Origin of the sequence: Nostoc sp. JL33 (assembly GCF_017114985.1) — a bacterium.
In the GTDB taxonomy this organism is placed as follows: domain Bacteria; phylum Cyanobacteriota; class Cyanobacteriia; order Cyanobacteriales; family Nostocaceae; genus Nostoc.
Genome location: NZ_JABXKP010000097.1, coordinates 1 through 56,748 on the forward strand (window position 1 = coordinate 1; position 56,748 = coordinate 56,748).

The following is a 56,748-nucleotide window of genomic DNA, read 5'->3' on the forward strand; positions in this document are numbered from 1 at the left end:
TCGCTCTTGTTTGGCTTCTCTCTCAGGCACTTATTCAATATAACGAACCTATCTTCATGTGTCAACTATTTTTCCAAATATTTTTGAGAAGTTTGTCGATGCAGATGTAATCCTTAAATTGCAAGGGTTTTACTCTATTAAGTCTTTCTGGAAATTTCTGGATAAAATTCTGGTTGTAACCAGCTTTGGTGTTTTGTTATCCAGGCTGCTTTTAAACTCGCTGTTGCATGGCTGGCTACTTCCCATTAACTTCTTGACAACTATCACTTGGTGAGGCTCATGTTTTTAAAATGCCACGGTCGTATTGAGCAAAACGGCAGTTATGGGAGTACCTGAGGGTATCGGTATCAGCACAAACTGAAGTTCAGCCAGAAGAAGATTACTCCTCTAGTTTGATTCCAGGTGAAGCATCAGCTGATTTCATGGTGAAGCAGCATCAGCAAGAGCAGGTAAGGCTTTCGGGTCGTTTCCCGAATCATCATCTGCTTATATAGGATCAACAAAAACTCTTGAGCTTGTTCATGGAACATCTGCTGTACTTGATCGGATAAGTTCGTGTAGCGATCGCTCCTGAGGTATCATGTGGCGTTCGTAAAACAGCAACCCTGTCGAATCACCCGCAATACAAGGCGTTTCTGCCCAGTAACTACCGAGAATGAAGAATTATGTTTACCTGTAGCGATCGCACAAGCTGAAGTTCTACTGGCTCAACGTTGAGATGGGCGGCAATCAGTGCAAGGAGTTTTTGAAGATCCAGGGCTTGTGACGGCAAATCCATCTTCTGATTCATATCGTCTACCATCTCGTCATGCTAGCGTCAAACAAACAAAGAGAATGTGATGACTCCGTTTCCACCTACGCGACGACGCTTTATTCAAGTAGTTGCAGGGGCAAGTGTCCTGACTTTTTTGGGCTGTAATCGGCGGGAGCAAGCAATGGTGACGCTATATACTTTTGGCGACTCAATTTTAGATTGTGGACGATATAACGAGTTTGGCGTTCATCCAGGGCAACTCCTCGTCCAGAATGACGATCGCCTGTTTCCCGAATTTCAAGGTCAGGATCTCACTTCACATGGGCCTGCTCAACTGGAACATCGTGCGCGTGATGGTGCAACGGTTGATGGGTTGCCTTCTCAGGCTGATCGATTGCGGGTGGAAGGAAGGGCGATTGCACTAATCACTATTGGTGGTAATGATCTACTGCGGGGATTAATTCAAGATACTGGTGCAGGAATCGCAACGTTTGCCAATGCCCTCGATACATTTGTGCAGCAGTTGCCGATTCGTCCTATTCTGCTAGGTAATGTGTACGATCCTACCTTTGGAGATGATAGGCGCAACTTTGTAGGGGTTGAGTCGGCGATCGCCCGCAAGAACCTCCAGCGCATGAACACTGCAATTCAAGAAATCGCCAATCGCTATGGGCAATTAGTTGATCTCCATGCCCATTTCCTAAAGGGCGATCTATCCTGGTTCACAGCCACTATCGAACCAAGCCTGCGGGGTGCGTCCCAAGTGCGGCGAGCTTTTCTCCCGTATGTTCTCGGTAAATAAAGATATTTTTTATTAGGTCGAGATTATATAGATGAGCGTTACCAATCCTACCCTTAGATATAGATACAAAACGATCCTAATGGCAGACCAGCATCGCAAATTTAAATGCGATCGCATTCTACTACGGATTTGTAAAGTCAGCAGAAATCGATATACCGAGTTCCAGAAGTGTTCAACCTAGTCTGTAACAAAAATACCTCCTCCAAGTAGAGAAATTGTTCTAATACTTATCTTTAAAAATTATTTACGCGCTCCTGGACGCTTATTCTATGATGCAGAAGTAGTCTCACAAGGGCTACTTTTTTTCTGCTCGTTTTAAGCTGTGGAATCGCAGGATATAACTTAGCTAGGGATGATAACTGTTGTTCTAGAACTTCTAGGATTAGTTTATCTTAATTGGCATTGCTGTAGGATAGTGCGTTGTTGCCCCATTTTTTGCACTAATTCTGATGTGACTGGGACATTCTTAGTTAAATCCAAAGGACAGATAATATTTTCAAGTTGGGTTTTTCATACCCGTGCTGCTGAAATTGCGTCCCAACAAACATTTAATTCGGCGGAACCATCTTGTCCTGCTTGTGAGATAATTCATTGTCAACAGCAGCATAGTTGCTAGATAATCATTTACATTACCATCGTGATCCATTAATACTAGTTGTTTTTTCATAAAAGGAGAATTAATATGGATGAGTTTATAGAAGCTGCAATTCAAGAAGCAAAACAAGGCAGACAAGAAGGTGGAATTCCCATTGGTTCGGTTCTCGTCAAGGATGGCAAAATTCTTGGCAGAGGGCACAATAAACGTGTGCAAGATGGCGATCCTGTCACCCATGCCGAAATCGATTGTCTCCGCAATGCTGGGAGAGTTGGCAACTACAGAGGTACAACACTCTATTCAACTTTGATGCCGTGTTATCTGTGCGCTGGGGCAGTGGTACAATTTGGCATTAAAAAAGTCATCGCTGGAGAATCCAAAACTTTTCCTGGTGCTAAAGAATTTATGGTATCTCACGGTGTGGAAGTAATTGATCTTAATCTTGACGAATGCGAACAAATGATGAGTGAGTTTATTGAAACTAACCCGGAACTTTGGAATGAAGATATCGGTAATTAGTTAGGAGTAGCGCTGTTAAGGTGACTTTTGCTCGCAGAATTATGGCAAGAGCGATCGCTATCTAAAAAGGAACTTAACAATTCACGCATTCACGCATTCATGCATTCTTGCATTAAAGACATTTTGCCTACGGCACGCTATAGCCAACAGACTCTTATTTAAACTCCGACTCAAACTGAGACTACGTGTAATGGTTGGGGTCTTAAACCCTTTAATTTACTATAAAATAACAGGATAAATCCTGGGTGCAATCCTTGAAGGATTTGTCGAACAAAGTCCAGTAAGCGTGATGGTACTGGGGCTGATCGAAAGAGGCTAATGATCATTCCTAATCCAGCAAAAGTGTGCTGTTATTATCAATCAAGGTAAGAGCTTCACTAGTCGCCATGTCTGGCTTCGGCCGTGATGCAGCATAAGTCTGAATGTAACGCCGCACTTCTAGCGGAAAGTCGGGGTAATCTAACACTGCATCCCCATCGGCAATAGTTGCCCAAAAGTCTCGCAAACTAGGAGCTAATTCTTTTGCCTGTGATAATGGTAAGTTTAATGGAGAGTGAGTTAGTAGCTTGATTAAAAAGGGGAAAGAGCGATCGCCCATCCACTGCCGCGATGACTGTTGCAAGTCGGGGAACTCAGGCACTGACTCTACGCGATGGGATAAAATTTGCAACGATTCTTTACCTTGTTTATCCCGATGAAACTCTAGCACCCGATAAGGGTGAGGATAACTAACTAAAGAGCCAGTGGTAATATCATATACTCCTTGGGAGTAAGCAACATCCTGAATGTGCAAATGCCCAGTAAACACTAGCTTGACTCCGTAGCGCCTGAGCAACTGCAAAAGTTCTGCTGAATTGGATAACATATAGCGATTTGCCAGTGGATGGCTCGATTGATTGGGCAAATGCTCCACCACATTATGATGCACCATCACCAGAATTAATTCATCACCAGATGCCGCCAGCACCTCTTCTAACCACCGTAGCTGTTTGGTATCCAAACACCCCACCTGCTCACCTTGGTCATTAAAGAAGTTAGAATTCAGCCCAATCAGCTTAACTCCTGGCAATAACTGACGAATGTAGTAAATCTGCTGTGGATCGTCATAGCCACATTTCGTGTAATAGTAGGGAAAATCTGCAAAACCAATTGATTGCTGATCAGCCAACAGCACAGGAACGTCATGATTACCAGGAACAACATAGACAGGAAAAGGTAGCTGCGCTAAACATTGTTGCAACCAGGCGTGGTTTTCTGGTTCGCCGTGCTGAGTTAAATCTCCTGGTAACAACAAGAAATCTAAATCGAGTTGTGTTAAATGTTCTAGTACACTTTTAAACGCCGAGATGCTGACTTCCACCAGATGAAACCGACTGGGATGATCCCAGATTGTGTGGGGAAGTGCTAGGTGTAAGTCGCTAACTACCGCAAAGCGAAAATTGAGAGCCATTGATTTATGGAAATGTTAAAAGCAGGGTTAAAACAAGTCTTTTCCCAAAAGTATAACGCTTGCTTTGTTTCCCTGCGTAAGAGTGCGTTTACTTAACATTTATATACATTAAGCATTGATTAGACGCTATGGTGACAATTATTTATTGGGATTGTTAATTTTGAATTCGCAGCAAAGCGACGTGACTGCCTTTTCTGCTACTCCCCTTTTCGATAAAATAACTTAGCAGATCAGCAAGGAACAGATTTAGAATCATGGCTCAAGCTAGTATTGGGATTATTGGTGGTAGCGGTCTGTATAAAATGGATGCGCTCAAAGATGTAGAAGAGGTGCGAGTCGAGACTCCTTTTGGTTCACCATCTGATGCTTTGATTCTGGGGACTTTGGATGGTACACGGGTAGCTTTTTTGGCGCGTCATGGTCGCAATCACACGCTTTTACCTTCAGAGTTACCGTTTCGCGCTAATATCTATGCGATGAAACAATTAGGTGTGAAGTATTTAATCTCAGCTAGTGCTGTAGGTTCCTTGAAAGCAGAGGCGAAACCACTAGATATGGTGGTGCCAGATCAGTTTATTGACAGAACGAAAAATCGAATTTCAACATTTTTTGGTGAGGGAATTGTCGCTCATATTGCCTTTGCTGATCCGATTTGTAAGAATTTGGCTGTTGTGTTGGCAGATGCGATCGCATCTCTCAATTTACCAGAAGTTACTCTCCATCGCGGCGGCACTTATGTGTGCATGGAAGGGCCGGCTTTTTCCACAAAAGCAGAATCAAATCTTTACCGCAGTTGGGATGCAACAATCATTGGCATGACGAATTTACCAGAGGCGAAGTTGGCTAGGGAAGCGGAAATTGCCTATGCAACTTTAGCGCTGGTAACAGATTACGATTGTTGGCATCCAGATCATGACAGTGTGACAGTGGAATTAGTGATTAGCAATTTGCTGCGGAATGCTGTAAATGCTCAAAAGGTGATTCAAGAAACTGTGCGGCGGTTGAGTGAAAATCCACCGCCGAGTGAGGCGCATTCGGCGTTGCAGTATGCAATTTTGACTCAGTTGGATAAAGCACCAGCAGCGACAAAAGAAAAGTTAGGGTTATTGTTGCACAAGTATTTGTAGTATTGGTGATGAATGAGCGATGTCTACGACGGCTATGCCTACGCCTTCTCTACTTTGGGGTGCGCCAACGGCTTCTCCAAAGGAGTACGCAATCACTAATCAGCACTACGTAAGTCTTGCCCACCTAAAACTAAAACAAAGCCTGCCTACGCAGGCTTTGTTTAGGTAAACCCAGACTAAACGTCTGTGGGCGCTTTCATATTTTTGCAGGAGATTGAATAACTAATCTCAATCAACGTCTTTGACTGTCCTCTTGACTGCGTTGCCTGCATCCTCAGCTGTGCGCTGAACATTATTACCAGCATCCTCAGCCCCACGCTGAACATTTTTTGTCACATCTTCGGCAGCATTCTGGGTATTACCCTTAATATTTTCAATTCCACGCTGAGTTCCCTTAACAACACCTTTGCGAACTTCTTCAGCTGAACTGCCAATATCTTCACCCAGGTTCTTCACTCTTTCACCAAAGGGTGTGCCTTGTTTGTAATTTTGCCCATATTGGTCTGGGCTGTCAATTCCCTTCTGATCAATATTTTTTTCAGAATTTTTTGCCAGTGCATCAGCTTTGTCATTAGCTGCCTTTTCATCTAATCTCCCTCTAGGGTCTACATCGCTAAAGTTATTGATTCCACCAGCAGGAGAAGAGAGAGGATAATCTTTTGTGGGATCATATCGTTTGGAATAAGGCGATTGCTCATCAAGCTGTGGTGGCTGCGTTGCTACTCCTGGATCACCACAAGCTTGTGTCAGAAATAAGAATATTCCTGCAAAAAAAACAGTTAAAACTTTCAAGGGACGAATGCTTTTCAGCCAATTCATTGCTTTTTTCATACTTCTGCTCCTTGCATTTTTGTGACTAAGTTAAACTTCAACCAAGATGGCATTTTGAATTAATTTTACATCCAAAGCATTGAGATAAAATAAGGGTTCTATCTGCCTACTGCTGGATTTTTTTGTAATTCCGGTCTAGCAGACGCTTCATCTGCCTTATCTTTCAAAAAGCCGGAAGCTTCTTCAACAGCACCTTTTACAGTGTCAAGCCGATCTTGAACTCGATCTCCTAGATTTGGTTCATTCTGAATCAAACCACCTGGTTCAGGTTGTTGGAAGTCCTTGTCTGTGATAATTGGCAGTTCTCCTTCTTTCTTGATTCGACCTGCTGGTGTCTCAGCACCAGGATAAAGTATCTCGGATTCTTTGCTTGTAGCAATCAACAATTGCGAACTTGGTTGTAAGCTAGCTTCGTCGCGTCCCTGATTGGCTTTTGGGTTTACTATTTTCGGATCGGTGGACATTCTGTAGTCGGTATACTTGTCTCCACCGTTCTTATAAGGATTGTTTGCTCCGCCAGCTTGTACAGCAGGATTTTGTGGATTTGCACCTTGAGCATTTGCCCCACTACAAGCAGTGCTAACTATCAACATTAGTCCAGCGAAAAAGATAGTTAATACCTGGCGCAATCTTATTTTTTTCAAGAATACTCTTACAGCGTTCATGTAATCCTCCTTACCAAAATATTAATAAGCAAATAGTTTGCTGATTCATTGGATTGGTCAGCAAGTGATTGTGCTTGTTTGCGTTGCCTAATCTTTGATAACCTCTATTAAGGATATGAATAATAAAATTAACTTTACCTCTAGCGCAGGCCACATTTTAATTAGGTTCGATAGAATATTTTTATCTAACTAGAGAGAGATATAAAATAAAATAATATACTTTCCGGTAAAAGAACTACATAGACCTGTTTAATACTTCAAAAGCTTTGGATAGGTGGCTGATGTAGTGTAATAGTTGAAGTATTCAGCCCTTGTTGCTCTCACCGTTAAATCACTAAATTTATGAAGCAATTTTTACGCTGGATAATTTTGGGGGGAACGCTGTTTTTTTTAGGAAAAGCTTTGAAGGATAATTGGATTGAGGTGACTGCTATCCGCATTGATGGGGTAGGATGGGCAATTATAGCGATCGCAACAGGCGTAACTTTACTGGCACATACTTGGGCAGGCTGGATCTGGACTTGGATTTTGCAAGAGTTAAATCAACCTGTATCATCTTCCCAGTTCATCCTAATTTACCTAAAAACGAACATTGCTAAGTATTTACCAGGTAACATCTGGCATCACTACGGACGAATTATCGCCGCAAAAAATGCCAATGTTTCTGCTGGTGCAGCTACCTTAAGCGTTTTACTGGAACCGCTACTCATGCTAGCGGCTGCTTTAATCATCATTGTCCTATGCAGTAGCCAATTTGCGGCAGCTAATACTAGCCTTGTTTTGCAAATACTACAATTGCTGAGTTTAGCTGTAGTTCTTTGTGCGATTCATCCCTGGTTTTTAAACCCAGTTATTCGCTTTTTGTACAGATTGAAAGCAAAAAAGTCTGGTACTAGCACTGAGTCAACTGTTCCCTTCAGTCTTAAAAGCTATCCCCTACGTCCTTTGTTAGGAGAATTGGGCTTTATGGGACTACGCGCCACTGGGTTTATATTAACTATGTCCGCCGTGGGTTCGTTGAATGCGAATCAAATTCCTTTGTTGTTAGGGGCTTTTAGTTGCGCTTGGCTGTTAGGGTTTATCATTCCAGGTGCGCCTGGTGGGTTAGGTGTGTTTGAAGCGACTGCATATGAACTTTTACGACACCACTTTCCAGCTGCCCTAGTATTTAGTGCGATCGCTCTATATCGCCTTATTAGTATTCTAGCTGAAACTGCGGGTGCTGCTTTGGCTTGTTTAGATGAACGCCTTGCTAAATCATGAATCAGGCGACACTCATTTTTGTCTATCTACCTTTATCTGTGAGAACACACGATAACCATCCAGATTTAATTGCGGATCACTGCTTGTATCTTCTTCCATCTTAATCAAGTTATATTCTACGTTTTCTGCGTAAATTGCAAACGTGATATTAAAAATCTCCATAAAATTGATTACCCATTTACACTCATCTTTAGGATATTTTTCATAATAACGAATCAGATGAGCAATCCTAATTTCTAAATGTCTACGAGAATTTCTACAAATCAAAATAGTCTTTAGCAGTATAATCACTAATGTTAGAGAGTGACCTGGGGCAAGCAATAATATAAATAATGACGAAGGTTCTTTCCCATTTTCTGTTGTCAAACAATCAATCACTCGATTACAGGTTCTCAATAACAATTCTTTAGTGATAATTTCTTGACTATAATCTTTTTTCCATAAGGATAAATTCTCTGCAAACTGTCGCCGCCAAGTCTCGACTACTTTTTGATTATCTACAGAAAAAAATAGATATTTTTCTATACTTATTTTAAATTCTTCAAGAGTTTGCTCTTGAGTTTGCTTGATAAATATATGGGCAATATTTTCATGGCTAAACACACCCTTCCTTAAAACAATTGATTTTATTAAATGCAGAGCATTATCTCCCAAAAGACTGGGATTTGTGTAGCGTGTTGTGCTTGACACGGCAGATTGAGAACGAGCAATATACATTGCCAATTCAAACTTAAATTTGTCTTTTATCTGTTTAGAAAGCTTTCTGGCAGCCTCTTGCTGCTCTCTGGGATTATTCTCATTAATAGATTGATCAACTAATAAATAGGAACTGTAGCGATTAGCCCAATGACTTTTAGATAATTCCTCATGTTTCCCAGCAAATAATTTTAGTTCTTCGTAGTCTTTGCTGGTTATGAAATTTTCTAGCCAGCTTTTACAGATATTTATCGCTGGAAAATTATTGGTCTTTACTTTCATATTCTCATTAGCAAATAAATTAACTAATTCTTGAATATATTTGTCTTTTCTGTTACTTGTCCAATTGTTAATTATTATGTAGCTACACCGTTTAAGTGTATTACAGAACTCCTGTTCCTGCTCATCTAAAAAAATGCTGTATATCCCAGGTATAGAAGGGTAGTACTGTGAATCAAGACCGTCTATAAATAAAGCTTTGAATTCCCGTAAAACATCATCTGGCGGCAATTGTTTGACAATTTTCACGAAGAAGCTATAAACCTCTTCTTGTGCAATTTGCAAATTTGGCTGTCTAGATTTAGACGTAACAAAATGCGGATATTCCTGACTAATTAATAAACTATTAGCGGTCATTCCAGTTCTCAGGACAAAAAGGTTTCCTGTTCATATTATTACTAGCTTACCCTGAGTGAACAGTAGCATCAATCTATTATTCAGAGATTCAGTAATCTTTTTACACAAATTTGATAAACTCGGACTATAAATAAAGTATTAAACATAAATTGTTTAATACTTCATCAAATACTCCAGTAGAATTATCTACTTCTAAAAGACCATTTATAAAATTAATCATAAATAGTCTCTAAGTATCAGAGCCAGTAAACAACTGTATGGGCGAGTTGATCTACAATTAAATACAACTCGCCCATACTTGTATGGAAGCCTTTTGGCATTTTAAATTTTTAATGGGGGTGGAGGGACTTGAACCCACACGACCTTTTAGGGTCAACGGATTTTCATTTTCCCGCAGTTTTCACTGCTACCTGATGACTTTAGCAAGGTCAGGTTTTGAAAATTGGACTCTCCCTTTACCCTCGACTTAACGTTAGGGTAGCTCCCGTCGGGTCTCTGCACCTTCCCTCAATTTTGGATTTTAGATTTTGAATTTTTGATTAAACACTAATCACAAATCTAAAATTTTTGGGCTTGGCTCAGGATTGCCATGTCTGTCACCAGATTTAGGTTTCCCTGAGTTTGAGAGCTTCCACTTGAGGGATTTCTCCTCCAAGGCTCAATTATTTAAGTCCGTAGCGTCTACCATTCCGCCACACCCCCGTTATTTTGTGGAAGCAGTAAATACCCCCTTATCTATTCCACCATCAATTGTGTCTTTTGTCCAACTAGATTGAAAATATTTTTTCCAGAGTTGCGATTGGAAGTTTTCCTTGTTTGCTCGTAATCAATCTGGATGAGTTTTCTTTTCTTGTCTGACTAAAGCATTTGTTTTTTAGTGGGTTAACTATTATAGCATAATACTACCTTTTATCACTGAATCTGTACATAGACGAGAAATTCTAGTGCGGTTACGTTGAAAGCATTTATGACTATACTTCTCTGAGTCTGGCTCTTCAGCCTATGATGGAAAACAGATGCTTAAGACTTGAAAGTTATGATTGTCGCCCTGCTATATCTGATTTTGGCTGGAGCTTACCTTTTGGTAATCCCGATTGCTGTTTTGCTGTACCTGAAGCAGCGTTGGTATGTAGCTACCTCGATTGAGCGTGTCTTTATGTACTTTTTGGTGTTTTTCTTCTTTCCGGGTTTGTTGGTTCTATCGCCATTTGTAAATTTTCGACCTCAACGGCGACAAATTGAAGTTTAACGAGATTGGTAGGTCATAACTCTCATGCGACGGATTGACGCTATTGGAATTGGCTTGGGTGTTTTTATTGCCGGCGGCTTGGCATATGTAGGATTGCAGCTAGTCGGTTTGGATAATCAGCAAGCTGGTATATGGAGCCAAGTCTTACTAGTCAGTGGGTTAGTTGGCTGGTTAGCCACCTATTTTTTCCGTGCGGTGGGACAAAAAATGACCTACCACCAACAGCGGGAACAGTATGAGCAAGACTTTCTGCAAAAGCGGCTAGAAGAGCTTACTCCCGAAGAACTAGCACGAATTCAAGCCGAAATAGAACAAGAAGAGCAATCTCAGGTGTAAAGTTATCATTGATGAGTCAAGAGTCCAAAGTCTAGATTTTGACTCTTGACTCTTGACTCTTGACTCTTGATACTTGACTAAATGACTGCGATTTCTGATTGCTTTGAAACTCTTGGGCGCAATCGTGAGTGCGCTCTGATTCCGTTTATCACTGCTGGCGATCCAGATTTAGAAACAACAGCAAAAGCCTTGCAGATTCTAGATCGTAGTGGAGCCGACATAATTGAACTAGGTATACCCTACTCCGATCCTCTGGCGGATGGGCCAGTAATTCAAGCTGCTGCTACCCGCGCCCTGCAAAGGGGAACAAAATTAGAGCAGGTGCTAGAAATGCTGCAAGGGATTACTCCCAAATTGCGATCGCCGATTGTCCTGTTTACCTACTACAACCCAATTTTGCACCGGGGAATTGAAAAATTTCTCTCTTCAATTGCGGCTGCTGGGGTAGCGGGATTGGTAGTACCAGATTTGCCCTTGGAAGAAGCCGCAAGCTTGCTCCAACCAGCTAGTAAGATGGGAATTGATGTCATTTTGTTGGTAGCGCCCACCAGTTCTGCCCAACGGATAGAAGCGATCGCTCGCTCCTCCCAAGGATTTATTTATTTAGTCAGCGTCACAGGGGTTACAGGGATGCGATCGCAACTGGAAAACCGCGTGTCCGATTTACTCCAAGAAATTCGTAGTGTTACTGATAAACCTATTGGTGTAGGGTTTGGGATCTCCGAAGCTGCACAAGCCCATCAGGTAAAGGAATGGGGCGCAGATGCCGTGATCGTGGGTAGCGCTTTTGTGAAAAAGTTAGCCCAAGGTACCCCAGAGCAGGGACTAAATGCGATCGGTGAATTTTGCCAAAGTCTCAAGGCAGCCATCAAGACCAGCAACACCAGCACAAATACTCCCCTTGATTAGACGCAGAAAGTAGATTAAAAAGTATAACAGTGTAGTTTTTCTATCCTTGCTTGGTAGACAATTTGACCATTATGGTCTTGAATATTAACATCAGATATGATCATGTAAAAAAACTAGCTGATACAGTCGCTTATAGTTTGAGTATTATGTGAAATCAAGTAGGCATAATTTATGAGTGTGAGAGTGAGTCAGTCACAAATGATTATAGTTACGTCGCAATTGAGGAGCAAAGGCGATGAGTGAGAGTATGGCATTTATCGGCGGGGTCGCCGTAGCTGGGCTGGCGGCTCTCGTATTGCTCAAAGGAACAAATACCCCCCTACAACCTAACTTTGCTATTGCTCCGCAAATGCCAGGGGCTGTAGTAGCGCCAGGAATGCAGCCACAAATGTATCCTTACGGGCCTTATGGGCAACCAATGTATCCCAGTCAGGTTCAGCCATCGACTGCTCCCAGTTCTGACCAGCGTCTAGAGATGGAGAAGTTGAACACGCAGATGCAGCTGGAGCGTTTAAAAAACGACAATGAACAGCTGAAGTTGCAAAATCAACAACTCCAAGGCCAAGTCCAAAATTTCAATACTCAGCAACAGTGGCAATTAGCCCAGCAGAATAACCAACCAAAAACAGCAGCACTCCAGCCGCAAAATTCTTGGTGGTCTTCACCCATGCTTTGGGCTGTGGGAGGTGCAACTCTCACTATTGGTGGTGGTGTTGTCGTCGCTGGGGTATTGGCTTTATTTTCACCACGGCAGCGTCCAGCCCGTACTGTACAAGTGATTCATCCCTACCAAGGAAATACGCCGCCTTTGGTTCCAGTCCGTCGTGCTGAGTTTCTGCCTGCTGCGCGGATGGAAGCAAGACGAGTTGAAGCCCCAGAATACGACGAAATGCACTAATAGGGAAAATAAAACCATAGTTAACAATTCAAAATTAAATTTCGTTTCCAGGTTCTACCTGGAAATGAGATTTATTTGCTGCTGCCGCGAATTCAGTAGGCTACGCCTCCTTGTAGCCATTCCTAGCCAGAAGCTAGGAACGAGGTAAATCAACCTTGATATTACAAACCGCTTTTCGGAGTTTCTGTAGCATTAGGACTCTCTCTAGTGACAGGTTGCTTAGTATCGGGAAGTTTCTGTTGGGTATTTTTCTGATTACCTTGATTTTCTAGCTTAGTTAGTGCCTGTTTTGCCAGATTTTCGGCTGCTTGTTTAAATAATGGTTCGATTCTGTTTCGCCAATATTGAGTATTAGGCAACTTTTCTGGATGGTTTTTATAATCTAAAACTTTATCCCATTTTCCATCTTCCAGGGCTTTGTTGATCTCATTAGATATCGCCTCCGCTTTCGCCCAATCTTGCTGCCACTGGGCAATTACTTTACCTGTCTGTTGGATACCAGAAGCAGCGTTTGCCGGAACCGATTTCAAAAGTGCGATCGCTCCAACTATATCTCCTGATTCATACTTCTGTCTTGCTTGTTCTATAATATTGGCATTGTGATCGCTAGGCTGCGATCGCACTAATTTCCCAGTATCGTCTGTTGACCCCTTCGGCTTTTCTAGTAATGGAGTTGCGATATTCCTAGTTTTCGGTTTTGGCTGGGGAATTGGTCGAGTCGCAATCAGGGTACTATCATCTACAATTTTAGTTGCAATGCCTTTTTCGCGCAGGCAAGAACCCCATTCTTGATTATTGGTTATCACATCCGAGGATGCCCAAGCCAAACGGCCAGATTTAAGTTTAACTTCTATCCAACCTCGTTTTGTCCGCTTGCCTGTTACCTCGAAATTGGTGTTATTAGTAACAGTTTGCAAAATATTATCAGAATTAATCGAACTAGGTTCAGAACGAATATTAGAATTTCCGACGACAACAGCCGAGCATTTGTTTACTAAAGCGGTATCCTTACCTGTAAGATTAGCAGCTAAATTTTTTACATTTGGATATACATTTGCGACCAAGGCAGCCGCACCACCTGCCAATAATATGCCAATTAATATTGGCCATGGGTCGGATTTACTAGAGTCTTTAAGCGCAGGTTTCGCGGGGATAGGATTTGCTGGTGCAACTGCAACCGTATACAGCCGAGATACTTGAGGCTGGGATTTGGCGGCTTCTTGAGGTGTGGAAAGTGCAGATAGAGGATTAATCGCGTCTTTACATGCTTGCAGTGCTTCCGTGGCGCTTTGGTAGCGGTCTTTGAAGTGATAATGTACCATCTTGGACAACACTGCCGCCAGTCTGTAGTTCACAGTTACTGAAGGCTGCCAAATGATTTCGCCCGTTTCCGGGTCTTCTTGCAATTCTGTTGGATGCAATCCTGTTAAGGCTTGAATGGCGATGATACCAAGGGAATAGATATCACTGTTGGGGCGGGGTTTACCTTGCCCTTGTTCTGTGGGCATATAGCCAGGAGTGCCAATAACTACTGTGGCGGAGGGTTGTCCGCCCACTGTTACCAGTTGTGTACGCAGTTGCTTTACTGCCCCAAAGTCCACTAAAACTAACTTATTATCTGAGGCGCGACGGATGATATTATCCGGTTTGATATCGCGGTGAATTACGCCTTGGCGATGGACAAATTCGAGAATTTCCAGAACTTCTTGCAATAGTTGAATTACTCGGCTTTCACTCCAGCGCTTACCAGGTATAAGTTCCTCAGCTAGGGTATGTCCTTCAATATATTCTTGTAGTAAATAAAATTCTTGGTTTTCGTCAAAGTACGCTAGCAGCCTGGGTATTTGGTCATGGTTGCCTAGTTTTTCTAAGGTTTCGGCTTCGCTCTTGAACAGGCGTTTAGCGGTATCAAAAACTCTGGGGTCAGTTCCGGGTTTCAGGTGCTTGACAACGCAGATGGGATTTCCTGGCCGCCTTGTATCTTGGGCAATGTAGGTTTGACCAAATCCTCCCATAGCGAGGACTCGAATTACCTGGTAACGATGGTCTAGTAGCTTGCCTATCATATTCCCTCCCCAGAGTTATTACCTAATTTTCCAGCTGGTAATAAATATCTCCAAATTTTCTTCAATGAAATCCGCTATCTTGAGAAAAGATTTAGATTAAAAACGCAGCTTTTTAATAAACGCAGACTGTTTATTTTTCTTTTAGTGCCCCTGTTTACTACCAATGCCACCTAAAATAACAAATCCAGTAGCATGGCAGCAGGCTGAAATCCTCATGCAACCTGCTTTCATTCGCGTTATCGACAATATCCGCAAGCTGCTTGATGAATCTTCCTGGACGGGAACTTACCACGATGTCCTGATTTGGCCGCCTAGCACCACTGATGAAATCAAAGCATTGGTGACTGAGTTGTTGCAAGGAATGGAAACTGCAACGCCCCAAGAAGCAGATGAAATCAGAGAGACTCTGGCTCGTCTGCCGATGCCCCATCCAGGATATCACCTACGTTTGCAGCGTCAACAGCAACAAGCGAGTATCGATTTGTGGGAACTGTGTTACGAAGTGTGTTTTCTTGAATACACCCCAGAGAAGGAAGTTGCTGATATTGATACTAGTTTAATCGATGAACTCGGTGAAGTCGATTGGTTGCGTTTGGATGCTAAGTCCAAGGAGTTAGTTGAGGAGGCGTTTGCTAAATTGCCAGAGAGTTGAGAGAATTACCTGCGATCGCATCTGCTACTTTATTACAGGCGATCGCACTCTTAGAGGATGTTTGAAAAGTATTTGGCGAATAGAATTCGCTACTACACAAACGAACGCGAACAGCGTCTCGCAGAGAAGTCCACCTCCGTGGACTAAGAGAAAATCAATGGTTTTAACCCAGGATCGGTAGCTTTTGTCTGTATAGCCGCGACTTCCAGTCGCCCGGTGAGTAAACTTAAGAATACTGACCTGCTGTAATCAACCTGTCCCGTTCTTCTAAGCGCTCTGATTGATTAAATTGGAGAATTGCAACAGTTACTCGCCCAACTGATGTCAATGGTGCAATTTCTGCTCGATTCATCTGAAAGCGATCGCTCCATTTTTGAGTCCTTGGATTGAAAAAGGGTGTTAGTTTCCCTGTTTCAGGATGGATTGACCCCAAATCAGTACCTTTTGCACGATTACAGTATGGGCAGGCGAGAGCTAGATTCTCTGCTTCAGTAGTGCCACGATGTTTTTCGGCAATAATATGTTCCATCTCAAAACTAAATAAGTAAGTCGGTGAGAATAAATCAAACTAGATTAAGTAATGTAAAAAATCTTGAGATTAGTTCGTAGTGAGGACTTTAGTCCTCAAATGATGGCTGAAGCCCTCACTACAAACCTTGAATTATTCACACCGCTCTATTTAGTGCAGTACTCTGAGGAAATAAGCAGTACTCACACCTTTGGTTCGCTCGTTCAATTACGAGCTTCCGTAACTGGGCTGATACATAAGTCATGGATTTTGGCGTAATTGCTCGAAGACATGAGCTTTTGCCATACGCACAAGATGTTCTATGGTCAGATAGCGTTCTAGTTCAGCTTCACCTTTCGCTGAAAGTGTTCCTGCTTTACTTTGTGCTAGTAAATCACTTACACGACTTTGGAATTCCGGTGAGGGTCGGATTGCCAGAATTTGTTCTGATGTAGGCTGACTAGCTAACAATCCAATAATCTCTTTCTCGTCGAGAAAATTGCCAGACTGTTTGCTCAATAACTCTTCGAGACCGCGTTCTACTATCTCTTGTAAACGGTCTTGGAACGGCTGTAATTGCTGTCCTAGCTCCTCAGATACCTCAACAGTGATTTCCATCATCTAGCTCTGTTGTTTTTTAAATCAATCTATTAGCTATAAGTCTAGCTACAAATCAATCTATTAGTTTAATTTTATAAGTATCGTGTATAACTAGTTACTGTAAGCATATTTATTAGGTTACTACGGGCGATGTCTACGACGGGCTACGCCTACGCACTCTGAACATGCAAGCAATGGAAACTGCAACGCCCGAAGAAGCGGATGAAATCAGAGAGACTCTGGCTCGTCTGCCGATGCCCCATCCAGGATATCATCTACGTTTGCAGCGTCAACAGCAACAAGCGAGTATCGATTTGTGGGAACTGTGTTACGAAGTGTGTTTTCTTGAATACACCCCAGAGAAGGAAGTTGCTGATATTGATACTAGTTTAATCGATGAACTCGGTGAAGTCGATTGGCTGCGTTTGGATGCTAAAGCAAAGGAGTTAGTTGAGCAAGCTTTTGCTAAATTGCCAGAAGGGTAACAAATAAAATGCCCTCAGAATAGAATTCTGGGGCTATACAAACGTAATCGTAATAAGGTAAGGCTAAGGCGAAGCTTTTTCAGCCTATCTGGGTTGGGGGAATGGTCTAATCGCTTATCTAATTCTTTGCGATGGCTTCCAACTATCCAAAGATCCTCGTATAGATGTTAATTCAAGCAGATATTTAGTCAGCTTGTCTTTGTGAATATTAAGAATTTCACGGATATGATCAGCCTCGGCTTCTTTGGTATTCCGTTCTTTCAGCAAGCTGTCAAAATCATCTTGAAACATTTTAATAAAGTCATTGATTTGCTGTTCTGCACTTCGAAAATCTTCCTCAATTTGTTTTTCAATGACTCGCTGTAAAAGCTTTTGGTTTTCTAACACCTGCTCATCTATCTTCTGCTTAATTTGTTTTGCTGTTTGGCGTAAGTCAATTTCGTAAAATTCATGCTTATCCTGGTATGAAACATCTACATAATAGGCTTTATTCGATTTACAACAACCACTGTCTTTTTTTGCTTCTTTTCGTGTGCGAGTAAACACCTCTTGCTGGTATTGAATTTCTGCATCTATTCCTCGGAACTCAAAGCTAGGAAACTGAATATCATTTATATTTATATGAACGTTCAAAGATTGCCCAAGATATTGAGAAAGTTCATTTGATATCTGTTGAATATCTTCTTGTATTTTCTTAACTAAAGCTTCTCTTATTTTTGTCCCATCCCTAACTAGCTTATCTTGAGTGTCTAGCCACCAACTTTGAATATGAGGAGCGCAAAAATCATTGATGGTACTGCCAATTTTCTGAGCTTCCGCTTTAGTTTTTGCTCTAATGATGTATGAGTCTGATATCTTCAACGAATTTTGATTCCCAGAATTAGAAATATTCAATGAGTCTGGAACAGATTGCTTCATACTGTCTAGCAAAGAGTTGCGTGTTTTGAGTGCTGTTTTAAGTCCTTTTCCTAAAACTTTGCCCACAAGAGGAATAAACTCTAGTACTGTTCCACCTATTTCTCCAGCAATAGCAAACCAGTCAACATCTTGATATACGCGACTTTGTAAATTATCAGACTGTTTAATATTGTGTTCTGTGGATTTGCCTACCCTAGACTGAGCAATATGATCAATTTCATTTTGGATTTTATCTTTTGCTTCGTAAGCAAATATACTAACTCCTTGGATAAAACCCTTTACTAGTATTTCTTTTTGCTGTTCTACAGACTTTTTTACAGTTGCAACCTTAATTTTAGTAAATTCAGAATGTCTCCGGTAATCCTCTACTTTTATTTTGAGGGATTCAATCGTTATATCCCAAGCACCAAACTGTGTATTCAAAGAATTTTCAATTGCCTTTGCTGCTTTATCAAGTTTTGCCAAAGCATCACTGAGAAGATTCCAACCAGCATTTTGAGTTATGGTTTCAATAACTATTTTTTGAATAGTAGGTAAGCCACTATCCTCTAAAGCTTTTGGTGCAATTTCTGATGGCAACGGTATTACCTTTCTACCTTTAGCATCTCTTTCAGCATATTTTGCACTAAAAAAATCTTCAAAATCCTTTATCTGGCTATCTGTTGCTTTATCTTGTTGAATTAATTTCGCCAAAAGTCCTTGTCTAGAGCTTGCAGGATAGATAATTGGATTTGGAAAGCCAAAGGTAGTTAACTCTCGTTTCAAGTCCTCTATGACATCAGCAATTTCTCTATCTTTTTCTGTCTTCTGATCGACTTTGTTAAGGATGAAGTAAATCTTACCTGTGTTCTCAGATAAAATTTCCTGACGATTTTCTCTAACATCCTTAAACAAATCTGAAATAGCATTATCTTTGTAGGAAGCGTAATTTAAAACAAATAAAATTGCATTGCATTCTCGCAGCGCTTTCAGTGTAGTTTCCTTTAGTTTTACATTGAAATTGGTAGACTCCCACTCATTCGGGCCAGGAGTGTCAACTAAAGTAAAACCAGCAAGGGAAGAGAGTCCGCTAATAGCTTCGATAGGATACTCGATCTCAAAGCGTATGGTATCGTCAGGATTATCTTTCTCCCGAATCTCACGGGTACGCACTAGAAATTTCTCTTGAATTTCTCCAGCATCACCTTCAGCAAGAACAATAGGTCGTCTTTGTCCCTCTCGGTATTCTAAAAGTCTGGGGATTTGCCCAGATGGAATATGTCGAACGTCTGTACGGCAAATTGTACATGCTGCTGTCTCACTTGCCAGAACATCAGCACCAATCACGGCATTTAAAAAGGTACTCTTGCCAGCTTTCATCGCCGCGATAACAGCCACCTGATATTTATTCTCTTTCAATTCGTGTAGCGCTTTGTTGATATCATCTTCGACACTCTGCAAACCTTTGGTATCGTCTCCTTCACTGAGGCGACTTTGGCGAATTTCCTGAAGATACTGTAAAAGACCTGTACCAGCGTTATAAATGCTGTCGTGCGCTCCTTGGAACTGTTCAGAGGACATAATTAATTATGTGAGGGAAAGTTTAGCTAAAGCACGTACAGCTTAAATTACTAATGAAAATATTCGCCTCAGTAATTGCACTGTCACACTCAAGGCGATCGCAAGTTGTTAACAAAATTGCGATGTTGGTAAAGGCAGCTTCCCCATTTATCTGCATATATAGAAAATGAAATAGGAAGCGTGCTAGTATCAGGCAAAACGGAGCCAGTAAAGGATATATGTCAGAAATAAACTTAGATGAAATTAAACTTAAAGAACTGTTGAAAACAGTAATTGTTGAGGTACTTCAAGAGCAGAAAGAAATACTTTATGATTTATTGGCAGAAATCATGGAAGATATAGCCTTAGAAAGGGCTATTAAAGAAGGTGAAAATACTGAAACTGTCAGCCGCGAAGCTATTTTCAAAATTTTGGATAGTAAAGGATGAATATAGAGTTCAGAAAAAGCTTTGAGAAAGATTTAAATAATATTCGGGACGAAGCCTTACTTAAAAAGATTAAGGCAGTTATTGAAGAAGTAGAAAACGCCGAAAATCTAGTAGATATAAATAATATTAAAAAACTCCAAGCAGATGGTAATTATTATCGCATCAGAATTGGAGATTACAGAGTTGGAATTGCAGTATCAGAGAGTGTAGTAATTTTTGTGAGAGTATTACACAGGAAAGATGTTTACAGGTACTTTCCCTAGTGGAAGCGATCGCTTTAAGCATAACCCCTCTCACCCCTACGCCGCCCTTACAAAACCTCAAACTCTTCTACAGTTATCCCAGCTTGTCGTAAAATACTGCCCAGCGTACCAATAGTAATTTCTCGATGACGAGGCGCGATCGCAGTACGGCTTCCTTCATCGGTAGATTGCACTTTCTTTTGATTTGATTATAGGCTACAAGAAAACCGGAGATACATTGAAGGCGCAAACGCTTATTTGTTAAGATTTCCAGTGCGACAACATTGAAACAGGGCAACTTCTCATCACCATGCCAACATCTACACTTGACGATAAAGACGCAGCAGCTATCCAAGCCGCCAGAGTTGGGGTTGCAATATGCGATCGCACCGCCTGGGGACGCATCAAAGTAGCTGGCGACGATCGCCTCAATTTCTTACACAACCAAAGTACTAACAATTTCCAAATACTCAAGCCTGGACAAGGTTGTGATACAGTTTTCGTCACTTCCACAGCCAGAACAATTGATTTAGCAACCGCCTACGTTAGAGAAGATGCAGTAATCCTGCTAGTTTCACCCAACCGCCGCCAATATCTCATGGAATGGCTGGATAAATATATTTTCTATGCCGATAAGGTGGAATTATCTGATATTACCCAATACACCAACACCTTCAGCCTGATTGGCCCAGGAAGCGACGCTGTTTTAGAAAAATTGGGTATTGGCGAACTCATCGGACAACCTTACGGAAGTCACAAAGTATACACAATTGCTCCGGCTGAGGGAGTGCGGATTGCTGTGGGTAGTGGGTTAGCCGCTCCTGGATACACCTTAACTTTCCCTTATACTGACAAAGAAACGGTGTGGAATAAATTATTAGAAGCTGGGGCGATAGAGATGAGCGATCGCGCTTGGGATGCATTGCGAATCTTACAAGGCCGCCCTGCGCCAGATGCGGAACTCACAGATGATTACAATCCTCTGGAAGTTGGTTTGTGGCAAACAATTTCTTTTACTAAAGGTTGCTATATTGGGCAGGAAACTATTGCTCGGTTAAATACATACAAAGGTGTAAAACAACACCTTTTGGGTATTCGTCTCAGTGCCCCTGCGGAAATTGGAAGTGCGATCGCAGTTGGAGATGAAAAGGTCGGCAAACTTACCAGTTACACCCAAACCACTGATGGTTACTTTGGACTAGGTTACATTCGCACTAAAGCTGGTGGCGTGGGGTTGAAAGTCAAAGTGGGAGAAACTGAAGGTGAAGTCATAGAAATCCCGTTTGTTTCTCATGAGTACCCATAAGTAATTCAAGTTAAAACATCTTCTTTATTCCTAGCGCCGTAACAAAATTCATCTACCCAAGAAGCTATACTACGGGCATTTGTGGTTGGTAAATTTACTTTGATTTTAACATCTTCTGGTTGAATATTCGGTTGTTTGCCGTTGCTTTTAACCTCAGTAGGAATTGCTAGCGATGCTCCAGAAGGGAGCCGCCCAAGGGGCGATCGCACTGGTTTGCCATTACTGGAAATCTCAGTAGTAATTGCCAACGATGCGCCCACAGGGATTCGGCTAGATGGCGCGTTGCTTTTAACTTCGGTAGCTAATGCCACAGATGCCATAGTTTTGGCTTTGCTGTTAACCTCACTGGTCATTGTCGCCGATCCTCCTGAAGGTAACTGACCAGAGTGCCAGCGTACTGGTTGATATTCCCTTAGCAAACCGGAGGATGGCGTTTTTGCCGGAGTATCTGGAGCAATTTTAGTTGCATTTGCTACTACCAACTCAGGTTTGCGTGTGCGAACTACCTCAGTTGTAGCTGTAATTGATGGCACAAGTTCATCGGCGCGTGACAAGTTAGAATCTAGAGTTTTGGCAAGAGAATGAAGCGCAATCTTGCTGGCAGTTACAGCCGATGACAGATGTTGATCCTCAGAATGCTTCTCATCTGGCGACTCGCTTTCAACTTGGTTTATAGCCATAGAATGCTCTGATTTTATTAAACATAACTCTTGATCAGGATTGAAGTTAAGACCTAAAGCGGCGACTATTTTATCTGGATCGTTATTCAGATCCAGCATAAAAGTAAGTATTTCATCAAACTGGGGTTCTAGAACAGACAGTGTTGCCAAAATAAAACCGGACAAAGGACGGCGCAGGCCATCGTAAGTCCCCCAAATTCGGATTTTGACCAGCCAGGAAATATTTTGCTCGTAGTAACTCAGCCAGTTTTGTTTTAAGGATTGACGCAGCTGTTGGATATTCATTGGATGCCTCACTTCAGTCAACAAGATTGCAGACATTGATATTGTTAATTAGTTTGATTCCTGGGGATGAAACCGATAATAGAGCATCTGTTGGACTCTTTGGCCACCTAGCAAATGATTTTCTATCAGTAGAGATACTTCATTGGGTTGAACGCCACTATACCAGACTATATCTGGTAATACCAGCACCATCGGCCCATTGCCACATTGTCCCAAGCAGCTGCTAGCCGTTACCGTTACACCAGGGATTGGCAAAGCTGCAAAAGCTGCTAATACCTTGGCTGCACCTTGCTTTTTGCAAGTGCGATTTTGACAAACCCGCACACATTTAGGAGAAGAGGGTTGGTCTATTGTGGGGAAGTTTGATGGTTGAGTTATGTTTGACATTTTTTAACGTAGACGTGGAGCGGCTTCCCGCAGGGTACCACAGAGGCACAGAGGAGAAGGAGATGGGAAGAGGGGGAGATGAGGGAGAATAAATAACTCATGCCCTATGCCCAATTCCTCATAACTAATCTATTGAAAGTCCTTTTGAGGCTAGCCATTCAGGGTTGAATATCCGCGACTGATAGCGGGAACCACTATCACATAAGATGGTGACAATGGTATGTCCTGGCCCCAACTGCTTCGCTAGGGCAACAGCTGCACCAACATTAATACCTGTTGAACCGCCCATTAACAGCCCATCTTTCCTTAGCAGTTGGTAAACTACCCGTAAAGCTTCTTCGTCATCTATTTGGATGGCATCATCAGCAGGTGCGCCTTCCATATTGGCTGTGACACGACCGTTACCGATGCCTTCGGTGATGGAATTTCCTTCTGTATTGAGTTCGCCGGTTTTGACATAGCTATAAAGTGCGCTACCCAATGGGTCGGCAACAACGCATTTAATCGCCGGATTTTGTTCTTTCAAGTACAACGCCACACCAGCATAAGTACCACCAGTACCAGTTGCAGTTGTCCATGCATCTATTTTACCATCTGTCTGCATCCAAATTTCTGGCCCTGTGGTTTCATAGTGGGCGCGGCGGTTGGCTAAGTTATCAAACTGATTCGCCCAAATAGCGTTTTCCAACTCAGCAGCGACTCTGCCAGATAGCTTGACGTAGTTGTTTGGGTCTTTGTAAGGTACAGCAGGGACGGGACGAACTTCTGCGCCTAGTGCTGTCAGTGCGTCTATCTTTTCTTGTGACTGAGTATCGGGAATAATAATTAGGCATTTGTAGCCTTTGGCGTTGCAAATATGCGCCAGCCCAATGCCAGTATTACCAGCAGTTCCTTCTACAACTGTGCCGCCGGGTTTGAGTAGACCTTTCTCTTCTGCGTCTTGGATGATATAAAGTGCGGCGCGGTCTTTAACGGAACCGCCAGGATTGAGAAATTCTGCTTTAGCGAGGATTTCACATCCTGTTTCTTCACTAAAGCTGTTTAAGCGAATTAGGGGTGTGTTGCCAACAGCACCGACGAAGCCATTCTTAATATCCATTTTGACTGTACCTGTGTGAGTATCTATAAAAATTTTGGCTTATAGCGGTGGCATGATTTACATCTGATTTGCCTAAAATCCTACGATGCGTACACTACCAAATTTTACTCATATTCAAAATAAACCCAGGTAATACCGATTCACCGCTAACAGTCGCGGGATTTTCCAGACATTCCTCTGGTACACCAGGACGATAAATATAGACTCGGCGATGCTTGCGGTCAATTAGCAAGCCTAGCTGTACTCCTGGCTCCCTCATATATTCTGCCATTTTCTCCTTCAAGGGTTGGAGGTTATCAGAAAGCGATCGCAGTTCAATTACAAAATCTGGACAGATGGGGGCAAATCTTTGCTGTTGTTCTGGGGAGAGAGCATTCCACCGTTCCAGTTTAATCCAGGAAGCATCAGGCGATCTATCTGCACCTGTTGATAGCTTAAATCCTGTGCTGGAGTCAAAACAAGTACCTGTCCCGTCTTTTCCTGCCCAAACATATAATTGACCAGCTAGGTTGAAGTTACGATTACCTGTCTCTGAACCAGTGGGCGGCATAATTGATATTTCTCCAAATTGATTCCGCTCAATGCGTAATTCACGATTAACCTGACAAAAATCAAAAAACTGCTCGTCTGTCATTTGCATTGAGGGAGGAATTTGCACAACTAAAGGGGATGAAAACATGATGATTTCCTCTAGGTTTTGCTGTCTACCCGACTGGCTTGTATTTCTTATTCTTACGCAAGTCATTCTTATGGTGAGAGCGCATTCCCCGATTCCGGTCTAATTCTGCAAACATTTTGGCAGGCGATGAAAATTAAAATAGTAATTTTACTGGTGTTAAAAAACGTAAGTGTAAGTTACTATACTGCATGAATGAGGACGAGTGAATGCTGACATCTTTTCATTGTCCTAAATGGGGTGAACACCGATGACATCTGAAAGCAATCGCCAAAAAGAACTTGATCACCGAGAACGTGCATTACGAGAACGAGAAGTTGAATTGCGACTCCGGGAAATGGAAAGTAACATCCATGTTAACGATGGGGCTTTTCATGAAACTGTAAAGCATCAACCAGAAAATTCCCAAAAACCTTGGATGAACAAAGTGATTCTGGGTGGGAAGCTGTTTGTTCTTGGTGTGGGAGTGCTGGTTGCAGTAAAAATAGCCTCAGTGCTGGCTGGGTTTATTATTGTTGCTGCACTGGGGTGGATGTCTTACAAATTATTTTTGGAATCTAAAAAAACCAATCTTTAATAAAGGTGTAACTATTATGAGTGAGCAGGTAGTAGCTGATAAATTTATCCAAGATTTAGAGCGTGTTGCTCAAGTGCGATCGCAGATGTCTGTATGTTTGAGTAAACTTGCCCAAACAATTAATCAAGCTGAATTAGCTGGAGACTCTTCATCAGGAAAACTCAGTTTGGAGCGAGATATTCAAGATATTACAGTAGCTAGTAAAAACCTCCGCCAAGGTGTATTTCGCCTTTTGGTATTGGGCGATATGAAACGCGGTAAAAGTACGTTTCTCAACGCTTTAATTGGGGAAAACCTATTGCCGAGCGATGTTAACCCTTGTACCGCAGTGTTAACAGTTTTACGCTATGGGGCAGAAAAGAAAGTTACCATTCATTTTAATGATGGAAAAAGCCCACAGCAGCTAGATTTTCAGAACTTTAAATATAAATATACCATTGATCCGGCTGAAGCTAAAAAACTAGAGCAGGAGAAAAAACAAGCATTTCCCGATGTTGATTATGCAGTAGTTGAGTATCCCTTAACGCTACTAGAAAAGGGAATTGAAATTGTCGATAGTCCAGGATTGAATGATACAGAAGCGCGAAACGAATTATCTTTGGGTTATGTAAATAACTGCCATGCAATTTTGTTTGTGATGAGAGCTTCTCAACCTTGTACCTTGGGTGAGCGCCGCTACCTAGAAAATTATATCAAAGGTCGAGGATTGACAGTTTTCTTCTTAGTTAATGCTTGGGATCAGGTGCGGGAATCATTGATTGATCCTGATGATGTAGAAGAATTACAAGCATCTGAGAATAGATTGCGGCAAGTATTTAATGCGAATTTAGGAGAATATTGTACCGTAGAAGGTCAGAATATTTATGACGAACGAGTGTTTGAGCTTTCGTCAATTCAAGCACTCCGACGACGGTTAAAAAATCCCCAAGCTGATTTAGAGGGGACTGGCTTTCCGAAGTTTATGGATTCGCTTAATACTTTTCTTACCAAAGAACGTGCGATCGCAGAACTCCGTCAAGTCAGAACTTTAGCAAGACTTGCCTGCAATCATACCCGCGAAGCAGTCGCTAGACGCATACCATTACTTGACCAAGATGTAAATGAATTAAAAAAACGAATTGATTCAGTGGAACCAGAGTTTAACAAACTCACAGGTATTCGAGATGAATTCCAAAAAGAAATTATCAATACCAGAGACACTCAAGCAAGAACGATTTCCGAATCTTTTCGTAGTTACGTTTTAAATTTAGGTAATACCTTTGAAAACGATTTCTTACGCTATCAGCCGGAATTAAATCTGTTTGATTTTCTCAGTAGTGGTAAACGAGAAGCATTTAACACCGCGCTGCAAAAAGCTTTTGAGCAATATATCACTGACAAATCTGCTGCTTGGACATTAACTGCTGAAAAAGATATTAATGCAGCTTTTAGAGAACTTTCTCGCAGTGCTGCCCAATATGGCGCGTCTTACAGTCAAGTTACAGACCAAATTACAGAAAAGCTCACCGGACAAAACGTCAAAGTAAATACCACTACTACTGCTGAAGAAGAGAACTCTCCCGGATGGGCAAAATGGGCAATGGGATTGTTATCAATATCTAACGGAAATCTTGCTGGTTTCGCACTAGCCGGCGCTGGATTTGATTGGAAAAATATCTTGTTAAACTACTTTACTGTAATTGGCATTGGCGGGATAATTACGGCAGTGACAGGTATTCTTCTTGGCCCCATCGGGTTTGCGCTGCTAGGTTTGGGAGTAGGATTTTTGCAAGCAGATCAAGCACGTAAAGAGTTAGTTAAAACTGCTAAAAAAGAGTTAGTTAAACATCTACCGCAAGTAGCACATGAGCAATCTCAGGTTGTATACAATGCGGTGAAAGAGTGTTTTGACTCTTATGAAAGAGAAGTGAGTAAGCGGATTAACGATGATATTGTATCTCGTAAATCTGAATTAGATAATCTGCTCAAGCAGAAAGAAACCCGCGAAATAAATCGTGAGAGTGAGTTCAAACGTTTAAAAACCTTACAGGAAGATGTAATAGCTCAGTTGCAAAAAATTGAGGCGGCGTATAGCAATTTATTAGCTTACTATAGCTAATATATCTCGTTACTCTCTCTCGTTCCCAGCTTCTAGCTGGGAATGCCTACTTGGAGGCTCCGCCTCCCATAACCATAAGAATATGAGGCGGAGCCTCAATGAATTGCATTCCCAGCTTCTAGCTGGGAACGAGGAATTATGAAACAACAGTATGAAGTTTATAAGGATTTAGCAGATTCTCTCAAATCTGCATCTGCGTTACTGAATTTAGAAGGCAAATCGCAACTGCATCAAGATATAATTACCGTCTGCAATCATCTGGTTAATCCTAGCTTTCGGATTGCGGTATTTGGCCCGTTTAATCATGGCAAATCTACCTTGCTAAATGCCATGTTGGGGAATCGTACCTTACCAATTGATTTAATTCCTACCACAGGCGCGGCGATTACTGTCAAGTATGGCTCTGATGTGCGAACTCGCATCATGTTGCGAGATGGTACAGAAATATCCCGCAATGGCACAGAAGCTTTACAGCAATTTGCAATTCTTGATGGCAATAGGCAGATGCGAAAAGACGTAGCATCTGTGGAAGTGTTTTGTCCGCATCCCTTTTTGGAAACAGGTGTAGAATTGCTCGATTTACCGGGAACAAATGATAGAGATGAACAAGATAATTTAATCCAAGAACAACTATTAAGCGCAGATTTAGTCATCCAATTATTAGATGCACGTAAGTTAATGACTTTAGGTGAGCGGGAAAACTTACGAGATTGGTTATTAGATCGCGGTATTAAAACAGTTATATTTGTTGTCAATTTTCTTAACTTACTCGAACCCGACGAGCAAAAACAAGTTCAAAATCGCCTGGTGTTTGTTGCAGAAAGCTTTCGATCCGAATTGCCTCCAGGTTTTAGTAATTTATATCGCGTTGATGCTTTACCTGCTTTAAGAGCCAGATTAAAAGGCGATGTTGCTGCTGCCAATAGTAGCGGTTTAGCGGCTTTTGAAACAGCTTTACAAAATATTGTGGGAATTTTGCAACCAAATCGTAGTAGTGTGCGTTTGCCAAGAGTGCAAGCGATCGCTTATAAAATCCAACTCTCATTAAAAGCTAAAATTGACCCGATTGCTATTGAAATAAAATCCTTTGATGATAAAGAAAATACTAAAAGTGAAATTAAACAAAAAGCAGCTAACTTAATTTATAAAGGTTTTGCTACTAGCGTCGGAGAGCTACGCGATTGGCTAGCATTACCCAAGCTACTCACAAAATATCAAGCTGATGCAGCAGTTGCATTGGCAGAAAATAACTTCAAAGTTTGGCAAAAAAATACTCTTAAAAAAGACCTGACTCAGTTACAATTTGCTGTGGTAAAATGGCTTTATCAAGCTTACGAGTTTTTCCAAGAAGAACGACCGCAAGATTTAATAATTCCCTTTCCTAGCGAACCAGAAGTAACATTACCCTCAAAGCCAAGCAATACTGATGATTTGAGTGAACCTGGTTCTATCGCTGTTGGTGGTGGTATTGGTTGGTTGTTAGGCGGGCCAGTTGGTGCTGCTGTCGTCGCGAGTATTTCTTATTTGCTAAACAAGAATATCCAAAAACAAGACGATCAATTAGCAAAGGAATCTTATCATCACCAAGTTGCTAAACTTTGTATAACTGCAATTGAAGATTCTTTATCTGGCTTCAGCAGTCAAGGGTTATCTATTTTGGCTGAATATGAACAGAAAGCCGAAAAAGTAATTTGTTTTGAACTTAGTCAAGAACCGCTAGAAATTACTAAAAAACGTGAAAGTTTGCAGCAGTTACAAAACGGTTTTAATCAGTTGCTGCAAGAGTTAGAAAAAGTTAAAATACTTTCCAATTATCAACCTTATAAAGAAATACCCAAATATAGCAACACCAATAGAAAATATTCGCCACAGCCAGAGAGAGTTCAAACTTCCCCTAAAAAAGATACTGGTGTTAAGCAACAACAGGAAAATACTGCTAAGGATACTGGGGTAAAGGTAGAATCTGTTTTTACACCGCCACAGGCAAAAGCTTCTCCCTCTCCACGGAAAGAAGAGGTGGAGGCTAAATTTCGTGATTGGGAACTCAATGAGGAAATAGCGCGAATGAAAGCAGAGATGCAATCGCCTGGTTTTAAAACTGACAAACAGCAAAATACAACTCAAACCAACGAAGCATCCAATCAACCAAAAACGCAGACGGAAAAAGATAAGATTACTCGCGCCTACAGCATTTTAGGATTGCAAGCAAATGCTTCTCAGGCTGAGGTAAAGCAGGCTTATCGAACTTTAGTAAAAAAATGGCATCCAGATTTGTTTGTTGGTAAGGCGCAACTACAAAAACAAGCTCAAGATAAAATGCACTTAGTTAATGAAGCTTACACGATTTTGAGTGAGAAATGAAATGACAAACAAGACCCCCAATTTCTTTAATAAGTCGGGCATCTGTCACTAATTTGATTAGAATTAGGGAAGTCTTAGGTGAGATTTATGCAATTGCTATCTTTGAGGAATGGCTTTTTGGCGTTAACCTTTACTGCGATCGCTTCAGTCGGTGGGTTAATCACAGGCTGTACCAATACTGCTTCCCAGAACCAAAGCCAAGCCCCAAACGCAATCGCTACCAATACTAGCGACAAGCAGATGAATCACAGCATGGCAATGGATTTAGGCCCAGCCGATGCTAACTTGGATTTACGATTTATCGATGCTATGATACCGCACCATCAAGGGGCTGTGGAAATGGCTAAAGAAGCGCAGCAGAAATCAAAACGTCCTGAAATCAAAAAGCTAGCAGACAATATCATCAAATCGCAAAACCAAGAAATCACTCAGATGAAGCGGTGGCGGCAAGCTTGGTATCCCAAGGCGGGAGATAAACCAATGGCTTATGACAGTCAAATGGGGCACATGATGGAAATGTCATCTGACCAAATGAAAACTATGATGATGAGTCAGGACTTAGGTGCAGCTGATGCTGAATTTGATCTGCGCTTTATCAATGCGATGATTCCTCACCACCAAGGGGCTGTAACAATGGCAAAAGATGCTTTGAGTAAGTCTAAGCGCCCTGAAATTAAGCAATTATCTCAAGAAATTATCAAGGCACAAAATATAGAGATTAAGCAAATGCAGCAGTGGCAAAAAACCTGGTATAACAAGTGATACTAATTCGTAATTAGTAGTTTGGACAATCAAAGCAGGTCGTGTTTTGCGAGTAGTCAGGTTAAAATTTGGAAATGCATTAGAACATCACCGAATTTTAGATTTTAAATTTTGGAAAATGGAATTGTTGGGCGTTGCCTAAGAAGAGAAGATTCTTGCGTTCCATTATTTAAAAAGTCCTGAACGCGAGAGCGTCTCTTTGGCGCAGCCTCTCGTAGAGAAGAGTTGCCCCCGAATTTATTTGTGGAATAATTCTTTAATCCAAAATCTAAAATTAAATGACTTGCCCCTGATACCATTTCTTTGTAAAGCTGCGCCAAACCCTTTTAACTTCTTTCTTCCTTTCTTTCTTCGCGTCCTTCGCGTCCTTCTCTACGAGACGCTACGCGTAGCTTGTCCCAATACAGTTCAGTTAAGCATTTTTTCCTTCTCTCTGTGTTCTCTGCGCCTCTGTGGTTCGTTAAAAAAATTGATTTTCAGAAGGAGTTTTAGCCTTAACTGAACCGTATTGTAGCTTGTCCTCCGCAGGAGTACGCGGTTCGTTTTTCTTTCTTGTACTTAAATATGGTTTAGCGCATCTTCATACAGAATTGGTATGACTTGATTGCTGGGGTCAATCTAAAATCTAAAATCCAAAATCCTTGCATTGTCTGACCTTTATCGAATGCAAGCAAATTGTTAGATATGGATATACCTGTGCTATACAACCACCCCTGTATAAAATTGAATTATTTTTTTGGGAATATGTATTTTGCCCCAATAGTCATCAATAAACATTTTAAAATCTGTTATTGAAGTCCAATAAAAATCTCCGCCAATTTTTTCATCTGCATTAGCAGGATTGAAAATGACAGAATGAAGAATACCCCAAACTATGTTGCTGGAAATTAATAGTTTATCGCCATCATTTCCTAAAGTTACATGATTACTAAAGACCAGATTTGGATCAATTGAGTTGGCATGAACTAAATCACATCTTAGAACGTAATAAATCAGTTGTTCTACAGAAACAGTATCACCTGTAATGCCTGGAAGAAATAGCTTACCTCGTGGAACTTCTACATTTTGGCTCATCAGTCCAGGTAGTCCAGAATATGTGATCAGCCACATGAATTCCCTCAGAAAGCGTTGATACTCATTCCCTGAAGATTTGGTAAGTTTATAGTACTTGATAGAAGTTGCATCAACCGCAATACAAGCATCAGTCAAAGATAGCTCAATCTCACCTTTCGCCCAATGGTCAATAGCTGATTTTACTCTTTTACCAATAGTAATCATTTTTGCAGTTTGGCTGTGATAATTAGAAATTTAAAGAGTAACTAAAAATTTACATTTTTTGTCTAACTGGTTATTATACGGCAATTTGTATGTACTGTATCCGTATGCACTTTACAAGGGTAATAAGATATTCAGAGAATCCTACCTAACAGTTTTCTTCCACAGGCTCAAGCTGGATGGCTGCCAATTATGTTTGATAGCGATCGCTCTCGTAAAATTGGTAATTCTGGATTAGGGTTAGCGATCGCTGAGGCAATTGTTTGAAGGTGCAAACTGAATTAGGGGAAGGTAGTACTTTTACCAACTGACTATATTCTCACGCAAAGAAACAAAGACGCCAAGATATAACTTTGCGCCTTTGCTTTTATATCCGAAATCATTTTCAGATTTACTTGTTAGGCTGAGGAGTTAGCCGCAGATAGGGTTTGACTTCCTTATAACCTTTGGGGAATTTCTCTTTGAGTACTTCTGGATCTTTGAGTGAGGGGACAATTACAACATCCTCTCCATCTTTCCAGTCAGCTGGTGTCGCCACGCTGTAATTATCAGTCAATTGCAGAGAATCAATCACCCGCAAAAGTTCATCAAAGTTGCGTCCCGTGCTGGGAGGATAGGTGAAACTCAGGCGGAGTTTCTTATTGGGGTCGATCACGAAAACCGATCGCACTGTCACAGCCGCATTAGCATTGGGGTGGATCATGTCGTAAAGCTCAGAAACCTTGCGATCCGCATCCGCCAAAATAGGGTAGTTAAGGGTGGTGCTTTGAGTTTCTTCGATGTCTCCCACCCAGCCTTTGTGAGATTCTACGTCATCAACGCTGAGTGCGATCGCTTTGACATTGCGCTTGTCAAATTCTGGTTTTAGCTTGGCAACTGTGCCGAGTTCTGTTGTGCAAACAGGTGTAAAATCAGCAGGGTGAGAAAACAGCACAACCCAGCTGTCACCTGCCCATTCGTAAAAATCGATGTCGCCGTGTGTTGAGGCTTGCGTAAAGTTGGGTACTGTGTCACCTAGACGGAGAGCCATGAGAGATTCCCTGTAGTTACAAAGGCATATATATTCTAGTATGCCATCATGACATAAAACCCCCATTTCCCAATCGGGCTTTGGCGGTTTGAAACAAAATTTTAGGTTGTCACCACTCTCGCATAATGGATGCTACGGTGTACAAACAAGTCTAGAAACTCCACCTGGACTTGGTTTGGTTGCCCTAAGTATAGAAGACCACAAAAAGGGTATAGAATTTAATCATCCGTAGGTTGGGTAGAACGAAGTGAAACCCAACATCGAGTCTATTATTCAAATAAAAAATCTTGAATATTTCCAATTTGGTCGCCAGAATATTTGTCTTTGCCTATTTTAATAAAAATATCACCTGTTTCTGGCTCAACTGCTGGATTTTTATTTTTAGCATTAATGTTGATTGGGATTGGTTTTGTAATTGCGAATATCGTTGTCAAAGCAGTTCTAGCGCTTATTTGGCAAAAACTGCTATTGTCTGCGTTGGGTTAAAGTAATTTGTTCGTCAAAATTTCCTGGTAGGCTTGGATTGTTTGACGAGCGATCGCATCCCAGCTAAAATTTTCCAAGGCATATTTTTGGGCGTTTAATCCCCGTCGGTGGCGTTCTGCGGGATTTTGCAAAGCTTCTTGTAGTAACTCTACCAGTGCTTCGACATTTGTTGCGCCTACCCAACCCGACTCACTATCACGTATCTGTTGACAAATATGCACTTGGTCAGAAATGACTACGGGTACACCTGCTACCATCGCTTCAGCGACAGCAATCCCAAAATTTTCGTAGTAGGAAGGCAAGACAAATAAATCAGCAGCTTGTAGTAAACTAACTTTGGATTCACCAGTGACAAAGCCAGTAATTGTAGTGTGCGATCGCAGTGGTGAATTTTGAATTTGGGATATTATCTTTTGTTCATAATCTGGATCTTGGGGATTTGTTCCAGCTAAGACAAAATGAAACTTATAACCAACCGCTAATAGCTTTTCTAGCGCTGGAATCAACAAATTTAACCCTTTTTTTGGGTCAATTCGTGACATAAACAGCACCAACGGTACATCCTTTGGTATCCCTAACTGACTACATACATTTGTAAGAGGCGATTGAGGGGGGATTACACCCAAGGGAATCACCAAATCTGGCGTAGATACTCCAAATCGTTCTGATATTTTAGCTTCTTGTTCGCTGGTAAAATGAATAGCTGCGGCACCAGCTAAATTTTGACGTTCTATAATTGCAACATAAAGCCGTTTTAATTGCTTTTTCTTGCGTAAATCAGCCGGATCGAGAGTACCTAAAGGACGGAAAATATAAGGTAGCTTTTGCTGACGACACACAATAGCAGCAGCACTAATTATTGGGGAGAATAGAGCATGAATATGTGCTATGTCAAACTCGTGAGCATGACGTTTTAGCCAGTTTAATAAATCTAGAGAAAATTTGTAGCGACGAAACGGGGCGCAACGAAAATAAATTATTTCATAGCCATCTTGTTTAATTGGGCAATTTAAAGGAACATCCAGAGGTGTTTGACCATTATCGCCATTACTATCAGTTGTGAGAATTGTAACTTCCACTCCCTCTTTTACCAAAGCTGGAGCAAGCCCTAGTACCATTTGACTTGGTCCGCCGTAAATCAGAGAAATTGAGGGGACAATTTGTAATATTTTCATTTTTTTGTCATTTTTGATTTGTTAATAACCAAGGACTAATGACTATTAACCAAATCTTGATAAAACTCTAATTGCTGTTTAGCTAAAGCTTTATTTGTATATTTAATCATTGCTTTTTGATAACCATTTTCACCCAGAGTATGAGCAAATTGTGGTTTATCCATTAATTGAACTAGGCAATTAGCAAGGGCTTGAGCATCACCTTCAGGAAATACTAAACCAGCATCGCCAATTACATAGGGAATTTCACCGGAATCAGAACCAATCACAGGAACTTGGCAAGCCATCGCCTCAATTAGCACATGGCCAAATTGTTCTTTCCAGCCAACAGAAGTTAAGGTTTTAAACTTGTAAGTTGTTTCTGAAGGCAGTACTAAAGTACTCATTAAATTGATATAGTTTGCAACCTCGTCATGAGGGACACTTTCTATCAAAATTACTCGTTCTTTAATATTGTTTTCTGCCGCGATTTTGATTAATTCAGTTTGCAACTCTCCCCGTCCCAACAGCAATAATTTCCAAGGTTTATTTTTCAATGTAATTAAGGCTTGCAAAAGCGTTAATAAACCCTTTTCTTGCACAAATCGCCCAACAAAACCTACCACAAAATCTTCTTTTTCAATACCCAACTTAGCTGCTAGTTCTGGTTGGGTTTTAGGAGTAAATAAACTTTCATCTACACCCAGTTGCGGCATAACTTTTATTGCCCCTTTATATCCCCGTTGCCGCAAAACCTCTGCTCCATCCTGATTGCCAGAAATGATCCCGTGGCTATGGTTGAGGTTATATTCTTCTAACAAAGAAACTGGTAATTTCAGTTCATAGGGAAGATTCCACCAAGTAAAAAATACATTTTTTGCCTTGAGTCTTAATAGTTTATTTAAGGCAATCATCTGAGTATAAGCCAGCCCTCTAGATCCTTGTTCTACCTGGATGATTTGGGGACGAAATTGTTTTAACAAAGATATCAAACCAGCGCCAAAAGTAAGAAGTCCCTGATGATTTTGACTGAAATTAGAAACTGGAACTATCCTAAATGTGCCTTCATCACGGTATTCAGTTTCAATAATTCTGTTTTGCACGCCACCTGGTTTCCAGCGCTTTGGGACTACAACTGTCACTTCAACTCCCGGTTCTAGTTGAGATAAAGCGCGTAATTTTTCACAGTTGAGGTCTACGATATAAGTGTGACTAGCAACTAATATTTTCATTGTTATTTGTTATTTGTCATTTTTTTAAATAACTAATGCCCAATGCCCAATGACTAAACTTGTTCATCCAACCGACTATAAATTTGACCATCGTTCCATATTGATTGGATGACAGTACCCAAGGCTTTGAAAAAACCCAAAATATAGAAAATAGCGCGAGTGGCAATTTTGATCGGGGAACCGCTTTTATGGCAAGGTGGGCGTCCGAGAACGTGACAGTCAAATAAACGGGCGTATAGGCGTAAAGCTTGAGTAGGAGTGAGGTTTTTCAGCCCCAGTAAAAAATGGTTGTGGTAAAAGGTGAGTTGATATTTGAGCGATCGCATACTAATATCATGGCAACCCCCTGTTTCTTCGCCTAAATGCACCAAATGGGCTTCTGGGTCGTACCAAATCTTATACCCTGTCTGTCGCACCCGTAAACAAAAATCTGACTCTTCGCGCACTGCACTACCGCCAAACCTCTCATCAAACCTTAGTCCGTACTTAGTAAAAATTTCGCTGCGAAAAGACATATTACAACCCCTCGCTGTCAGTACTTGCTGGGGTTTGATGGTATGTACTAAATCAATATGATACCAAGCAATTCCAGGGTCCATAGCTTGGGGAGGCAGATATTCAATCTCTAAATCTCCTCCAGAATCACCCAATTTCATTCTGTCAAATACCCGTCCAGCCACAGCCCCCACCTCTGGGTTTTGCAAATAATTTTTCGCATGGGCTGCTAATAATCCAGGGGTTAACTGCACATCATCATCAATAAACAATATTATTTCACCAGATGACCGCCGGACAGCATAATTTCGCGCCCCTGGCAAACTTGCCCAATCTAAGCGCAACCATTTAATTTTACCTGCCTTTGCCATCTCTTCCAGGTAGGCTTGAATTTCTGGTTGGTGTTTTGCGGTTTGGTCTACAACTAAAACTTCAAAATTTGGATAGTCCTGTTTTAGGACATCGACAATGCTATCGCGTAGCGCTTCCTCTCGACCGTAAGTCGGGATAACTACTGAAATTGAAAGGGAATTAGCCATCATTTTTTATACTACTTTATCTAAAGGTAATTGGAATTTTCCTTAATCATCCGAAACACTAATTTTGCTTATTCATGACTGTTCCAAACATTTTCATGACGAATCGCTCTATTTTAATAAATGAAAATACATAAATTGCCAGTAAAATACTCACTATCATTAAAGAAACTCCTATCTTCAAATAGTTATTTATCTGAATTACATAATTTAATTTAGGTAATAAAACAAAATACAAAGGTTGATGAATTAGATAAATTTGATAAGAATAAATCCCTAATATACTAAGAAAGCTTAGTATACCTCCAATTTTAGCTATTTTATCGAGACGTGATAATAATGCTTGAATAACCAAAAAAAATAAAGGAGTAAACAGGATGTCTATACCTAGCATATATATATATTTTATTTTAAAAATAGTTAAGATAGCATAAATAAGAAATCCCACACTAAAAAGAATGCTTGCAACAATAAAATCTATTTTTCTAAAAATTTGATGCTCGGCATAGATAAATCCCCAATAAAGTCCCAGAGCAAACTGAAATAAATAACTTCCTATAAAATTATTTTGTAAAAAAAATAAATAAGTATTCGTATCATTACGTATCAAAAAGTAAAAAGCTAATAACTTCGTTATTATTGCTCCTATAAGTCCTAAAATTAATATTTTATTTGGCTTGCTTTTGCAAAATAAAAATATCAATGGTGTAAGTAAATAAGCCTCTAAAATTACTGTAAAAAACCAAAAGCCAGGGTTGATTGATTGGAATTTTATCCCAGCTATACCTATAAATGATAAGAAGAAATTTAAGTTTAAATTAATCTTAATATTTCCGAAAAAATAAAGTACGCAAGTTAATATAGCAGCTAGTATATAAGCAGGATATATTCTATACAAGCGTTTAATTAGCCATGATTTCCAGTTAGTTTTAATCGGTAGCTGGTTTTTTTTAAACTTGGAGATTAGAGCATAACTTGTATTGAAACCAGCCATTAAAAAGAATATGTCTACAGCAGCATATCCGAGCTTTGCTCCATTGCTATCTAAAGTTGAAATTAGTTGCGATCGCTCTGGATAATTTTGAAAAAAATGAAATATAACAATTGCTAAAATTGCTAATCCTTTTGTCTGATCAATCCAATTAAATCTAGTTTGACCTGTTTGACTGTGAGTATTCATACATCTGATATCTCGGAGTTTATGCTAGTTTGATATCCAGCAATTCGACCTTTAGGGGCTAGTTATTAGCTAATACCTGCTGATAACTAGAAAGATACCAGACTTAGCCACTAGGAAGATTTAGCAACCCTTGGTTAAGCTTAATACACAAGCAAGCTTCTGTCCATCGATAGCGTACTGGAGTATTTTCACTATCTCCCGTCAGTTTATTAGAGGTTTTTGTTTTCTTGCTTGCTTAGGATCTGCTTCTTCCTTCTCTTGTTTATCTAATATCGGCAATTTGAAAAGAACTCCTGCATAAAACCAGTAATAGACAGCAACTGGATCAACATCTAGAGGATAGTAATAGGTGTTGTAGCTAATAAACAATATAAACACCCACAAAGCTGCTGCGTAACTGCGGAAATTACGGTTCTTTATAGAGCGATAGGTTTTAAAGCCAATAATTGTTAAACTTGTTACCAAAGCCAGAAACGCTAGTACTCCAAAAATTCCAACTTCATAAAGTACTTTGGGGTAGTAGGTTTCCACAAGCTTAGTTTTACCCATTACACGGGTAGAGTTAGTTGCTCGACCTAAGCCACTTCCCAGTGGCCCGTCTACGTTTTTCCAATTTTCTTCAAATTGCTGGACGATAAAATCTTGAGGTGGTGAAGCCTCCCAGCGACCGGTAAAACTCTCAGTTCTCTCTTGCACGACAACAGGGTTAGTCACGATCGCAATTCCCACAATCAAGGCAAGTCCCACGCCTATGGGGATAAATCGTTTCAGGTTGCCAATTTGTCCGGTGAGCAATAGCAAAATCCCGAAGCAGATTGGTACTAAAGCTAAGGCGATTCTCTGTCCAGAGATGACAGAATTGAGAAATACTGTCACTAAAGAACCTAAACCGAGCAGCCGCCATATTGGGGAGGGATCGGTGAAGCCGGTGGCAAAGGTAAAAAAGGTGCTAGAAATTAAGAACCATGCCCACTGCCAAGGAGCTACAAATGTCCCTGGTAGGCGAATAACCCCTTCATCGGGACTATATACTAGCGCTCCACCAAAATAACACCTGGCTTCGAGTGTTGCTCTAAATAAGGCATCTCCTTCAAGACCTCTAGTGCCTTGACATACACCAGTTAGTAGTAACAGGTATTGAATAAATCCCAGCACACAGCAAATCAGTATCAGACCAATCTGGAGGCGTGATAAAAATAGAAAATCCCGCTTATCGCGAATTAAATAGTAAGCACAACCAATCAGGGGGACATAGCCTAAAAATACTTTCAGTCCCAGAATTCCCATACCTAATGGTATTTCTGGGGGTGCTTTTTCTAATAGTCCCGAAATAGGCGGGTTAAACTGCTGTCCACCATTGACAAACAACAGCGTTAGCAGACTGCAACCCAAAACAATATAAAGTGGAATTTTAATGCCTTGGGGAATAATTAGGGGTACCCCCTGTTTCCGGCAAGTCTGCCAAAATCCAATTAGGGCTGGAACGTAAAAAGCATCTTTAGCTAATTGGAGTATGGGACTATTGCCCAAGTAGTAGGTGATAGTACCTCCAATAGGTACGTAAATGATGAAGGCATATAGCGCTTGACGCGGGTATTTGTAGGAAAAAGACATGATGAATATCCCCAAGACACCAGGAACTGCTGCTTTAATTCCAGCTACAAAAAAAAGCAGAATGCCAACAAAGACACTGCCAAAGGTGGCGGTAAACAGTAAGGTAGTGAATTCTTTACGTGCTTGGGCTGCTTTGCGCTTTTGGGCTGACTTTTCTTTAAGGCTAAGGGTAGAAGTTTCCTTTTTAGCCTGCTTTTTCGAGTTTTTAGATTGCTGAGATTTTGACTTGAATTTTGGCATGGTGGTGCTGTCGTCTATCAGCCTCAGAGAATCTATTATAATTGACAAATTTCTTTGGATTGCCGTAACTCGTACAATCGGAATTGATCTCTAACTGATTGATTTAATAATTTGCGATTAAAAATGCTAAATCTTAATCTTTTGGAATTATCAAAAAGATTTTCTCCTGTTTCCAAAATATAAATTAGCTAGATATGCCCTAACAATGCAAATACAAATGTCACAGCTTCTACAGATAACCAAGGCTGGTTAATTTGTAGAAGCTGTGACGAAAAATTGCCACTGGTTAAAAGCTGAGATAATAGCTAATTTAGTCCATCAGATGTTGCTGGACTTGCGACACTAATTCATTTGTCCAGTGGTTGGTGAGTTCAGCATTGGCAGCTTCTACCATAACCCTGATTACTGGTTCTGTGCCAGAGGCGCGAACCAAAATTCTGCCGGAATCACCCATTGCAGCTTCAGCTAAAGCGATCGCTTGTTGCAGAGGTTGGCAATCTTGCCATCCCAAACGGCGATCGCGATCGATAACTCGCACGTTTCGCAACAATTGCGGATAGGTCTGGAAACTTTGATCTACCAATTCTGCTAGGGAAATACCCGCCTCTTTCACCAAAGCTGCTATGTGTAATGCTGTTAACAAGCCATCTCCAGTAACAGCATAATGACGGCAAAGAATATGACCTGATTGTTCGCCGCCTAGCATTGCCCCAGTCCGCAACATTTCGGCTTGCACGTATTGGTCACCGACTGCGGTGCGAATCAAGTTACCACCCTGTTGCTGCCAAGCTTTCTCAAAGCCTAAGTTGGCCATGACAGTAGATACAATCAGGTTGTCTGGCAGTTGTTGCTTTTGTTGTAACTGGCGTCCCCACAGATAGAGAATATAATCGCCGTTAACTTGCCTTCCTGTATTGTCTACTCCTAAGACGCGATCAGCATCGCCATCGAAGGCAAAGCCGATGTCGGCGTTGTGTTCTTGTACTGTTGCTGCAAGAATATCTAGGTGCGTGGAACCGCAGTTAACATTAATGCGATCGCCATCTGCTTCGTTATGCAAGCAGATTACCTCTGCCCCCATTTGTGTAAATACTGATGGTGCTAACCCGACTGCTGCCCCCCACGCCAAGTCTAAAACAATCTTCATTCCCTGAAGATTTAGGGCACTGTTCAAAGGTTTTTTCAACGCCTCGCTATAATGTCCGACTAACTCGAAACGTGAGTAATGCCGTCCGCAATTACTGACTCTAGCGATCGGTGATATTTTACCACGCAGTCCGGCTTCTATTTCTGCCTGCAATATTTGCGGTAACTTCCCTCCATTGGCACTAAAAATTTTAATACCATTGTCTTCTGGGGGATTGTGGCTGGCAGAAATCATCACTCCGCCGATCGCATCACTGATGCTGGTGAGATAGGCAACGCCAGGAGTCGGACATAATCCCAAATACCACACCTCTAATCCTGCTGCTGTTAACCCTGCACTCAAAGCCATTGCCAGCATATCGCTGGAGTTTCTAGAGTCCTGTCCGAGAATGACTGGCCCTAGTTGAGTAGCATGGTTACGTAAAACAATCCCCGTCCAAAAACCAACTTGTAATGCTAGGGGCGCACTCAACAATTCTCCGACTCGTCCGCGAATCCCATCTGTACCAAATAAGGCATTTGCTGGTAGTGGGATTAAATTCAGCCCAAAACTACTCTCAATCCCTTTGCCCAATACATCACCTTCGGAGGCAGAACCCCCAGGAATGCCCGGTGTCCGAGTTCTAGATGAAACCATATGTTTAAACACTCCACACAATCACACTGAAAAATAGCACTTAAGACTTTATTCAGCAATTTCGAGATGCTTTTTCTCTTGAGAAATTCTTTCTAGATCAGGCTACATTTACGTAATAGTACTTAAGTTTTGCCTCTTAGATTGTCAAATTTTCATAAAGTCAATATTGGTTTTTACATTATCAGTAAAGTCTCCATATCTTAGCTAATTATTCCTTTTACGCCCTCAACTTTAATCTTGATTTTTATCCAGTTTGCAATGTTACTAGCAAAGAACAAACTGTAATAAATATTATCCTTATTTAATCACAAGTGTTTTTCACCAAAGCTGAGAATGAAAGCAAAATTCAGCTAATAACAACAAAAAATCAAAATACTCAAATGTAAAGTTCTATTTTTTTAGCCTTGTTGGGGTGTAAAAAACTACAAAATCATTGCAGCTTAAAAAATTTTAATATAAATTCTCATCAAATAGTTTTAAGGTAACGTTTTAATGGCTTTTTTAGCCGTTAGTGAATCAAAACTTCGGCAGTTGAGTTTTTAAAGTTGAGAAATTTAGCATGAGCAGCAATTTAGCAGCCAAATTACGTGTAGGCACTAAAAAAGCCCACACAATGGCAGAAAATGTAGGTTTTGTCAAGTGCTTTTTAAGAGGAGTAGTCGAGAAAAACTCTTACCGCAAACTAGTTGCTAACTTCTACTTCGTCTACTCAGCGATGGAAGAGGAAATGGAAAAGCATCACCAGCACCCAATTCTTTCTAAAATTAACTTTCCCCAGCTAAACCGCAAGTATACCTTAGAGCAAGACCTGAGTTATTACTTTGGTGCTAACTGGAGAGAGCAAATCAAGTTATCTCCCGCAGGTGAAGCTTATGTACAGCGCATCCGAGAAATATCTGCCACAGAACCGGAACTGTTAATCGCTCATTCATATACTCGTTACTTGGGTGACTTATCCGGGGGACAAATTCTCAAAAATATTGCTGTAACGGCGATGAATTTGTCTGATGGACAAGGAACAGCCTTTTATGAGTTTCCAGAGATTCCTGACGAGAAGGCATTCAAAGCCAAATATCGTCAAACTTTGGATGAATTACCCCTTGATGATGCTACAACCGATCGCATCGTTGATGAAGCTAACGCCGCCTTTGGCACGAACATGAAGATGTTCCAAGAATTGGAAGGCAATTTAATCAAGGCGATCGGGGTAATGCTTTACAATAGCCTCACACGGCGACGGACACGCGGTAGTACTGAACTCGCCACTGCTGAGTAACTGTGTTGAGATTGCGGAGTTTCGTGTGTGGAGTCATAAATCCAGACAGCTGGATGAAGGATAATTCATAGGTGTTTCTGGGGAAACGATGTCGAACGCGAACAGCGTCTCCTTGGCGCAGCCTCTCGTAGAGAAGAGTTGGCGGGCTACGTCTACGTTAAAAACACTCAAAATATTTAGGGGCAATAGCCCTGTGACTGCTTTTGATTTGTGAAAGCAAGCATGGGGAGATTGCCCCTCAATTATTGCTATATTTTCAGGCTTCCCCTAGACTTTCAGCTTAAAATAACTAAGTCAATCTTCAAACCAAGCTTAATCTCAGTATTTAAGTTTGTAACCCGTGAAACTTACCATACTGAGTAAATCAGGCAAAAATATGGCTACGAAAATTCCTGTCACAGTAATTACAGGCTTCTTAGGTAGTGGAAAAACCAGCCTAATTCGCCACCTGCTACAAAACAACCAAGGACGCCGCATTGCCGTTTTAGTCAACGAATTTGGCGAACTCGGTATTGATGGCGAATTGTTAAAATCCTGTCAAATTTGCCCGGAAGATGGTGAGGGCGACAGTAATATCTTTGAATTAACCAACGGCTGCTTATGCTGCACCGTGCAGGAAGAGTTTTACCCGATGATGCAAGAGTTAATCAAGCGGCGGGATAGCATCGACTGCATTTTGATTGAAACCTCTGGTTTAGCTTTACCTAAACCACTGATTAAGGCTTTTCGCTGGCAGGAAATTCGCAACGCCGCCACTGTCGATGCTGTGATTACCGTGGTAGATTGTGCGGCGGTAGCGGCAGGGACATTTGCTAGCGATCCAGAGGCGATCGCAGCCCAGCGCCAAGCAGATGATAATCTAGAACACGAAACACCCTTGCAAGAACTGTTTGAAGACCAACTTGCTTGTGCAGACTTAGTAGTATTAAATAAAATTGACTTGGTAGATGCCGAGACAAAAGCCAGAGTTGAGGAATTGATTAAGCAAGAATTGCCCAGAGTGGTGAAGATTGTCGAGAGCGATTGTTCTCAACTAGACGCATCTATATTATTAGGATTCCAAGCCGCAGTGGAAGACAATTTAGATTCTCGTCCCAGTCATCACGATACCGAAGAAGACCACAATCACGACGAGGAAGTTACCTCAACTAATTTAATTTTGGATCGTACCTTTGACCCTGAAAAGTTGCAACAGCAATTGCAAACATTGGCACAACAACAAGAAATTTACCGAATTAAAGGCTTTGTCGCAGTGCCAAATAAATCTATGCGTTTAGTGATGCAGGGCGTGGGAACCCGATTTGATAAATTTTACGATCGCCCCTGGAAACCAGAAGAGGCCAGGCAAACGCGCTTAGTTTTCATCGGTCGTGATTTGAATTCCTCAGAAATCGAATCCCAACTTGTAGCTTTATAAGTTGAGAGTTAGGAGAGACGCGATTAATCGCGTCTGTATAGGAGAGACGCGATTAATCGCGTCTGTACAAGAGTTATTAATAACTACTTAATTGGAAAACTTAGAGACAATGCTAATAACTTAAAATTCTTAATTTATTACTCTTAATTTCTAACTTGTTTCTTTTAACTCATAATAACTCATAACTTATCACTTCTAACTGATAACTTTTCATTCTTCACTTGAGAAAATTATGACGATATCCCAACTATTTAACGTTGCAAATCTTTTTGTATTGCCATTTTGGGCGTTGATGATTTTATTGCCAAACTGGAAAGTTACACGGCAGATAATGTCATCATATCTACCTTTTCTGCTGTTAGCTGGGGCATATTTGTATTTGTTTATCAACAGCATTACGCCAGAAAATGCCCAAGCTTTATCGAATCCCCAATTAGCTGATATTGCGCGGTTTTTTGCAGATGAAACAGCTGCTGCAACAGGTTGGATTCATTTTTTAGTGATGGATTTATTCGTCGGTCGCTGGATTTATTGGGAAGGGCAAAAAACAGGTATTTGGACAATTCACTCTCTGGCTTTATCTTTGTTCGCTGGGCCTTTAGGATTACTGTCTCACATCTTGACTGACTGGATTGCTAAGGCATTTTTCCCGAAGTTCCAGCAGAATCAAACGGCGACGGTAGCAGAACAAAAAGTATCACCTGGTACATAGTATTAGGGGCGCACATCTGTGCGCCCCTACCTTATTAGATAAATTGATAATGGATAATCAGTTTACTCACATTCCCAATTACCTGATTTGAAAATCAATTAAGTGTTGTCGTGTCTATAGTTGGCATCTAACCAACAGCGTGGTAGAACTTCACCTGAAGGAAAAACGAGATTTTCTTTTTTAAAAGTCTCAGTTTGCTGTTCTTCTTGACCTTCTTGGTCTTTTGCGTGAACAACATCAGTATTCGGGTCAAGTAATTCCTGAATTTCAACAATTTCTATCAATTCGCCACTATCTTTGACTTGTAAAAGCATGTAAATTGCTCCAAGAATGTTTGCATGAAAGCTGAAAGTAAGTTTCAAGATAAACTCACTCACATCTCAACCGATTCATCAGGCTGAGATTCCTTAATTCATAAAGGAATTTTTACCACAGATGCACACATAAATTACACGGGATTGATCTGTGTGTATCTGTGGTTTTCGTTTTTATAAAAATGACACAGGAAAGAAATCCTCAATTCAGCATCTCAAATCTAAAATTGAATCAGAAAATGCTGACTAAGAAAATTCTTTAATTCAAATAATCTTAGTTTTAGCGGTTAGATTTCGCGTTGATATTTTTCCAAAATATCTACTAAGTTTACCTGGCATTGTAGCGGTAGTAAATCGATTAAAGGAACTTCATGTTTACCGCCACCAATTTTCACTGGAATTGATCCCAAGACTTTTATAACTTGGTCTTCATTTACAGCTTTGGAAGTAATTAAGGGATATAACTGTTCAGCAACAACGGTATGCAGTTTGGCATTAGATAAATAAAGATGCCATTTGGCAATGTCCATGTAGACACTTTCGCCAATTTCAGCTGCTAGGGCTTCCAGTAGTTCTGTGGTGTTAGTCTTAGCCATAAAAATAACCCTACATTAAGAAAGAGTGCGAAATCTCAAACTTTTTTCGATTATCGCTCAATTAACAGGCTGATTCTACTACCACAGGTTACAATCGCCCCAGCACCAGTAATCCGTCTTCAGGTGGATTTTGGTGGAATTTCGCTGTAGTTAGCGATCGCACTAATATAAATTAGATGCACCAACAATATTCCTGTCCAACTTAAAGTCACCAAAGGCAGCCACTCCCAGGTAGTGCCTTTTAAGTTGTGGAAAAACCACAACCCGGAATTAATACTAGCAGCGATCGCCACATGGATGGCAAAATTCATCCGGTCATCTATCTTGCGGTAATCAGGGTCTTTGCGATCGGGTTTGCGAGGCCAACGAGGAGGCATAAATATTTGTTACAGATTTAAATACACCCTATTCATTCTAAGGTTTTTGTGGCAGTGGTTGCTATTAGACCCTGACAACCAGTCATAATCGAAATAATAACTAATGCCCAGCAAGGAGCTTAATTTTGAATTGTTATTGCTCTGGCGGTGAATAATCTCCTGATTTACCGCCACTCTTACTAATTAAACGAATTGATTCAATTTGAATCGACTTTTCTAAGGCTTTTGCCATATCGTATAAAGTCAGGGCAGCCACAGAAACGGCAGTTAAGGCTTCCATCTCTACACCAGTTTCAGCTTTGGTTTTGACTGTGGCTTGAATTTGATAACCAGGTAGTTGGGGATCGGGTATAATTTCGACTGCGATTTTTTGCAAAGGCAACGGATGACACAGAGGAATTAAAGTAGCTGTTTGCTTGGCTGCCATAATTCCAGCCAATCTTGCAGTTGCCAACACATCCCCTTTTGGGACATTCCCGGCTTGAATGGCAGCAAAGGTAGCTGGCAGCATCCGCACATTGGCCGCGGCTACTGCTTGGCGGATGGTGGGTGCTTTATCAGACACATCTACCATCTGTGCCTGTCCTTGGCGATCTAGATGGGTTAAGTTGGCAAAATTAGATGGAAAATTATCTTGCGCCATTTGGTTAGAAGGTGTTAATATAGATTGTCGGTGAGGGCGTGTAGCTCAGTGGACTAGAGCACGTGGCTACGGACCACGGTGTCGGGGGTTCGAATCCCTCCTCGCCCGTTTTTAAAAGTTAAGAGTTGAAAGTTAGGAGTGAGGAATTAAAGTTCCTCACTCCTAACTTTTAGATTGTTCAACGCATAGGCATCTGGAGCTAGACCTAGTGCAAAGCGCAGGGAGTTGGATAGGTTTTTGCTCGACTGGGTGAGGAAGATGACAAGTGCAACAGAAGTGATTACAGCACCGTAGCCAAACATATTGCGGTAGCCGACTTGTTCGGCGATGATACCCAGAATAGGAGCAGCGATCGCAATTCCCAGGTCAAGTCCAGCTATGCATATAGCAAAAATTTGCCCCCGTTCTTGCGGCAGTGAGCGGTCTGCCATCATTGTGATCATCATCGAGATGAGTGTACCACCACCAGCACCTTCAGCGATCGCAGCCAGTAAGAAAAACATCGCGCTGTGAGCCTGCCACAGCAGTATTAACGCTAAAAGGTAGCAAAAAATACCAAAGGTAATAAACAAACCACGACCAAAGCGATCGCTTGCCTTCCCAGCAAACACCCTGATACTAAAACTAGAAATTGCCGAAGCTGTAAAAAACAGTCCGCCATTGAAGTCCACATCAGTGGATTTGAGGTATAACGACACAAAGGTATGTACAGCACCGAGGGATAAACCAACCAACAACATAACTATAGTTGGAACTTTTACCCGTGGACTGCCCAAAATTTGCCAAAAGTTGCGTAGGCGTAGCCCGTCGTAGACATCGTTTCCCTCTGTTTGCTGTTGTGCCTGCACTGGCGGATTAGTAACTTGTACAATCCCCAAAAGAGCGACAAAACCCAATTCAGCCGATAACAGAAATAATATCCCGTAACCACTTGTAGCTTCTAAATACCCACCCAAGGCAGGGCCAATTGCTAAACCCAGAGGAGTTGCTAAGGTCATGTAACCAATGATTTCGCCACGAGTTTCGGCGGGAGCTAAATCTGCGATTAAGGCACTGTAGCCAGTGGCAAAAGCGGCAACACTAATGCCGTGAAAAATCCGCACCAGGATCAACAGCCCAAGAGATTGGGTTGCCAAGTAACCAAAGGGTGCGATCGCAGCTACTATCGTACCAATCAACAAAACAATTTTTCGACCACGTTCATCGGCTAACCGTCCCAGCATCGGGCGAGATAGCAATAACCCAATGGCGAAACTGCCCATCACAATCCCAATTTCTTGCTTGCTTGCGCCCACATCATCGATGTAAAGCGGTAGGGTTGGTAAGAGCGAAGCTATGCTCGACCAGAATAATAAACCTGCTGTAAATAAAACAAGCAGGCTGCGCCGCAGTTCGGCGTTAAAGGTATTAAATGCTTTCAAGGTAGATGCAATTTAATGAGTTTTTATCAATAGTTGGGAGTTAGGAGTTGGGAGTTAGGAGTAAACCAATATTTACTCTTGACTTTTTACTTATGCCCAATGCCCAATAACTATTGTTACGTTACTTAACATTTTTTGCTACCACCTCTCGCACGCGATAGATAGGCCGTCCTTGGGATTCATGGTATGTACGCATCAGCAATTCTGCCAGAAGACCGAAGCAAAACAACTGAACTCCAGTTACTAGTAGGAGAACTGCTAAAATCAGCAAAGGGCGATTGCCAATCATTTCACCGAAAGCTAATTTGACGAAAGTTAAGTAAATTCCGATCGCTGTCCCTGAAATCATTGAAATCAAGCCCAACAGCCCAAAAACGTGCATTGGGCGGGTGAGGAATTTTTTCATAAACAGAATCGTTAACAAATCCATCAACACCCGGAATGTCCGCCAAATCCCATATTTACTGCGACCAAAGCGACGGGCGTGATGACGCACGGGTACTTCAGTAATTCTAGCTCCTTCTATGTACGCCAAAGCAGGTAAAAATCGGTGTAGTTCCCCGTAGAGGTTCATATCTGCCAACAGTTCTGCACGATAGGCTTTCAGCGAACAACCATAGTCATGAATATTCACGCTAGTGGTATGGCGAATTAGCCAATTGGCAATTTTGGAAGGAAGTAACCGATTTACGGCACCGTCTTGGCGTTTTTGCCGCCAACCACTCACCAAATCGTAACCCTCGTCCAGCTTTGCTAATAACATGGGGATATCAGCTGGATCATTCTGGAGGTCAGCATCTAAAGTGACGATCGCTTTACCGGCTGCATAATAAAATCCAGCAGCCATAGCCGCAGTTTGTCCGTAGTTGCGACGCAAAATCACCGCCTTTAAATCAGTGCGGATTTGCGCTTCTTGCTTGAGAAAATCCCCGGAACCATCTGTAGAACCATCATCCACACAAATGATTTCATAATTTATCTGACTAGAGGATAAAGTAGAGGCGATCGCTTCTAATAAAAGCGGCAAACTTTCCACCTCGTTATGTATCGGCACCACCACCGAAACATCTGGGACAATTGCTGAAATCGCTCCATTTTCCTCAGTCAACCCTTCATAAACCAAGCCACTCCTCATATTCCTCTGCGCCCTCAGCGTCTCTGTGGTTCGTAACTCTTAAAAACTCTACCCGCACCTCGCAGCTGCTGATAGTACGACTGACTAACCGCATCTCCCTGTTCCGAGAGAATATCAATCCCAATCCCATCGCGTCCCTGATCTTTCCCAGAACTATGGATGTAATAACCATCCCCCAAATAAAGCCCGACATGGGTTGCTTTTTGGCTAGTTCCAAAAAATACCAGATCCCCGGCTGCTAATTCTGCAATAGTAATTGGTTGGGTGAATCCTTCCTGTTGATAGGCATCTCTAGGTAGCCAAATACCCACCGAAGCAAAGGCCGCCTGCATCAACCCAGAACAGTCGTAATTTGGCCCAACCGTACCACCCCAAAGGTAATAATTTGATTGTTGCATCGCTTTTTCGGTAAAGGCGATCACCTTTGTTAGGAGTTTTTTAATCTCAGATTCAGAAAATGTTGCAGCCTGATAAGGTACAGTAGCAGATTGTAATGAATCAAAATCGCAAACGGATAGCCATCCAGAATAGTCATCTTCACACAAATACACCTCAACCACTGAATTTTGATGATTTGATGTTACCCACAAATATCGCCCAGATGCGGCTTGAGTTGCCAAGCGTGTACATTCAGGAGAATCATATAAGTTCAGGTCAGCTAGACACTGATACTCCCCTGATTTGGGGTTTGGGATTTGGGATTTTAGATTATAGGACATTATTTAGAGAATGATTTTTTTTAATAAAGACGAGCAACTCGAAAATCTTGGGTTAGGCATTTTAGATGCAACTTGGGCAGCATTTCCGACCTTAGCCCGTAATCAAATTGCCTTGACTTGGGTTGTTTACGATCCACCAGTGCTAGTAAATACTGGTGGTGCGCTGACTCCCAACGCTTTTTGGGATCATCCAGTTCGTGGTTTTACTTATCGTGGTGTTGAGCGGATTTATCCCGCCAGTGTAGTCAAGCTATTTTACCTGGTGGCGGTAAACGAATGGTTAGAAAAAGGCATGATCCAGGAGACTTCCAAAGAGTTGGAGCGAGCCTTGCGGGATATGATTGTAGATTCAAGTAATGATGCTACCAGCTTGGTTGTGGATATTCTCAGTGGTACCACCTCAGGGCCAGAATTAGCAACCGGCCCCTTTGAAACCTGGAAATATCAGCGTAATATTGTTAACCGTTATTACCAATCTTTGCATTGGGAAGAAATGCAGACGATTAACGTCTGTCAAAAAACTTGGGGTGATGGGCCCTATGGACGAGAACGCGCGTTTGTGGGAGAGTTGCTGGAAAATCGTAATATGGTGACAACCAATGCGATCGCCAAGTTACTGCATAGTATTGTCGGTGGGGTGGCGGTTTCAAGTGGGCGATCGCAAGCGATGATGGCTTTGCTCAAACGTAGTCTCAACGATTTGCCCACTGACACCGAGGAAGATCAGATTACAGGTTTCTTAGGTGGTGGACTGGCTGAAAATGCTCAAATTTGGTCAAAAGCTGGTTGGACAAGCCAAGTTCGCCATGATGCTGCGTATATTGAGTTACCAGATCAGCGCCCCTATCTCTTAGTGGTATTTACTGAAGGCAAAGCGCAGGCTAAGAGTCGGGCTATTTTGCCCTTTGTTTCTCAGCTAGTTGCTTCGGCGATCGCTAGTCTATAATTCTTCCTTCTCTACGAGACGCTACGCGTAGCTTGTCCTCCGCAGGAGTACGCGGTTCGTGAAACAAGTAACTTGTTTACACCCAAAATTGTCTTTGTAACCCCGTAGCGCTTGTTATAGCTATGGGATTTTGCATTGGTGGCGAAGTGCGATCGCTATAAACAGATGACTTGTTGAAAACGCCTCAAGTCCTTTTGTATTCTGGTTTAAGGTAAATGTCGTTAAAGTGTCATTTCCCGACATCCAGGTGAAGATAGCTATTAGTGAATGTTAAAATTTCACTTTAACGGAGATCAAACCATGTCCGGTAATCAACGCGAAAAATATAACGGCTTTGAAATTCAAATCGAACAAACCCCAGTAGACAAGTTATCAGGTGAAACTTATTGGAAATTTGAAGCATGGCAAATCGGAGACAAAACGACAAACTTCATATCAAATGGTAAACAGTATGGAGGATATGAAGTAGCTTTAAATGAAGCAAAAAAAGCTATTGATCAAATACTTTTTCTACGATAAGAGCTAATGTAAGCCCCATCTTTTTTGCGATAACCTTGGATTCTTGTGCTTGGTTTCGGTGGCTTGGGTGGCTTGGGTGGCTTGGGTGGCTTCGGTGTTCCGGGCATTTCTACTCTCCATACACTAGATATTCTTTCAGTTTTACACGCAGTATTTTATATAACAACGGTAATAACAACTATCTACCTCACCTTCCTTATCTCTCAGTAATGCAAAATTTACGTAATAAAATACTTCACTATATGACACTAAAAGAGAGGTCTCGCATATTTTAATACAACCTGTTCCGAAGCTGTGGCTACTGTGGCTGTATACGCTTGATAATGAAGGTAGGCGTTATCTTCACATAAGTTTATGTTCTTAACTTGGTTAGACAGCAATAGTTGGTTACTGGAAATCGGCGGGAAACGAATATTAATTGACCCTTGGCTAGTTGGTTCGTTAATTTTCAGCAACTTGGATTGGTTGTTTAAAGGTTCGCGATCGCAAAATCGCCCAATACCAGATAATGTTGATCTAATCCTGTTGTCTCAGGGTTTAGAAGACCATGCTCACCCAGCAACGCTCAAGCTGCTCGACCACAGCATCAAAGTTGTAGCTTCTCCCAATGCAGCGAAGGTAGTACAGCAGTTAGGTTACACCCAGGTAAGAGTATTGGCTCATGGTGAAACTTTCACTTTAAATAATCAAGTAGAAATTAAAGCTTTTCCAGGCTCTCCAATTGGCCCTACTTTAGTGGAAAATAGTTATCTCCTGAAAGAATTGGAGAGTGGTTTAAGCGTATACTACGAGCCTCATGGGTATCATTCTCCACAACTTAAGCAAGCTGCACCAGTTGATGTGGTGATTACACCGTTTGTTGACTTAACGCTGCCTTTGCTTGGGCCTTTTATTAAAGGAGGAAATAGCGCTTTGGAAGTAGTAAGGTGGTTAAAACCTCAAGCAATACTACCTACAGCTGCTGGAGGAGATGTGCTGTTTGAAGGATTGATCACGAAACTCCTTCAGACTAAAGGAAATGCTCAAGAATTTCGTTCGTTAGTAGAGAAAAACAATCTTTCGACGCAGGTACTTGAGCCAAAACCAGGCGATCGCTTTGAATTACCATTAGAAAAACGAGCATTAGCAATCTAAGTTAGCTCACATCTTGCACCAGGCGATTAGAAATTGCGGCTATACAAACTCTCGTCCACCTCCGTGGACTAAGAGAAAATCAAAGATTCTTAACCCACGCAGGTGGGTTTCGCCTGTGTAGCCGCGACTTCTAGTCGCCAGGGCTAATTTCGTTCCATCAAAGTCCATCTCCGTGGACTAAGAGAAAATCATAGGTTTTTAACCCACGGAGGTGGGTTTCGCCTGTGTAGCCGCGACTTTTAGTCGCCAGGGCTTGCATATACACTTCTCTAATGTTCAAAATAATTTGAATTCCTGTTTGCTGATAGCATTTGTGTAATTTTTTGACAACAAATAGATGTTTACCAATATGCTGAGCAAAGTATTCGGTGACGCACATATAAAGCGTAAAATATATACTAAAATAATTAAAAGTATGAAATCTGATATATTATAGTTAACTTTCTTTGAATTCAGCGCAATCTCTTGCATGACTTCTTAGGCAACTTCTACAGTCACTTTTTAAACTTGTTCCAAATCGCTCTCATAACTGACACCAAGATTTATTGTTAAAGGAATTTATTTTGCGGGTAAATCATAGTTTGTGAAAATTGCAGAAGACAATTTAGAATGAGGAAAAATGACTAGATTATTTTAAATTTATTTATGCGATTATGGCTAAACTTTACCTTGTTAGTTGTCGGATTAGCTGCTTGAGATTTTCTGGATTATGGACTTGCCAATTATTTACCACCCAGATTACATTGCTCCCCTACCTGAAGGGCATCGCTTCCCGATGTCTAAGTTCCGACAACTCTACGAATTGCTGTTAGCTGATGGTGTAGCTAATCAAGAACAATTTCACACCCCGGAACGTCCACCGCCAGAATTGATAAAGTTAGTCCATACCCCAAACTATGTTCAAGCTTATTGCGAAGGAACCCTAGATGCCAAAGCACAGCGTCGCATTGGTTTGCCTTGGAGTCCAGCATTAGCGAATCGTACTTGTGTAGCGGTAGGTGGTACGATACTCACTGCTAAACTGGCACTAAGTCAGGGTTTAGCTTGTAATACTGCTGGTGGAACTCATCATGCCTTTCCTAGTTATGGGTCTGGTTTTTGTATTTTCAACGATTTAGCGATCGCCTGTCGCGTTTTACAAAAACTTGGACTTGTCCAAAAAATCCTAATTGTGGATTTGGATGTTCATCAAGGAGACGGCACCGCTTTTATCTTCCAAGACGACGACAGTGTTTTTACTTTCTCCATGCACTGCGAAGTGAATTTCCCCGGTACTAAACAAAACAGCGATTTGGATGTTGCTTTGCCAGTGGGAATGGAGGATGACGCTTATTTACAAACCTTAGCGAATTACTTAGCAGATTTATTAACTAAAGTCAAGCCAGATTTAGTATTTTATGATGCAGGTGTAGATCCTCATATAGGCGATCGCTTGGGCAAATTAGCCTTAACTGATGCTGGCATTTTTCGCCGGGAAATGCAGGTTTTAAGTACTTGTATGAGTAGCGGTTATCCCGTCGCCTGCGTCATTGGTGGCGGTTATACTGATGATATGAAATCCCTCGTTTGGCGGCATTCCCTATTGCATCGCGCCGCTAGTGAAGTTTATCAGCAGTACAAACTTTGATGCAACATGACTTATTGCAAAAATTTTGGTTTATTATCTGGAACCACAGATGAATTACCTGTTTCATCTGTGATTTGATTTTCCTAAATAGAAAACTTTGTCGGCAAAGGCAGTACTGGATGAACAACGGCAAACTCAGAATCTACGAACTAGCTAAAGAATTGAATTTGGATAGCAAAAAGCTATTATTAATTTGCGAAAAGCTCAAAATTGCAGTCAAAAGCCATACCAGTACAATCTCCGAATCCGATGCAGAACGCATTCGTTTAGCGGTAAATAAACTAACAGCAAAGTCCTCGAAAATTAAAACAAACTCTGAAGATTGGGGCTATATGTTTATAGCTTCAGCAATTGATAGTTTTATCCGCCATCTTGAAGGTGAAACTGCCTTGAAATCATATCCTGAATTTAGGGAGCGGCGCGATCGCGCCAATGAGTTAATGTTGGAATGTGTCGGGAAAAAGCCTTCTCTATTTTATGTGCGTCGCAAGGGTGCAGCAAAAGAGCCTAGAGAAGAAATTTGGGATTTGACAATCGCAACAGACAGCGATGATTTTCAGTTACCCGCAAGACTTGAGAAGCTCAAGAAAACATTAGGATTTAGAGCGGCTGTACAAAAAGATGGACGCGGCGGTTTAAAAATACTTTCGGCTCAGTTGTTACAACTCTCACGAGGACACGCCGATAGTTATGCTGTACCTTGTCGCTTACGTTTGCTGTCTAATCATCAGCATCATCTCGATATTCCGCCAAAGATATTGACACGCATCGCCGCCGCGCCAATCTGTGGCGATCATGTGCCTACAGAAGATCAGCTTAAAGCTTGGAAAGCCTTTTTGCAAATTGAAGAAAAAATTGCTAAAGCGCGTCAATTTTGCGTGCGTTACGTAAGTCATAACTATAACTTTAAAAGACGAATCAGTTTTGAAATTGATGTAGCCTCAGCCACCCTTGACGGCTTTTATCAAAATTCTCTCGATGTAGAAAACTTTTGGGAACGAGCAAGACGCACAAAAAACGAAGATTTGAAACTTTTTGAAACTGCTCCTATCGGCAAAAATTGGATTACCGGTCGTCAATTAGGGACTGTTGAAGAAGTTGATCCCAACCGTTGCATTATCAGTCTCAGACTAGAGCGCGACTTAGCTGAATATATGGCAGCAGAGCGTTATAAGTTACCAGATATAGGATTTTTGTGTTTTGAGGCAGTTGGTGATATTCAACAGATTCAGCGCAAGAAAAAAGCTTTGGATGATTTGAATAATGGTTACACTCAAAATCCATATTTAGGCAACTTTTTATTCGATGCTTCTCAGGCTAGACAAATCAAAACAACTATCGAACTTCAACCACAGAATTTATTATTATCTTCTGCTAACCCTGGTCAGAAAGCAGCAGTAGAAAAGGTACTTGCCGCCAAGGATCTTGTTCTCATCCAAGGGCCACCAGGTACTGGAAAAACTACCGTAATTGCTGAGATTTGCTATCAAATTGCCCTTCGCGGTGGACGCACTCTAATTGCATCTCAAGCCAATTTAGCAGTAGATAATGCCCTAAGTCGATTAGTTCATAACCCAGTGATTCGGGCTGTACGCAAGGGGAGAGCCGAAAAAGTTGGGGAGGAAGGACAGCCATTTTTAGAAGACCAAGTGATTGGCAGATGGCTAGAAAATACAGCAAATGACTGCGAAAATAATCTTAATCAACGGCTCGAAAATATCCAAATTTTTAGTCAATTAGTGGCATTATCACAAAGATTTACAGCCTACTTCCAAGCCGAGCAAGAATTCAATCAGCAACAAAATAAATTCCATAAAAATAAAGTAAAACTAGAGGAAAACTTTAAAACTCAAGAAAAATCTTACAACGAAACCGTAGGAAAAAAGAACGAGGTTGAATCCTTACTTGCAGGTGTAGAAAACATCCTAAATACTGCACCAAATGTCAACTGGGAAGCTCCAGAAGTTACAGATTTTTTACCACTTCTTAAGCCCTATACAGAAGGCAACAGTTTAGTAGAAGAATTTTTAGCAAATGTTCGTAAAGCCATCAAATATACTGATGAACTTGGCTTAGTGATACCGAAAGTTGGTGCTTTTGGTTTAGCAGTTTGGTTACGTGAAATAGCAACAGAAATTTCTGAATTTAAAACCGCTTTTACTTATGCTCAAGATGCAACTGAAGCTATGTCAGAAGTTGCAGTGCGGGTACAGGTTGTAAAACAGAATTTTGCCTCGTTAAATCAGCTACAACCAGATTACCAGCAATATCTTGCCAAACTGCAAAATATCCAGCAAACAATCCAGATTTGGGAAAACCGCAAACGGGAAATAGATTATATTATCTCAGCAGTTAAAGAATGGAAATCTACAGCACCTTCTCATCTGTATCAAACTTTGAAAGATTGTCATCAATCAGGTTTACTACTAACAGAGAATTTGGTAGACTTACCACTAGGTTTATTGAT

General features: G+C 41.3%; 54 protein-coding genes, 1 tRNA gene and 4 pseudogenes (1 of these 59 only partly in view). 26 read left to right on the plus strand and 33 right to left on the minus strand.

The window, feature by feature from the left end:
• Positions 1-410: 410 nt before the first annotated feature.
• A pseudogene (locus HWQ23_RS29040) lies at positions 411-545 on the minus strand (hypothetical protein); the annotation flags it as partial.
• Between the two features lie 101 nt (positions 546-646).
• Positions 647-802 (minus strand): hypothetical protein, encoded by a 156-nt coding sequence (locus HWQ23_RS29045; RefSeq protein WP_292836534.1) that lies wholly within the window; start codon positions 800-802, stop codon positions 647-649.
• 37 nt (positions 803-839) lie between these two features.
• On the opposite strand from HWQ23_RS29045, the gene HWQ23_RS29050 reads away from it, so the two are divergent.
• Positions 840-1,556, plus strand: coding sequence for an SGNH/GDSL hydrolase family protein (locus tag HWQ23_RS29050; RefSeq protein ID WP_292836536.1), 717 nt, complete (start codon positions 840-842; stop codon positions 1,554-1,556).
• 417 nt (positions 1,557-1,973) lie between these two features.
• Here the strand turns inward: HWQ23_RS29050 and HWQ23_RS29055 are convergent.
• Positions 1,974-2,135: pseudogene (locus HWQ23_RS29055) on the minus strand (nucleoside hydrolase); the annotation flags it as partial.
• A 103-nt stretch (positions 2,136-2,238) separates the two neighbouring features.
• On the opposite strand from HWQ23_RS29055, the gene HWQ23_RS29065 reads away from it, so the two are divergent.
• Positions 2,239-2,670, plus strand: coding sequence for a nucleoside deaminase (locus HWQ23_RS29065; protein WP_292836538.1), 432 nt, complete (start codon positions 2,239-2,241; stop codon positions 2,668-2,670).
• A 328-nt stretch (positions 2,671-2,998) separates the two neighbouring features.
• On the opposite strand, the gene HWQ23_RS29070 is transcribed toward HWQ23_RS29065, so the two are convergent.
• Entirely contained in the window at positions 2,999-4,120 is a 1,122-nt protein-coding gene (locus tag HWQ23_RS29070) for a metallophosphoesterase family protein (protein ID WP_292836539.1), read from the minus strand.
• Positions 4,121-4,374: 254 nt separating this feature from the next.
• On the opposite strand from HWQ23_RS29070, the gene HWQ23_RS29075 reads away from it, so the two are divergent.
• Complete coding sequence (locus HWQ23_RS29075; RefSeq protein ID WP_292836541.1) at positions 4,375-5,247, plus strand: S-methyl-5'-thioadenosine phosphorylase; 873 nt, start codon at positions 4,375-4,377, stop codon at positions 5,245-5,247.
• Between the two features lie 228 nt (positions 5,248-5,475).
• On the opposite strand, the gene HWQ23_RS29080 is transcribed toward HWQ23_RS29075, so the two are convergent.
• Positions 5,476-6,078: a hypothetical protein gene (locus HWQ23_RS29080; RefSeq protein WP_292836543.1), complete on the minus strand. Its 603-nt coding sequence runs from the start codon at positions 6,076-6,078 to the stop codon at positions 5,476-5,478.
• A gap of 98 nt (positions 6,079-6,176) precedes the next feature.
• Positions 6,177-6,743 (minus strand): DUF6658 family protein, encoded by a 567-nt coding sequence (locus HWQ23_RS29085; RefSeq protein WP_292836546.1) that lies wholly within the window; start codon positions 6,741-6,743, stop codon positions 6,177-6,179.
• Between the two features lie 342 nt (positions 6,744-7,085).
• On the opposite strand from HWQ23_RS29085, the gene HWQ23_RS29090 reads away from it, so the two are divergent.
• On the plus strand, positions 7,086-8,006 hold the full coding sequence (locus HWQ23_RS29090; protein ID WP_292836548.1) for a putative bifunctional lysylphosphatidylglycerol flippase/synthetase: 921 nt from the start codon (positions 7,086-7,088) through the stop codon (positions 8,004-8,006).
• A 12-nt stretch (positions 8,007-8,018) separates the two neighbouring features.
• Here the strand turns inward: HWQ23_RS29090 and HWQ23_RS29095 are convergent, their stop codons facing one another.
• A complete protein-coding gene (locus HWQ23_RS29095; RefSeq protein ID WP_292836551.1) occupies positions 8,019-9,338 on the minus strand; it encodes a hypothetical protein in 1,320 nt (439 codons plus the stop codon).
• A gap of 1,036 nt (positions 9,339-10,374) precedes the next feature.
• Here HWQ23_RS29095 and ndhL point away from each other — a divergent pair.
• The 4 genes from ndhL to HWQ23_RS29115 all read left to right on the plus strand — a co-directional run bounded on the left by ndhL (position 10,375) and on the right by HWQ23_RS29115 (position 12,730).
• Positions 10,375-10,587, plus strand: coding sequence for an NAD(P)H-quinone oxidoreductase subunit L (ndhL, locus tag HWQ23_RS29100; RefSeq protein WP_292836554.1), 213 nt, complete (start codon positions 10,375-10,377; stop codon positions 10,585-10,587).
• Positions 10,588-10,611: 24 nt separating this feature from the next.
• A complete protein-coding gene (locus HWQ23_RS29105) occupies positions 10,612-10,923 on the plus strand; it encodes a DUF3007 family protein (RefSeq protein WP_292836557.1) in 312 nt (103 codons plus the stop codon).
• Positions 10,924-11,004: 81 nt separating this feature from the next.
• Complete coding sequence (trpA, locus tag HWQ23_RS29110) at positions 11,005-11,832, plus strand: tryptophan synthase subunit alpha (RefSeq protein ID WP_292836560.1); 828 nt, start codon at positions 11,005-11,007, stop codon at positions 11,830-11,832.
• A 235-nt stretch (positions 11,833-12,067) separates the two neighbouring features.
• Complete coding sequence (locus HWQ23_RS29115; protein WP_292836563.1) at positions 12,068-12,730, plus strand: heterocyst differentiation related protein; 663 nt, start codon at positions 12,068-12,070, stop codon at positions 12,728-12,730.
• 161 nt (positions 12,731-12,891) lie between these two features.
• On the opposite strand, the gene HWQ23_RS29120 is transcribed toward HWQ23_RS29115, so the two are convergent.
• Positions 12,892-14,796: a serine/threonine protein kinase gene (locus HWQ23_RS29120; RefSeq protein WP_292836566.1), complete on the minus strand. Its 1,905-nt coding sequence runs from the start codon at positions 14,794-14,796 to the stop codon at positions 12,892-12,894.
• A 163-nt stretch (positions 14,797-14,959) separates the two neighbouring features.
• Between HWQ23_RS29120 and HWQ23_RS29125 the strand changes: the two genes are divergently transcribed.
• Entirely contained in the window at positions 14,960-15,448 is a 489-nt protein-coding gene (locus HWQ23_RS29125) for a hypothetical protein (protein WP_292836568.1), read from the plus strand.
• A 226-nt stretch (positions 15,449-15,674) separates the two neighbouring features.
• Here HWQ23_RS29125 and HWQ23_RS29130 read toward each other — a convergent pair whose 3' ends face one another.
• Both HWQ23_RS29130 and HWQ23_RS29135 read right to left on the minus strand, forming a co-directional pair.
• Entirely contained in the window at positions 15,675-15,977 is a 303-nt protein-coding gene (locus HWQ23_RS29130) for an HNH endonuclease signature motif containing protein (protein WP_292836571.1), read from the minus strand.
• A gap of 240 nt (positions 15,978-16,217) precedes the next feature.
• A complete protein-coding gene (locus HWQ23_RS29135) occupies positions 16,218-16,577 on the minus strand; it encodes a hypothetical protein (RefSeq protein ID WP_292836573.1) in 360 nt (119 codons plus the stop codon).
• Positions 16,578-16,741: 164 nt separating this feature from the next.
• Here HWQ23_RS29135 and HWQ23_RS29140 point away from each other — a divergent pair.
• A pseudogene (locus tag HWQ23_RS29140) lies at positions 16,742-17,041 on the plus strand (hypothetical protein); the annotation flags it as partial.
• A gap of 114 nt (positions 17,042-17,155) precedes the next feature.
• On the opposite strand, the gene HWQ23_RS29145 reads toward HWQ23_RS29140, so the two are convergent.
• Positions 17,156-19,519 (minus strand): dynamin family protein, encoded by a 2,364-nt coding sequence (locus tag HWQ23_RS29145; RefSeq protein ID WP_292836575.1) that lies wholly within the window; start codon positions 19,517-19,519, stop codon positions 17,156-17,158.
• Positions 19,520-19,737: 218 nt separating this feature from the next.
• Here HWQ23_RS29145 and HWQ23_RS29150 point away from each other — a divergent pair, with 218 nt between their 5' ends.
• Together HWQ23_RS29150 and HWQ23_RS29155 are read left to right on the plus strand one after the other, a co-directional pair.
• Entirely contained in the window at positions 19,738-19,947 is a 210-nt protein-coding gene (locus HWQ23_RS29150) for a hypothetical protein (RefSeq protein ID WP_292836577.1), read from the plus strand.
• Positions 19,944-20,210, plus strand: coding sequence for a type II toxin-antitoxin system RelE family toxin (locus tag HWQ23_RS29155; protein ID WP_292836579.1), 267 nt, complete (start codon positions 19,944-19,946; stop codon positions 20,208-20,210). The genes HWQ23_RS29150 and HWQ23_RS29155 overlap by 4 nt, the downstream gene beginning before the upstream one ends.
• A gap of 47 nt (positions 20,211-20,257) precedes the next feature.
• Here the strand turns inward: HWQ23_RS29155 and HWQ23_RS29160 are convergent, their stop codons facing one another.
• The gene (locus tag HWQ23_RS29160; protein WP_292836581.1) at positions 20,258-20,383 is read right to left on the minus strand and encodes a type II toxin-antitoxin system HicA family toxin; all 126 of its coding nucleotides are present in this window, start codon (positions 20,381-20,383) and stop codon (positions 20,258-20,260) included.
• 116 nt (positions 20,384-20,499) lie between these two features.
• On the opposite strand from HWQ23_RS29160, the gene ygfZ reads away from it, so the two are divergent.
• Complete coding sequence (gene ygfZ / locus HWQ23_RS29165) at positions 20,500-21,495, plus strand: CAF17-like 4Fe-4S cluster assembly/insertion protein YgfZ (RefSeq protein ID WP_292836583.1); 996 nt, start codon at positions 20,500-20,502, stop codon at positions 21,493-21,495.
• Between the two features lie 5 nt (positions 21,496-21,500).
• On the opposite strand, the gene HWQ23_RS29170 is transcribed toward ygfZ, so the two are convergent.
• The 4 genes from HWQ23_RS29170 to HWQ23_RS29185 form a co-directional block, all read right to left on the minus strand.
• Positions 21,501-22,460 (minus strand): DUF5331 domain-containing protein, encoded by a 960-nt coding sequence (locus HWQ23_RS29170; RefSeq protein ID WP_292836586.1) that lies wholly within the window; start codon positions 22,458-22,460, stop codon positions 21,501-21,503.
• A 48-nt stretch (positions 22,461-22,508) separates the two neighbouring features.
• Entirely contained in the window at positions 22,509-22,847 is a 339-nt protein-coding gene (locus HWQ23_RS29175; protein ID WP_292836588.1) for a (2Fe-2S) ferredoxin domain-containing protein, read from the minus strand.
• A 124-nt stretch (positions 22,848-22,971) separates the two neighbouring features.
• Positions 22,972-23,946, minus strand: a complete 975-nt coding sequence (locus HWQ23_RS29180) for a cysteine synthase A (protein WP_292836590.1) — start codon at positions 23,944-23,946, stop codon at positions 22,972-22,974.
• A 94-nt stretch (positions 23,947-24,040) separates the two neighbouring features.
• Entirely contained in the window at positions 24,041-24,625 is a 585-nt protein-coding gene (locus HWQ23_RS29185) for a Uma2 family endonuclease (protein ID WP_292836593.1), read from the minus strand.
• A 247-nt stretch (positions 24,626-24,872) separates the two neighbouring features.
• Between HWQ23_RS29185 and HWQ23_RS29190 the strand changes: the two genes are divergently transcribed.
• From HWQ23_RS29190 to HWQ23_RS29205, 4 genes are all read left to right on the plus strand, one after another.
• Positions 24,873-25,199 (plus strand): DUF3040 domain-containing protein, encoded by a 327-nt coding sequence (locus HWQ23_RS29190; protein ID WP_292836595.1) that lies wholly within the window; start codon positions 24,873-24,875, stop codon positions 25,197-25,199.
• Between the two features lie 16 nt (positions 25,200-25,215).
• Entirely contained in the window at positions 25,216-27,297 is a 2,082-nt protein-coding gene (locus tag HWQ23_RS29195; protein WP_292836598.1) for a dynamin family protein, read from the plus strand.
• Positions 27,298-27,435: 138 nt separating this feature from the next.
• Positions 27,436-29,658 carry a dynamin family protein gene (locus HWQ23_RS29200; RefSeq protein ID WP_292836600.1) on the plus strand — a complete coding sequence of 741 codons (2,223 nt, stop codon included), beginning with the start codon at positions 27,436-27,438 and terminating at the stop codon, positions 29,656-29,658.
• 87 nt (positions 29,659-29,745) lie between these two features.
• Positions 29,746-30,420, plus strand: a complete 675-nt coding sequence (locus HWQ23_RS29205) for a DUF305 domain-containing protein (protein ID WP_292836602.1) — start codon at positions 29,746-29,748, stop codon at positions 30,418-30,420.
• Between the two features lie 699 nt (positions 30,421-31,119).
• On the opposite strand, the gene HWQ23_RS29210 is transcribed toward HWQ23_RS29205, so the two are convergent.
• The 9 genes from HWQ23_RS29210 to glmM form a co-directional block, all read right to left on the minus strand.
• Positions 31,120-31,698 carry a hypothetical protein gene (locus HWQ23_RS29210; RefSeq protein ID WP_292836605.1) on the minus strand — a complete coding sequence of 193 codons (579 nt, stop codon included), beginning with the start codon at positions 31,696-31,698 and terminating at the stop codon, positions 31,120-31,122.
• A gap of 388 nt (positions 31,699-32,086) precedes the next feature.
• Positions 32,087-32,725, minus strand: coding sequence for a peroxiredoxin (locus HWQ23_RS29215; RefSeq protein WP_292836608.1), 639 nt, complete (start codon positions 32,723-32,725; stop codon positions 32,087-32,089).
• Between the two features lie 269 nt (positions 32,726-32,994).
• Positions 32,995-33,159: a hypothetical protein gene (locus HWQ23_RS29220; RefSeq protein WP_292836611.1), complete on the minus strand. Its 165-nt coding sequence runs from the start codon at positions 33,157-33,159 to the stop codon at positions 32,995-32,997.
• 48 nt (positions 33,160-33,207) lie between these two features.
• Positions 33,208-34,386 (minus strand): hormogonium polysaccharide biosynthesis glycosyltransferase HpsP, encoded by a 1,179-nt coding sequence (hpsP, locus tag HWQ23_RS29225; protein WP_292836614.1) that lies wholly within the window; start codon positions 34,384-34,386, stop codon positions 33,208-33,210.
• A gap of 35 nt (positions 34,387-34,421) precedes the next feature.
• Entirely contained in the window at positions 34,422-35,597 is a 1,176-nt protein-coding gene (gene hpsO / locus HWQ23_RS29230) for a hormogonium polysaccharide biosynthesis glycosyltransferase HpsO (protein ID WP_292836617.1), read from the minus strand.
• Between the two features lie 53 nt (positions 35,598-35,650).
• Positions 35,651-36,631, minus strand: a complete 981-nt coding sequence (gene hpsN, locus HWQ23_RS29235; RefSeq protein ID WP_292836769.1) for a hormogonium polysaccharide biosynthesis glycosyltransferase HpsN — start codon at positions 36,629-36,631, stop codon at positions 35,651-35,653.
• A 58-nt stretch (positions 36,632-36,689) separates the two neighbouring features.
• Complete coding sequence (locus tag HWQ23_RS29240) at positions 36,690-37,808, minus strand: acyltransferase family protein (RefSeq protein ID WP_292836620.1); 1,119 nt, start codon at positions 37,806-37,808, stop codon at positions 36,690-36,692.
• Positions 37,809-38,009: 201 nt separating this feature from the next.
• Positions 38,010-39,662 (minus strand): hormogonium polysaccharide biosynthesis protein HpsL, encoded by a 1,653-nt coding sequence (gene hpsL / locus HWQ23_RS29245; RefSeq protein WP_292836772.1) that lies wholly within the window; start codon positions 39,660-39,662, stop codon positions 38,010-38,012.
• 310 nt (positions 39,663-39,972) lie between these two features.
• Complete coding sequence (glmM, locus tag HWQ23_RS29250; protein ID WP_292836623.1) at positions 39,973-41,445, minus strand: phosphoglucosamine mutase; 1,473 nt, start codon at positions 41,443-41,445, stop codon at positions 39,973-39,975.
• A gap of 559 nt (positions 41,446-42,004) precedes the next feature.
• Between glmM and HWQ23_RS29255 the strand changes: the two genes are divergently transcribed.
• The 3 genes from HWQ23_RS29255 (at position 42,005) to HWQ23_RS29265 (ending at position 44,850) form a co-directional block, all read left to right on the plus strand.
• Positions 42,005-42,721, plus strand: a complete 717-nt coding sequence (locus tag HWQ23_RS29255; RefSeq protein WP_292836626.1) for a biliverdin-producing heme oxygenase — start codon at positions 42,005-42,007, stop codon at positions 42,719-42,721.
• Between the two features lie 376 nt (positions 42,722-43,097).
• Positions 43,098-44,138 carry a cobalamin biosynthesis protein CobW gene (cobW, locus tag HWQ23_RS29260; protein WP_292836629.1) on the plus strand — a complete coding sequence of 347 codons (1,041 nt, stop codon included), beginning with the start codon at positions 43,098-43,100 and terminating at the stop codon, positions 44,136-44,138.
• Positions 44,139-44,370: 232 nt separating this feature from the next.
• Positions 44,371-44,850: an ABA4-like family protein gene (locus tag HWQ23_RS29265; RefSeq protein WP_292836633.1), complete on the plus strand. Its 480-nt coding sequence runs from the start codon at positions 44,371-44,373 to the stop codon at positions 44,848-44,850.
• 98 nt (positions 44,851-44,948) lie between these two features.
• On the opposite strand, the gene HWQ23_RS29270 is transcribed toward HWQ23_RS29265, so the two are convergent.
• From HWQ23_RS29270 to moaC, 4 genes are all read right to left on the minus strand, one after another.
• Positions 44,949-45,164 carry an acetyltransferase gene (locus tag HWQ23_RS29270; protein ID WP_292836636.1) on the minus strand — a complete coding sequence of 72 codons (216 nt, stop codon included), beginning with the start codon at positions 45,162-45,164 and terminating at the stop codon, positions 44,949-44,951.
• Between the two features lie 287 nt (positions 45,165-45,451).
• A complete protein-coding gene (locus HWQ23_RS29275; RefSeq protein WP_292836639.1) occupies positions 45,452-45,760 on the minus strand; it encodes a DUF3181 family protein in 309 nt (102 codons plus the stop codon).
• A gap of 119 nt (positions 45,761-45,879) precedes the next feature.
• On the minus strand, positions 45,880-46,137 hold the full coding sequence (locus HWQ23_RS29280) for a hypothetical protein (protein ID WP_292836642.1): 258 nt from the start codon (positions 46,135-46,137) through the stop codon (positions 45,880-45,882).
• 133 nt (positions 46,138-46,270) lie between these two features.
• A complete protein-coding gene (gene moaC / locus HWQ23_RS29285; RefSeq protein ID WP_292836645.1) occupies positions 46,271-46,780 on the minus strand; it encodes a cyclic pyranopterin monophosphate synthase MoaC in 510 nt (169 codons plus the stop codon).
• A gap of 34 nt (positions 46,781-46,814) precedes the next feature.
• Here moaC and HWQ23_RS29290 point away from each other — a divergent pair.
• Positions 46,815-46,888, plus strand: a tRNA-Arg gene (locus tag HWQ23_RS29290).
• 38 nt (positions 46,889-46,926) lie between these two features.
• Here HWQ23_RS29290 and HWQ23_RS29295 read toward each other — a convergent pair.
• The 3 genes from HWQ23_RS29295 to HWQ23_RS29305 form a co-directional block, all read right to left on the minus strand.
• The gene (locus HWQ23_RS29295) at positions 46,927-48,201 is read right to left on the minus strand and encodes an MFS transporter (RefSeq protein ID WP_292836648.1); all 1,275 of its coding nucleotides are present in this window, start codon (positions 48,199-48,201) and stop codon (positions 46,927-46,929) included.
• Positions 48,202-48,322: 121 nt separating this feature from the next.
• Positions 48,323-49,336 carry a glycosyltransferase family 2 protein gene (locus HWQ23_RS29300; RefSeq protein WP_292836651.1) on the minus strand — a complete coding sequence of 338 codons (1,014 nt, stop codon included), beginning with the start codon at positions 49,334-49,336 and terminating at the stop codon, positions 48,323-48,325.
• 14 nt (positions 49,337-49,350) lie between these two features.
• On the minus strand, positions 49,351-50,055 hold the full coding sequence (locus HWQ23_RS29305; protein WP_292836654.1) for a C40 family peptidase: 705 nt from the start codon (positions 50,053-50,055) through the stop codon (positions 49,351-49,353).
• Positions 50,056-50,065: 10 nt separating this feature from the next.
• Here HWQ23_RS29305 and HWQ23_RS29310 point away from each other — a divergent pair, with 10 nt between their 5' ends.
• The 3 genes from HWQ23_RS29310 (at position 50,066) to HWQ23_RS29320 (ending at position 52,654) form a co-directional block, all read left to right on the plus strand.
• Positions 50,066-51,001 (plus strand): serine hydrolase, encoded by a 936-nt coding sequence (locus HWQ23_RS29310; RefSeq protein ID WP_292836657.1) that lies wholly within the window; start codon positions 50,066-50,068, stop codon positions 50,999-51,001.
• 300 nt (positions 51,002-51,301) lie between these two features.
• Positions 51,302-51,520 carry a hypothetical protein gene (locus HWQ23_RS29315; RefSeq protein WP_292836660.1) on the plus strand — a complete coding sequence of 73 codons (219 nt, stop codon included), beginning with the start codon at positions 51,302-51,304 and terminating at the stop codon, positions 51,518-51,520.
• 354 nt (positions 51,521-51,874) lie between these two features.
• Entirely contained in the window at positions 51,875-52,654 is a 780-nt protein-coding gene (locus HWQ23_RS29320) for an MBL fold metallo-hydrolase (protein WP_292836663.1), read from the plus strand.
• 157 nt (positions 52,655-52,811) lie between these two features.
• Here the strand turns inward: HWQ23_RS29320 and HWQ23_RS33765 are convergent.
• A pseudogene (locus HWQ23_RS33765) lies at positions 52,812-53,287 on the minus strand (hypothetical protein); the annotation flags it as partial.
• Between the two features lie 76 nt (positions 53,288-53,363).
• Here HWQ23_RS33765 and HWQ23_RS29330 point away from each other — a divergent pair.
• Together HWQ23_RS29330 and HWQ23_RS29335 are read left to right on the plus strand one after the other, a co-directional pair.
• Positions 53,364-54,281 (plus strand): histone deacetylase family protein, encoded by a 918-nt coding sequence (locus HWQ23_RS29330; protein ID WP_292836669.1) that lies wholly within the window; start codon positions 53,364-53,366, stop codon positions 54,279-54,281.
• 119 nt (positions 54,282-54,400) lie between these two features.
• Positions 54,401-56,748, plus strand: partial view of a translation initiation factor IF-2 N-terminal domain-containing protein gene (locus tag HWQ23_RS29335; protein WP_292836672.1) — the 5' portion only. The gene runs 2,152 nt beyond the window's last position; 2,348 of the gene's 4,500 nt are visible here — the first part of the coding sequence; the start codon lies at positions 54,401-54,403; its stop codon lies beyond the right edge, outside the window.

What these genes read in the sequence shown, in the direction of transcription:
- HWQ23_RS29045 (WP_292836534.1), bottom strand. Translation starts at nt 802, where the DNA reads ATGGTAGACGATATGAATCAGAAGATGGATTTGCCGTCACAAGCCCTG.
- HWQ23_RS29050 (WP_292836536.1), top strand. Translation starts at nt 840, where the DNA reads ATGACTCCGTTTCCACCTACGCGACGACGCTTTATTCAAGTAGTTGCA.
- HWQ23_RS29065 (WP_292836538.1), top strand. Translation starts at nt 2,239, where the DNA reads ATGGATGAGTTTATAGAAGCTGCAATTCAAGAAGCAAAACAAGGCAGA.
- HWQ23_RS29070 (WP_292836539.1), bottom strand. Translation starts at nt 4,120, where the DNA reads ATGGCTCTCAATTTTCGCTTTGCGGTAGTTAGCGACTTACACCTAGCA.
- HWQ23_RS29075 (WP_292836541.1), top strand. Translation starts at nt 4,375, where the DNA reads ATGGCTCAAGCTAGTATTGGGATTATTGGTGGTAGCGGTCTGTATAAA.
- HWQ23_RS29080 (WP_292836543.1), bottom strand. Translation starts at nt 6,078, where the DNA reads ATGAAAAAAGCAATGAATTGGCTGAAAAGCATTCGTCCCTTGAAAGTT.
- HWQ23_RS29085 (WP_292836546.1), bottom strand. Translation starts at nt 6,743, where the DNA reads ATGAACGCTGTAAGAGTATTCTTGAAAAAAATAAGATTGCGCCAGGTA.
- HWQ23_RS29090 (WP_292836548.1), top strand. Translation starts at nt 7,086, where the DNA reads ATGAAGCAATTTTTACGCTGGATAATTTTGGGGGGAACGCTGTTTTTT.
- HWQ23_RS29095 (WP_292836551.1), bottom strand. Translation starts at nt 9,338, where the DNA reads ATGACCGCTAATAGTTTATTAATTAGTCAGGAATATCCGCATTTTGTT.
- ndhL (WP_292836554.1), top strand. Translation starts at nt 10,375, where the DNA reads ATGATTGTCGCCCTGCTATATCTGATTTTGGCTGGAGCTTACCTTTTG.
- HWQ23_RS29105 (WP_292836557.1), top strand. Translation starts at nt 10,612, where the DNA reads ATGCGACGGATTGACGCTATTGGAATTGGCTTGGGTGTTTTTATTGCC.
- trpA (WP_292836560.1), top strand. Translation starts at nt 11,005, where the DNA reads ATGACTGCGATTTCTGATTGCTTTGAAACTCTTGGGCGCAATCGTGAG.
- HWQ23_RS29115 (WP_292836563.1), top strand. Translation starts at nt 12,068, where the DNA reads ATGAGTGAGAGTATGGCATTTATCGGCGGGGTCGCCGTAGCTGGGCTG.
- HWQ23_RS29120 (WP_292836566.1), bottom strand. Translation starts at nt 14,796, where the DNA reads ATGATAGGCAAGCTACTAGACCATCGTTACCAGGTAATTCGAGTCCTC.
- HWQ23_RS29125 (WP_292836568.1), top strand. Translation starts at nt 14,960, where the DNA reads ATGCCACCTAAAATAACAAATCCAGTAGCATGGCAGCAGGCTGAAATC.
- HWQ23_RS29130 (WP_292836571.1), bottom strand. Translation starts at nt 15,977, where the DNA reads ATGGAACATATTATTGCCGAAAAACATCGTGGCACTACTGAAGCAGAG.
- HWQ23_RS29135 (WP_292836573.1), bottom strand. Translation starts at nt 16,577, where the DNA reads ATGATGGAAATCACTGTTGAGGTATCTGAGGAGCTAGGACAGCAATTA.
- HWQ23_RS29145 (WP_292836575.1), bottom strand. Translation starts at nt 19,519, where the DNA reads ATGTCCTCTGAACAGTTCCAAGGAGCGCACGACAGCATTTATAACGCT.
- HWQ23_RS29150 (WP_292836577.1), top strand. Translation starts at nt 19,738, where the DNA reads ATGTCAGAAATAAACTTAGATGAAATTAAACTTAAAGAACTGTTGAAA.
- HWQ23_RS29155 (WP_292836579.1), top strand. Translation starts at nt 19,944, where the DNA reads ATGAATATAGAGTTCAGAAAAAGCTTTGAGAAAGATTTAAATAATATT.
- ygfZ (WP_292836583.1), top strand. Translation starts at nt 20,500, where the DNA reads ATGCCAACATCTACACTTGACGATAAAGACGCAGCAGCTATCCAAGCC.
- HWQ23_RS29170 (WP_292836586.1), bottom strand. Translation starts at nt 22,460, where the DNA reads ATGAATATCCAACAGCTGCGTCAATCCTTAAAACAAAACTGGCTGAGT.
- HWQ23_RS29175 (WP_292836588.1), bottom strand. Translation starts at nt 22,847, where the DNA reads ATGTCAAACATAACTCAACCATCAAACTTCCCCACAATAGACCAACCC.
- HWQ23_RS29180 (WP_292836590.1), bottom strand. Translation starts at nt 23,946, where the DNA reads ATGGATATTAAGAATGGCTTCGTCGGTGCTGTTGGCAACACACCCCTA.
- HWQ23_RS29185 (WP_292836593.1), bottom strand. Translation starts at nt 24,625, where the DNA reads ATGTTTTCATCCCCTTTAGTTGTGCAAATTCCTCCCTCAATGCAAATG.
- HWQ23_RS29190 (WP_292836595.1), top strand. Translation starts at nt 24,873, where the DNA reads ATGACATCTGAAAGCAATCGCCAAAAAGAACTTGATCACCGAGAACGT.
- HWQ23_RS29195 (WP_292836598.1), top strand. Translation starts at nt 25,216, where the DNA reads ATGAGTGAGCAGGTAGTAGCTGATAAATTTATCCAAGATTTAGAGCGT.
- HWQ23_RS29200 (WP_292836600.1), top strand. Translation starts at nt 27,436, where the DNA reads ATGAAACAACAGTATGAAGTTTATAAGGATTTAGCAGATTCTCTCAAA.
- HWQ23_RS29205 (WP_292836602.1), top strand. Translation starts at nt 29,746, where the DNA reads ATGCAATTGCTATCTTTGAGGAATGGCTTTTTGGCGTTAACCTTTACT.
- HWQ23_RS29210 (WP_292836605.1), bottom strand. Translation starts at nt 31,698, where the DNA reads ATGATTACTATTGGTAAAAGAGTAAAATCAGCTATTGACCATTGGGCG.
- HWQ23_RS29215 (WP_292836608.1), bottom strand. Translation starts at nt 32,725, where the DNA reads ATGGCTCTCCGTCTAGGTGACACAGTACCCAACTTTACGCAAGCCTCA.
- hpsP (WP_292836614.1), bottom strand. Translation starts at nt 34,386, where the DNA reads ATGAAAATATTACAAATTGTCCCCTCAATTTCTCTGATTTACGGCGGA.
- hpsO (WP_292836617.1), bottom strand. Translation starts at nt 35,597, where the DNA reads ATGAAAATATTAGTTGCTAGTCACACTTATATCGTAGACCTCAACTGT.
- hpsN (WP_292836769.1), bottom strand. Translation starts at nt 36,631, where the DNA reads ATGGCTAATTCCCTTTCAATTTCAGTAGTTATCCCGACTTACGGTCGA.
- HWQ23_RS29240 (WP_292836620.1), bottom strand. Translation starts at nt 37,808, where the DNA reads ATGAATACTCACAGTCAAACAGGTCAAACTAGATTTAATTGGATTGAT.
- hpsL (WP_292836772.1), bottom strand. Translation starts at nt 39,662, where the DNA reads ATGCCAAAATTCAAGTCAAAATCTCAGCAATCTAAAAACTCGAAAAAG.
- glmM (WP_292836623.1), bottom strand. Translation starts at nt 41,445, where the DNA reads ATGGTTTCATCTAGAACTCGGACACCGGGCATTCCTGGGGGTTCTGCC.
- HWQ23_RS29255 (WP_292836626.1), top strand. Translation starts at nt 42,005, where the DNA reads ATGAGCAGCAATTTAGCAGCCAAATTACGTGTAGGCACTAAAAAAGCC.
- cobW (WP_292836629.1), top strand. Translation starts at nt 43,098, where the DNA reads ATGGCTACGAAAATTCCTGTCACAGTAATTACAGGCTTCTTAGGTAGT.
- HWQ23_RS29265 (WP_292836633.1), top strand. Translation starts at nt 44,371, where the DNA reads ATGACGATATCCCAACTATTTAACGTTGCAAATCTTTTTGTATTGCCA.
- HWQ23_RS29270 (WP_292836636.1), bottom strand. Translation starts at nt 45,164, where the DNA reads ATGCTTTTACAAGTCAAAGATAGTGGCGAATTGATAGAAATTGTTGAA.
- HWQ23_RS29275 (WP_292836639.1), bottom strand. Translation starts at nt 45,760, where the DNA reads ATGGCTAAGACTAACACCACAGAACTACTGGAAGCCCTAGCAGCTGAA.
- HWQ23_RS29280 (WP_292836642.1), bottom strand. Translation starts at nt 46,137, where the DNA reads ATGCCTCCTCGTTGGCCTCGCAAACCCGATCGCAAAGACCCTGATTAC.
- moaC (WP_292836645.1), bottom strand. Translation starts at nt 46,780, where the DNA reads ATGGCGCAAGATAATTTTCCATCTAATTTTGCCAACTTAACCCATCTA.
- HWQ23_RS29300 (WP_292836651.1), bottom strand. Translation starts at nt 49,336, where the DNA reads ATGAGGAGTGGCTTGGTTTATGAAGGGTTGACTGAGGAAAATGGAGCG.
- HWQ23_RS29305 (WP_292836654.1), bottom strand. Translation starts at nt 50,055, where the DNA reads ATGTCCTATAATCTAAAATCCCAAATCCCAAACCCCAAATCAGGGGAG.
- HWQ23_RS29310 (WP_292836657.1), top strand. Translation starts at nt 50,066, where the DNA reads ATGATTTTTTTTAATAAAGACGAGCAACTCGAAAATCTTGGGTTAGGC.
- HWQ23_RS29315 (WP_292836660.1), top strand. Translation starts at nt 51,302, where the DNA reads ATGTCCGGTAATCAACGCGAAAAATATAACGGCTTTGAAATTCAAATC.
- HWQ23_RS29320 (WP_292836663.1), top strand. Translation starts at nt 51,875, where the DNA reads ATGTTCTTAACTTGGTTAGACAGCAATAGTTGGTTACTGGAAATCGGC.
- HWQ23_RS29330 (WP_292836669.1), top strand. Translation starts at nt 53,364, where the DNA reads ATGGACTTGCCAATTATTTACCACCCAGATTACATTGCTCCCCTACCT.